The 55,662-nt window shown below is 60.0% G+C and carries 55 protein-coding genes and 2 pseudogenes (1 of these 57 only partly in view); 27 read left to right on the top strand and 30 right to left on the bottom strand.

The features are described from left to right. From ASC74_RS07610 to ASC74_RS07590, 5 genes are all read right to left on the bottom strand, one after another. Positions 1 to 2,215: the 5' portion of an efflux RND transporter permease subunit gene (locus ASC74_RS07610; RefSeq protein ID WP_056740542.1), read on the bottom strand. It extends 302 nt beyond the left edge of the window; the window shows 2,215 of its 2,517 coding nt (coding positions 1–2,215); its start codon is at positions 2,213 to 2,215; its stop codon lies off the left edge, out of view. Between the two features lie 31 nt (positions 2,216 to 2,246). Continuing rightward, positions 2,247 to 3,320 (bottom strand): WD40/YVTN/BNR-like repeat-containing protein, encoded by a 1,074-nt coding sequence (locus ASC74_RS07605; RefSeq protein ID WP_056740541.1) that lies wholly within the window; start codon positions 3,318 to 3,320, stop codon positions 2,247 to 2,249. A gap of 123 nt (positions 3,321 to 3,443) precedes the next feature. Continuing rightward, positions 3,444 to 4,802, bottom strand: a complete 1,359-nt coding sequence (locus ASC74_RS07600; RefSeq protein ID WP_056740537.1) for a DUF1329 domain-containing protein — start codon at positions 4,800 to 4,802, stop codon at positions 3,444 to 3,446. Between the two features lie 41 nt (positions 4,803 to 4,843). Next, the gene (locus ASC74_RS07595) at positions 4,844 to 6,856 is read right to left on the bottom strand and encodes a DUF1302 domain-containing protein (protein ID WP_056740535.1); all 2,013 of its coding nucleotides are present in this window, start codon (positions 6,854 to 6,856) and stop codon (positions 4,844 to 4,846) included. Between the two features lie 127 nt (positions 6,857 to 6,983). Beyond that, on the bottom strand, positions 6,984 to 7,550 hold the full coding sequence (locus ASC74_RS07590) for an RBBP9/YdeN family alpha/beta hydrolase (RefSeq protein WP_056740534.1): 567 nt from the start codon (positions 7,548 to 7,550) through the stop codon (positions 6,984 to 6,986). Positions 7,551 to 7,904: 354 nt separating this feature from the next. On the opposite strand from ASC74_RS07590, the gene ASC74_RS07585 reads away from it, so the two are divergent. Continuing rightward, entirely contained in the window at positions 7,905 to 8,963 is a 1,059-nt protein-coding gene (locus tag ASC74_RS07585) for an AraC family transcriptional regulator (protein WP_056740533.1), read from the top strand. A gap of 361 nt (positions 8,964 to 9,324) precedes the next feature. On the opposite strand, the gene ASC74_RS07580 is transcribed toward ASC74_RS07585, so the two are convergent. The 8 genes from ASC74_RS07580 to ASC74_RS07545 all read right to left on the bottom strand — a co-directional run bounded on the left by ASC74_RS07580 (position 9,325) and on the right by ASC74_RS07545 (position 17,022). Then, positions 9,325 to 10,335: a YeiH family protein gene (locus tag ASC74_RS07580; RefSeq protein ID WP_056740532.1), complete on the bottom strand. Its 1,011-nt coding sequence runs from the start codon at positions 10,333 to 10,335 to the stop codon at positions 9,325 to 9,327. Next, positions 10,332 to 10,658 carry a Rieske (2Fe-2S) protein gene (locus ASC74_RS07575; RefSeq protein WP_056740531.1) on the bottom strand — a complete coding sequence of 109 codons (327 nt, stop codon included), beginning with the start codon at positions 10,656 to 10,658 and terminating at the stop codon, positions 10,332 to 10,334. The genes ASC74_RS07580 and ASC74_RS07575 overlap by 4 nt, the downstream gene beginning before the upstream one ends. Continuing rightward, complete coding sequence (locus ASC74_RS07570) at positions 10,655 to 11,317, bottom strand: DsbA family oxidoreductase (protein ID WP_056740529.1); 663 nt, start codon at positions 11,315 to 11,317, stop codon at positions 10,655 to 10,657. The genes ASC74_RS07575 and ASC74_RS07570 overlap by 4 nt, the downstream gene beginning before the upstream one ends. Next, on the bottom strand, positions 11,314 to 12,642 hold the full coding sequence (locus tag ASC74_RS07565; protein ID WP_056740527.1) for an MFS transporter: 1,329 nt from the start codon (positions 12,640 to 12,642) through the stop codon (positions 11,314 to 11,316). The genes ASC74_RS07570 and ASC74_RS07565 overlap by 4 nt, the downstream gene beginning before the upstream one ends. Before the next feature lie 91 nt (positions 12,643 to 12,733). After that, positions 12,734 to 13,786 (bottom strand): 3-keto-5-aminohexanoate cleavage protein, encoded by a 1,053-nt coding sequence (locus ASC74_RS07560; RefSeq protein ID WP_056740526.1) that lies wholly within the window; start codon positions 13,784 to 13,786, stop codon positions 12,734 to 12,736. An 87-nt stretch (positions 13,787 to 13,873) separates the two neighbouring features. Further along, entirely contained in the window at positions 13,874 to 14,722 is an 849-nt protein-coding gene (locus ASC74_RS07555) for a TauD/TfdA dioxygenase family protein (protein ID WP_056740525.1), read from the bottom strand. A gap of 14 nt (positions 14,723 to 14,736) precedes the next feature. Then, entirely contained in the window at positions 14,737 to 15,717 is a 981-nt protein-coding gene (locus tag ASC74_RS07550; RefSeq protein ID WP_056740523.1) for a quinone oxidoreductase family protein, read from the bottom strand. Positions 15,718 to 16,620: 903 nt separating this feature from the next. After that, positions 16,621 to 17,022 (bottom strand): DUF5329 domain-containing protein, encoded by a 402-nt coding sequence (locus tag ASC74_RS07545; RefSeq protein WP_046049794.1) that lies wholly within the window; start codon positions 17,020 to 17,022, stop codon positions 16,621 to 16,623. A gap of 521 nt (positions 17,023 to 17,543) precedes the next feature. Here ASC74_RS07545 and ASC74_RS07540 point away from each other — a divergent pair. Further along, positions 17,544 to 17,747, top strand: coding sequence for a hypothetical protein (locus tag ASC74_RS07540; protein ID WP_046049793.1), 204 nt, complete (start codon positions 17,544 to 17,546; stop codon positions 17,745 to 17,747). Positions 17,748 to 17,876: 129 nt separating this feature from the next. Continuing rightward, positions 17,877 to 18,590 (top strand): metallophosphoesterase, encoded by a 714-nt coding sequence (locus ASC74_RS07535; protein WP_056740521.1) that lies wholly within the window; start codon positions 17,877 to 17,879, stop codon positions 18,588 to 18,590. Between the two features lie 95 nt (positions 18,591 to 18,685). Here the strand turns inward: ASC74_RS07535 and ASC74_RS30860 are convergent. Both ASC74_RS30860 and ASC74_RS07530 read right to left on the bottom strand, forming a co-directional pair. Then, positions 18,686 to 18,858 (bottom strand): annotated as a pseudogene (locus ASC74_RS30860) (YbdD/YjiX family protein). A 14-nt stretch (positions 18,859 to 18,872) separates the two neighbouring features. Beyond that, positions 18,873 to 20,930 carry a carbon starvation CstA family protein gene (locus tag ASC74_RS07530; protein ID WP_046049790.1) on the bottom strand — a complete coding sequence of 686 codons (2,058 nt, stop codon included), beginning with the start codon at positions 20,928 to 20,930 and terminating at the stop codon, positions 18,873 to 18,875. A 658-nt stretch (positions 20,931 to 21,588) separates the two neighbouring features. On the opposite strand from ASC74_RS07530, the gene ASC74_RS07525 reads away from it, so the two are divergent. The 10 genes from ASC74_RS07525 (at position 21,589) to ASC74_RS07480 (ending at position 30,677) form a co-directional block, all read left to right on the top strand. Further along, a complete protein-coding gene (locus tag ASC74_RS07525; protein ID WP_056740519.1) occupies positions 21,589 to 22,956 on the top strand; it encodes a cache domain-containing protein in 1,368 nt (455 codons plus the stop codon). 33 nt (positions 22,957 to 22,989) lie between these two features. Next, entirely contained in the window at positions 22,990 to 23,622 is a 633-nt protein-coding gene (locus ASC74_RS07520) for a response regulator (protein WP_033057767.1), read from the top strand. 189 nt (positions 23,623 to 23,811) lie between these two features. After that, positions 23,812 to 24,402, top strand: a complete 591-nt coding sequence (locus ASC74_RS07515) for an amino acid synthesis family protein (protein WP_046049787.1) — start codon at positions 23,812 to 23,814, stop codon at positions 24,400 to 24,402. A gap of 43 nt (positions 24,403 to 24,445) precedes the next feature. Beyond that, entirely contained in the window at positions 24,446 to 25,279 is an 834-nt protein-coding gene (locus ASC74_RS07510; RefSeq protein WP_046049786.1) for an alpha/beta fold hydrolase, read from the top strand. Continuing rightward, positions 25,276 to 26,757, top strand: coding sequence for an aldehyde dehydrogenase (locus ASC74_RS07505; RefSeq protein ID WP_033057762.1), 1,482 nt, complete (start codon positions 25,276 to 25,278; stop codon positions 26,755 to 26,757). The genes ASC74_RS07510 and ASC74_RS07505 overlap by 4 nt, the downstream gene beginning before the upstream one ends. A gap of 12 nt (positions 26,758 to 26,769) precedes the next feature. Next, positions 26,770 to 27,255: a flavin reductase family protein gene (locus ASC74_RS07500; RefSeq protein WP_033057760.1), complete on the top strand. Its 486-nt coding sequence runs from the start codon at positions 26,770 to 26,772 to the stop codon at positions 27,253 to 27,255. A gap of 168 nt (positions 27,256 to 27,423) precedes the next feature. After that, positions 27,424 to 28,884 carry an NAD-dependent succinate-semialdehyde dehydrogenase gene (locus tag ASC74_RS07495; protein ID WP_056740518.1) on the top strand — a complete coding sequence of 487 codons (1,461 nt, stop codon included), beginning with the start codon at positions 27,424 to 27,426 and terminating at the stop codon, positions 28,882 to 28,884. Beyond that, positions 28,881 to 29,270: a carboxymuconolactone decarboxylase family protein gene (locus ASC74_RS07490; RefSeq protein WP_046049783.1), complete on the top strand. Its 390-nt coding sequence runs from the start codon at positions 28,881 to 28,883 to the stop codon at positions 29,268 to 29,270. Before ASC74_RS07495 ends, ASC74_RS07490 begins: the two co-directional genes overlap by 4 nt. 88 nt (positions 29,271 to 29,358) lie before the next feature. After that, positions 29,359 to 30,111, top strand: coding sequence for a GntR family transcriptional regulator (locus tag ASC74_RS07485; RefSeq protein WP_056740516.1), 753 nt, complete (start codon positions 29,359 to 29,361; stop codon positions 30,109 to 30,111). 2 nt (positions 30,112 to 30,113) lie between these two features. Continuing rightward, the gene (locus ASC74_RS07480; RefSeq protein ID WP_019690464.1) at positions 30,114 to 30,677 is read left to right on the top strand and encodes an NUDIX hydrolase; all 564 of its coding nucleotides are present in this window, start codon (positions 30,114 to 30,116) and stop codon (positions 30,675 to 30,677) included. A 101-nt stretch (positions 30,678 to 30,778) separates the two neighbouring features. Here the strand turns inward: ASC74_RS07480 and ASC74_RS07475 are convergent, their stop codons facing one another. Beyond that, a complete protein-coding gene (locus tag ASC74_RS07475; RefSeq protein WP_056740514.1) occupies positions 30,779 to 31,075 on the bottom strand; it encodes a DUF1330 domain-containing protein in 297 nt (98 codons plus the stop codon). 71 nt (positions 31,076 to 31,146) lie between these two features. Here ASC74_RS07475 and ribBA point away from each other — a divergent pair, with 71 nt between their 5' ends. The 5 genes from ribBA to ASC74_RS07450 all read left to right on the top strand — a co-directional run bounded on the left by ribBA (position 31,147) and on the right by ASC74_RS07450 (position 36,435). Beyond that, on the top strand, positions 31,147 to 32,256 hold the full coding sequence (gene ribBA / locus ASC74_RS07470; protein ID WP_056740511.1) for a bifunctional 3,4-dihydroxy-2-butanone-4-phosphate synthase/GTP cyclohydrolase II: 1,110 nt from the start codon (positions 31,147 to 31,149) through the stop codon (positions 32,254 to 32,256). A 227-nt stretch (positions 32,257 to 32,483) separates the two neighbouring features. After that, positions 32,484 to 33,509, top strand: coding sequence for an ABC transporter substrate-binding protein (locus ASC74_RS07465; RefSeq protein WP_046049778.1), 1,026 nt, complete (start codon positions 32,484 to 32,486; stop codon positions 33,507 to 33,509). Continuing rightward, positions 33,506 to 34,450, top strand: coding sequence for an ABC transporter permease (locus ASC74_RS07460; RefSeq protein WP_056740510.1), 945 nt, complete (start codon positions 33,506 to 33,508; stop codon positions 34,448 to 34,450). The genes ASC74_RS07465 and ASC74_RS07460 overlap by 4 nt, the downstream gene beginning before the upstream one ends. Before the next feature lie 6 nt (positions 34,451 to 34,456). After that, positions 34,457 to 35,266, top strand: coding sequence for an ABC transporter permease (locus ASC74_RS07455; protein WP_056740508.1), 810 nt, complete (start codon positions 34,457 to 34,459; stop codon positions 35,264 to 35,266). A 17-nt stretch (positions 35,267 to 35,283) separates the two neighbouring features. After that, entirely contained in the window at positions 35,284 to 36,435 is a 1,152-nt protein-coding gene (locus ASC74_RS07450) for an ABC transporter ATP-binding protein (RefSeq protein WP_056740507.1), read from the top strand. A gap of 944 nt (positions 36,436 to 37,379) precedes the next feature. On the opposite strand, the gene ASC74_RS07440 is transcribed toward ASC74_RS07450, so the two are convergent. After that, positions 37,380 to 38,786 carry a purine-cytosine permease family protein gene (locus ASC74_RS07440; protein WP_056740503.1) on the bottom strand — a complete coding sequence of 469 codons (1,407 nt, stop codon included), beginning with the start codon at positions 38,784 to 38,786 and terminating at the stop codon, positions 37,380 to 37,382. A 325-nt stretch (positions 38,787 to 39,111) separates the two neighbouring features. Here ASC74_RS07440 and ASC74_RS07435 point away from each other — a divergent pair, with 325 nt between their 5' ends. The 6 genes from ASC74_RS07435 to ASC74_RS30850 all read left to right on the top strand — a co-directional run bounded on the left by ASC74_RS07435 (position 39,112) and on the right by ASC74_RS30850 (position 43,573). After that, positions 39,112 to 39,597 (top strand): flavin reductase family protein, encoded by a 486-nt coding sequence (locus ASC74_RS07435; RefSeq protein ID WP_056740501.1) that lies wholly within the window; start codon positions 39,112 to 39,114, stop codon positions 39,595 to 39,597. Between the two features lie 165 nt (positions 39,598 to 39,762). After that, on the top strand, positions 39,763 to 40,806 hold the full coding sequence (locus ASC74_RS07430; RefSeq protein WP_056740497.1) for an LLM class flavin-dependent oxidoreductase: 1,044 nt from the start codon (positions 39,763 to 39,765) through the stop codon (positions 40,804 to 40,806). A gap of 63 nt (positions 40,807 to 40,869) precedes the next feature. Further along, positions 40,870 to 41,022, top strand: a complete 153-nt coding sequence (locus ASC74_RS31825; protein ID WP_177338838.1) for a hypothetical protein — start codon at positions 40,870 to 40,872, stop codon at positions 41,020 to 41,022. 92 nt (positions 41,023 to 41,114) lie between these two features. Then, positions 41,115 to 41,792, top strand: a complete 678-nt coding sequence (locus ASC74_RS07425; protein WP_056740496.1) for an isochorismatase family cysteine hydrolase — start codon at positions 41,115 to 41,117, stop codon at positions 41,790 to 41,792. Positions 41,793 to 41,797: 5 nt separating this feature from the next. Further along, complete coding sequence (locus tag ASC74_RS07420) at positions 41,798 to 43,162, top strand: purine-cytosine permease family protein (RefSeq protein ID WP_056740494.1); 1,365 nt, start codon at positions 41,798 to 41,800, stop codon at positions 43,160 to 43,162. Between the two features lie 147 nt (positions 43,163 to 43,309). Beyond that, positions 43,310 to 43,573 carry a hypothetical protein gene (locus ASC74_RS30850; RefSeq protein ID WP_082555782.1) on the top strand — a complete coding sequence of 88 codons (264 nt, stop codon included), beginning with the start codon at positions 43,310 to 43,312 and terminating at the stop codon, positions 43,571 to 43,573. Between the two features lie 217 nt (positions 43,574 to 43,790). Here the strand turns inward: ASC74_RS30850 and ASC74_RS07415 are convergent, their stop codons facing one another. The 6 genes and pseudogenes from ASC74_RS07415 to ASC74_RS07390 all read right to left on the bottom strand — a co-directional run bounded on the left by ASC74_RS07415 (position 43,791) and on the right by ASC74_RS07390 (position 48,019). Then, a complete protein-coding gene (locus ASC74_RS07415) occupies positions 43,791 to 45,137 on the bottom strand; it encodes a glutamine synthetase family protein (RefSeq protein WP_056740492.1) in 1,347 nt (448 codons plus the stop codon). Between the two features lie 24 nt (positions 45,138 to 45,161). Then, a complete protein-coding gene (locus ASC74_RS07410) occupies positions 45,162 to 45,716 on the bottom strand; it encodes a helix-turn-helix domain-containing protein (protein ID WP_008154577.1) in 555 nt (184 codons plus the stop codon). A 24-nt stretch (positions 45,717 to 45,740) separates the two neighbouring features. Next, positions 45,741 to 47,030 carry an NAD(P)/FAD-dependent oxidoreductase gene (locus ASC74_RS07405; RefSeq protein WP_056740490.1) on the bottom strand — a complete coding sequence of 430 codons (1,290 nt, stop codon included), beginning with the start codon at positions 47,028 to 47,030 and terminating at the stop codon, positions 45,741 to 45,743. A 159-nt stretch (positions 47,031 to 47,189) separates the two neighbouring features. Continuing rightward, positions 47,190 to 47,375 (bottom strand): annotated as a pseudogene (locus ASC74_RS07400) (NAD(P)/FAD-dependent oxidoreductase); the annotation flags it as partial. 19 nt (positions 47,376 to 47,394) lie between these two features. Continuing rightward, a complete protein-coding gene (locus tag ASC74_RS07395) occupies positions 47,395 to 47,730 on the bottom strand; it encodes a hypothetical protein (protein ID WP_056740486.1) in 336 nt (111 codons plus the stop codon). 70 nt (positions 47,731 to 47,800) lie between these two features. Next, the gene (locus tag ASC74_RS07390) at positions 47,801 to 48,019 is read right to left on the bottom strand and encodes a hypothetical protein (protein WP_056740484.1); all 219 of its coding nucleotides are present in this window, start codon (positions 48,017 to 48,019) and stop codon (positions 47,801 to 47,803) included. A 170-nt stretch (positions 48,020 to 48,189) separates the two neighbouring features. Here ASC74_RS07390 and ASC74_RS07385 point away from each other — a divergent pair, with 170 nt between their 5' ends. Both ASC74_RS07385 and osmE read left to right on the top strand, forming a co-directional pair. Next, positions 48,190 to 48,429, top strand: a complete 240-nt coding sequence (locus tag ASC74_RS07385; RefSeq protein ID WP_056740482.1) for a hypothetical protein — start codon at positions 48,190 to 48,192, stop codon at positions 48,427 to 48,429. A gap of 13 nt (positions 48,430 to 48,442) precedes the next feature. Further along, positions 48,443 to 48,793: an osmotically-inducible lipoprotein OsmE gene (gene osmE / locus ASC74_RS07380; protein WP_056740480.1), complete on the top strand. Its 351-nt coding sequence runs from the start codon at positions 48,443 to 48,445 to the stop codon at positions 48,791 to 48,793. A gap of 57 nt (positions 48,794 to 48,850) precedes the next feature. Here the strand turns inward: osmE and ASC74_RS07375 are convergent, their stop codons facing one another. Next, complete coding sequence (locus tag ASC74_RS07375) at positions 48,851 to 49,054, bottom strand: hypothetical protein (RefSeq protein ID WP_056740478.1); 204 nt, start codon at positions 49,052 to 49,054, stop codon at positions 48,851 to 48,853. 211 nt (positions 49,055 to 49,265) lie between these two features. On the opposite strand from ASC74_RS07375, the gene ASC74_RS07370 reads away from it, so the two are divergent. Further along, on the top strand, positions 49,266 to 49,628 hold the full coding sequence (locus ASC74_RS07370) for an NUDIX hydrolase (protein ID WP_056740476.1): 363 nt from the start codon (positions 49,266 to 49,268) through the stop codon (positions 49,626 to 49,628). A gap of 6 nt (positions 49,629 to 49,634) precedes the next feature. Here the strand turns inward: ASC74_RS07370 and ASC74_RS07365 are convergent, their stop codons facing one another. The 6 genes from ASC74_RS07365 to ASC74_RS07340 all read right to left on the bottom strand — a co-directional run bounded on the left by ASC74_RS07365 (position 49,635) and on the right by ASC74_RS07340 (position 55,450). Next, entirely contained in the window at positions 49,635 to 50,333 is a 699-nt protein-coding gene (locus tag ASC74_RS07365) for an alpha/beta hydrolase (protein WP_056740474.1), read from the bottom strand. A gap of 41 nt (positions 50,334 to 50,374) precedes the next feature. Beyond that, positions 50,375 to 51,148 (bottom strand): 1,6-dihydroxycyclohexa-2,4-diene-1-carboxylate dehydrogenase, encoded by a 774-nt coding sequence (locus tag ASC74_RS07360; protein ID WP_033057715.1) that lies wholly within the window; start codon positions 51,146 to 51,148, stop codon positions 50,375 to 50,377. A 189-nt stretch (positions 51,149 to 51,337) separates the two neighbouring features. After that, positions 51,338 to 52,351 (bottom strand): benzoate 1,2-dioxygenase electron transfer component BenC, encoded by a 1,014-nt coding sequence (gene benC / locus ASC74_RS07355; RefSeq protein WP_033057713.1) that lies wholly within the window; start codon positions 52,349 to 52,351, stop codon positions 51,338 to 51,340. A gap of 10 nt (positions 52,352 to 52,361) precedes the next feature. Next, a complete protein-coding gene (benB, locus tag ASC74_RS07350) occupies positions 52,362 to 52,850 on the bottom strand; it encodes a benzoate 1,2-dioxygenase small subunit (protein ID WP_056740472.1) in 489 nt (162 codons plus the stop codon). Beyond that, complete coding sequence (gene benA, locus ASC74_RS07345; protein WP_056740470.1) at positions 52,847 to 54,211, bottom strand: benzoate 1,2-dioxygenase large subunit; 1,365 nt, start codon at positions 54,209 to 54,211, stop codon at positions 52,847 to 52,849. The genes benB and benA overlap by 4 nt, the downstream gene beginning before the upstream one ends. A 279-nt stretch (positions 54,212 to 54,490) precedes the next feature. After that, on the bottom strand, positions 54,491 to 55,450 hold the full coding sequence (locus ASC74_RS07340; RefSeq protein WP_056740468.1) for an AraC family transcriptional regulator: 960 nt from the start codon (positions 55,448 to 55,450) through the stop codon (positions 54,491 to 54,493). Between the last annotated feature and the right edge of the window lie 212 nt (positions 55,451 to 55,662).

The following is a 55,662-nucleotide window of genomic DNA, read 5'->3' as shown; positions in this document are numbered from 1 at the left end:
GCAGGCCCTGGCGCTGGTAATGCAACTGCACGCTGAGCAGGTACAACGCGTAATCCACGCCGATGCCCACGCCCAATGCGATCACCGGCAGGGTTGCGACCTTCACGCCAATGCCCATGACCACCATCAACGCTTCGCAGAGGATCGACGTCAGCACCAGTGGCAACAGGGCGACCAGGGTCGCGCGCCAACTGCGGAAGGTGATCAGGCAGAACAGCGTCACCGCCGCATAGACGTAAAGCAGCATGGTGCGATTGGCCTCGCGCACCACAATGTTGGTCGCCGCCTCAATCCCGGCCGACCCGGCCGCCAGCAGAAACTGGCGATCTTCGCTGTTGTTCTCCCGGGCGAATTTTTCGGCGATGCCCACCACGGCATCCAGCGTCTCGGCCTTGTGGTCCTTGAGGAAAGTGATCACCGGCATCAGCGAACAATCGGTGTTGAACAACTCCGGGGAGTTGACCGAGGCTTGCTGCGCGGCGTAGTTCAGCACGTCCTGATTGCGCTGGATGCTGTTGAGCTTGGGGTTGCCTTCATAAGTGCCGGCGGTGATTTGGCGCACCGCATTGACCAGCGAAGCCGTCGCCTGTACGCCCGGATACTGCTGCAGCTCCCAGGCCAGTCGGTCGGCGAGAATCAATGTCTTGTAGTTCAGACAGCCTTCCGGTGCGGTCTTGATCATCACCGCGAACAGGTCGCTGGACAGCGCGTAGTGGCTGGTGATGTAGGCGTTGTCACGGTTGTAGCGCGAGTCGGCACGCAACTCCGGTGCGCCACTTTCCAGATCGCCGATCTTCAGTTGCAGGCTGACCATGAAGCCGCCGATGCCCATCAGCACCGCGACCAATACCGCGCCCGTGGCCCATTTGGCCGTGGTGAAGCGGTCGAGCAAGTCCCACAGTTTGCCGAAGCCTTTGTGCCCTTCTGCGCGCGTGTCGATTTTCAGCGCACGCTCGGCAGCCCTGGCGCCGACGCCGACATAAGACAGCGCCACCGGCATCAGCAATAGCGAGGTGAAAATCAGCACCGCTACGCCGATACTGGCAGTGATCGCCAGGTCTCGGATCACCGGAATATCGATCAGCATCAGCACCGCGAATCCAACGGCGTCGGCCAGCAGCGCCGTGACGCCGGCAATGAACAGACGGCGGAAGGTGTAGCGTGCGGCGATCAGCTTATGGGTGCCACGGGCGATGTCTTGCATGATCCCGTTCATCTTCTGCGCCGCATGGGACACACCGATGGCGAAAATCAGAAAAGGCACCAGCACCGAGTATGGGTCGATGGCATAACCGAGCCAGGCGACGATGCCGAGTTGCCAGACCACCGCGATCAACGAGCAGCCGACCACCAGCAAGGTGCTGCGAACGCATCGGGTGTAGGCGTAAATGATGATCAGCGAAGTGACGACGGCCAGGCCGAAGAACATCATCACCTGAATCAGCCCGTCGATCAGGTCGCCCATCAGTTTGGCGAAACCGATCACCCGGACTTTGTACTGGCCCTTGCCCTCCTCCCCGGCTTTGCGTGCAGCACTGTCACCGGTGAATTCGATCTTGTCGCGCAACTGCTCTTCGAGCATCTGCGAAAAGGTGTGGTAGTCGATGCGCTGACCGCTGGCCGTGGCCTTGTCCAGAAGCGGCACGATCAGCATGCTCGATTTGTAGTCGCTGGCCACCAGGCTGCCGACGATACCGGCACGGGAAATGTTCTGGCGCAGCTGTTCTATTTGCTCAGGCTTGCCCTCATAGGTATCGGGCATCACCGGGCCACCCTGGAAACCTTCCTCGGTGACTTCGGTCCAGCGCACCGCCGGGCTCCACAACGACTTCATCCAGGCGCGGTCGACGCCTTCGGTGAGGAACAATTTGTCATTGACCTGCTTGAGCACGTCCAAGTAGCCGGGGTCGAAAATATCGCCCTGAGTGTTCTCCACCACCACCCGCACCGAGTTGCCCAAACCGCGCAACGACTGGCGGTTTTCCAGGAAGTTCTGGATGTACGGCTGACTCTGCGGAATCATTTTTTCGAAGCTTGGACGCAGCTCCAGGCGCGTCGCGGCCATGTAGCCCAGCACCACGGTGGCCAGCGCCATCAGCAGCATGAACAGCGGACGGTAGTTGAACACTAGCCGCTCCAGCCGATTGCCGGATTGGCGGTCGAAGTCACGCAGATCGCGGATCACCGGCATGGTTTCTTGTTTGGTATGGCCCATGTCTGGGTTCTCGCTCTAAGGGTTCGAGGGCTTATTCAACGGACAGCGTCCGTGCACCACGGCTGCCAACCACCACCAGCGCACCGTCGGCGGCGCGGGTGACGCCCGTCACTGGGACCGGCTCGGCTTGCTGCACCCAGTGCATTTGCGCACCGGCGCCCTGGCTCACCAGCATCTGCCCGCCCTGAGTAAACAAGCGGTAATCACCCTGCGCATCGACGATGCCGGCGGTGATGCTGACGTGCAGGCCACTGTCCAGCGGCGTCCAGCTGAAACCGCCATCGGTGCTGCGCAGCACATTGCCGCGCAAGCCGTAGACGAGCGCTTCCCCAGGTTTGCCGAGCACACCGAAAAAGCTGCCCTGATAAGGTGTCTGCATGGCGGCGAAGCGCTGTTTTGCGTCATCCCATTTGAGCAACAAGCCCTGCTCGCCGGCGATGTACAGCGCATCGCCGGTGGAGGCGATGGCGTTGAGGTGAAAACCCTGCGGGTTGTCGGTGCGGTCCTGGAACGGGGTCCAGCTCTGGCCGCCATCCTCGGTGCGCAGGATCAAGTTGAACACCCCAACCACATAGCCGAGGCGCTCGTTGGCGAACCAGACATCGAGCAAGGGTTTGTCGGCGCCCTGCGCCACCAGGCGCTCACCTTCGGCGACCAGCAGCGGCCATTGTTCGTTGCCAGGTTCTGCACGGGCCAATGCCTGGTAATGCTTGACCAGCAAGGCCCCGATCTCGCGGCCGTCCAGTTGCTTGCGCCAGGTCGCCCCCGCGTCGTTGCTGTGCAACACCACGCCATCGTTACCCACCGCCCAGCCCTGGGTGGTGGTCGGAAAACTCACCGCAGTAAGGTCGGCACTAGTCGGCACAGCGGCCTGCTGCCAGTGCTGACCGGAATCATCGGAAAACAGAATATGGCCACGCTGGCCGACGGCGATCACGCGCTCACCGGCGCGGGCCATACCGGACAACGGACTGTTGACGGCCAAGGTGCTGACCCTGACAGGCAGGTCCAGCACATCGACGTAGTCGGCTGCGTGGGTGATGCCCTGCAACACGCCGAGCACAACGCCCAACGCCAGCTGCAAACAATTTTTATACGAACACATACCGCGTCCTCTTCGGAAAACCGCGCCGGGACACACGTCCGTGTGCCTGACGTTGAAACCTGGCGCCCGCTCGCTCCCACCGCCTCGTGAGCAGTGAGTCGAGCGGGCGTTTTTGCGGTTGGCTCAGCGAATACCGGCGCCGGCCAGGGACTCCGACGACCACTGCGCCTTGGAGAGCGGGTCGATGTACTTGATACCGCCGTAAGGGCCGACCACACCGTTGATGTTGTACGTGCCGCCGACCAGGTCGTAGATCATGAACGGCGTGGAGTCCGGCACCTGCTTGTCATAGCTCTGGCTGAGGAAGGCGAAGGAACCGCGATAGAGCTGGCCACGGGCGTCGTATTGATCCGAAGCCAGAGCGGTCCAGCTGTCTTCGTCGAGGTAGAAGCGGCGCTTGGCGTAGATGTGGCGAGCACCGGACTTGAGGGTGCCTTCGACGACCCACACGCGGTGTTTTTCCCAGCGCACGAAGTCCGGCGCGAGGTGATTGGCGGTGGTCAGCGACTTCGGATCCTGGACGTAGGTCAGCTTGTAGGTGTTGTAGGGCACGATCATTTCCTGCTTGCCCACCAACTTCCAGTCATAGCGATCCAGCGCCCCGTTGAACACGAACACGTCATCGTAGGTGCCCGCGCCGGCGGTGCCAGGGTTCGGCGTGTCGTAGGCCAGGTTCGGCGCCAGTTTCACCCGACGCTGGCCCGGCAAGTACTGCCAGGCGCGACGTGGTTGCTGCAACGGGTTGGCGGCGTCCTTGAGCATGATCGCTTCACCGGCCCGGCGCGCTGGGCCGGTGTAAGAGAGCTTCATCTGGTAGTACACATCGGCGCTGCTGATCGGCTGCGTCAGGTTTTCGTAGATCGGATAGGAAATAAACGCCTGCCCGGTGATCGCCAGGCTCGCAATACCAGCGGAATCGACGTTCCACGAGTCGTACTTGGTGTTGATGCTCACGCCCTGATAACGCAACAGGAAGTTCCACATCGCTTCGTTGCCCGACTGCGGGATCGGGAACGGTGCGCCCGGCAGCACGTTGTCGATGGCCAGTCCACCTTCGAGCGACTTGGCGCCGCTGGCGTTCTTCACGCCGTTATCCAGGATGGCTTGGGGCAGCGAGACAGTGCGGTGAGTCGGGAACACATCGACACGGAAAGTCGGGAAGCGCTTGGCCAGTTCGACCGTGGTGGCGCTGAGCATATTCTTGTACTGATCGACGTTCTTGCCATCGATCACCAGCAGCGGTTTTTCGTTGGCGAACGGGTCCGGACGCATGCTGTCGCCGGCTTTGAAACTGGCCGGCGGCGTGGTCAGGCCACCGCTGTAGGCGGGGATGGAACCATCAGCGTTCCCGGCCTTTTCGGCGCCCACCAGGGTCAGGCTACTGCCCAGTTTGGCAGCGTCCTGAGTTGAAACAGCGGCCTGTGCCTGGGTGGCAAGGACCATGGCCAGCGACGCGGCCAACACGGTTTTTGCGAATTTCATCTTGTTATTCTCCTGCTTGCATTGAGCAAATCAGTGGTGCATCAAAAAGTGGTTTTCATCGTCAGGTAAACGGCGCCACGGTCCTCAGTCGTGGCCCCTCCACCGGAGAAGGCCGAGTAGCCACCGCCGTAACAGGCGTAGTTTTCATTGCCGCTAAAGGCATTGGGTGTGGAGCCGTCGCCGCTGCCGGCATTGGCCGCGCCGGTACTCAGACCGCTGGTGTCGCACTTGTCGGTCTTGCCGAAGGAGTCCACGTACTTCAGATCAACGAAGTATTTGTTGTACACAACGGCCCCGAGGCCGATGGCGTAGTTACCGGTGTCTTTGGCACCGCCACCGGACACTGGCGACACTCCGGCAAGGCCCACGTTGATGGACATCGGTGCGTTGAGGTCGACGCCGGGAAACACCTGGTACCAAGTCGGTGTGAAGTTGACCGCGATGCCCCAGTTGTCCCGGGTCGGCTGGTCGATGCCGCGATAGGTGTCCTTGCCCTTGTAGAGCGCCTCGTTCTTGCTATCGAGCTTGAGCAGGTTGCTGTAATACAGCTCGCCCAGCAGCGTCGCCGAATCGAACACCGGCGTTTTAGCAATGGTCATCAGACCGTTGAGCGTCCAGTGCAAGGTGTCGCCGGTGGCGGCCATGCTGTCGCCTTTCTCCGGGGTGTCGTAGACCACACCGGTGGCAGCCGTACGCGCCGGCAACAGGCCAAGACCCGCGCCCAGGCCTAGCGGACTGTTAGTGCTGACAATCGCCGGAATACTGGCCAGCGGCATGTTGTGACGAATGTTCAGGTCCGAACCCACACTCACCCCGCCCACATCCTTGGACAGGCTCAGGCCAACGATCTTGATGTTGTCGGCATAGGCCATTTGATAGGTGGCGGTGCTCAGCGAGTTGAGCGTATTGACCACCGCAGGCACTTGCCCTGCCGGCGGGGTGCCGTTGGGGTTGGCCGAACTCAGGCCTCTGGCATCCAGCCAGGCTTGCGGCAGGATTTCCGAGGTTTCGCGGTAGTAAACGCCGAGGGTGCCATCCAGCCAGGCCGGCGACCACTTGGCCATAACACCCCAGTCACCGCGCTTGTCCGGCGTCAGGTCATGCCCGCGACGCACGTTGGTCAAGCCGTTGCACGGCGCCAGGCCACAACCCAGCGGACTGCCTGGCACCACGCCATTGGTGTTGCCCAGCAGGAACGACTGCGCACCGAAACCGACCAGATCGGAACCACCGTAATAAGTGCCGGCTTCCGGCAGGCGCGCGGCATCCCAATCGAGGAAATACTGGGCGCCCACGGTCAACTCGGGATTGACGGTAAACGACATCGACAGCTGATTGCGCGGAACGAACAGTTCCTTGGCTTCGGTACCGGGCGAGGCGGCCAGTTTGGCCAGGTCCAGTCCCGATTGGCCGTAACTGATCGAGTGCACCGGGTTGAGAATGGTCTCGCCCCAGAACACGTTGTGCTGTCCGGCCTTGACGCTCAGCAGCGACTCCTCGCCCACTTCGGTGCTGTAGAACACGAAGGCATCGAGGATTTCGCCGGACGGACCGGTGTAGTAACGCTGGGCATAGTTGCTCAGGTGCGGGCTGCCGTTGCCGACGTTGTCGCCGGTGACCCCGGCCAGGCGCGGATCGTTGGCGACCAGCCCCGACCTTGCGTCGTTGCCGTTGACGAACGGGTTGGAATTGGAACCGGTGTTCTCGTAGGCCTTGTCGTACCAACTGGCGGCGCTGACACGAAAACCCATGTGGTTCTGGTAGACGACATCCATCTCGGTCAACAGGTCAACACGGTTGGTGATGTTGGTCCCGGCTTTGCGGAAGTTGTAGTCGCCGTCGTTGTTGTTCGGCGTTGCCAGCATGCGTTTGTCAGCGCTTTCGGTGCGCACGCCGTAGTTGTACTTCACGGTGTTATCAAGACGCACGGTCCAGTCCGGGTTACCGGTGTCGAGCTCGACCGCCTGCGCGACCGGCACAGCGGCGACCAGAATGGCCGAGGCCAGCAAGGTGTAACGCGAGGGTGCGAACCCGTGACTCTTATTGTTGTGCATTGCGTTGTCTCCGCCTTTTTGTATTTGTTTTAAGCGCAGCCGCCCTCGCGCAACCCCTTGTGCCAGGGGTTTACGTTTTCAGGAGTGAGGGCAAATACCGGATGGCGCGGGCCAACCGGCGCCTGAATTAGCGGTCCAGTTCGAGGATGAGTGCTTCGGCGTGTGGCCAGCGCCCATACCCGGCAGCAGGATTGAGATGACCGACTTCGCCGAGATTGAGCAGTTCGCTGCCCCAGCCTTCGGCCATGCGCGTGGCGGCATCCAGGCTGGCGAGGTGGTCGTTGGTACTGGCGGCCACCAGACTGCGGAACGGCAACCGGCCTTTGGGTAGAGGGTCCCAACCCTGGGTACGCAGGGTTTCAGCGGAGGGGTAGCCTTGCGGCCATTGGGCATCAAGGTCCGGCGGAGCGGCCAGCAGCGCGCCTTTGATCGGCCGACTGTGCCGGGCAGCCCAGTGCGCAACCATCAACACGCCGGCGCTGTGAGCGACCAGAATCACCGGCCCGTCGATCTGTTCCAATTCATGCTGAATCGCTTCGACCCGCTTGGCACAATCGAGTTTGTCGGTGTCCAGAGGCGGCACACTGCGCACTTTGCACAGCCTGGTTTCCAGCAACGTTTGCCAATGTTCGGCAACGTGCTCGCGCAGACCCGGTACGATCAGAACGGTTGCGGCAGTTTGCAGTTTGTCCACTTCAACACCTTCGCTTTCTCGATGACTCGACTGGCTCTATCGCCAGGGGCTTTTTGTAGGACTGACATTAAAGAGCGCCCGCCCGAGGCGCTTTTCATTGGACGTCAGGCACTTTTCTTTTCATGACAAATTTCCAGGTGTTGGCGCGCCGCGACCATTGGTCGAATATCCCCGCAGGTTCTCTACAGCTCACTGTAATCAATGGGTGAGCGTCGATTGCTGCACAACGACGGTGTGATTTTGGACAGCATTGGGCGAGCGCCCTCGACAACGTCACAACTGTTCAATTGTTGATGTGCTGGATATAGTCGCCACGCAAATTTGAATCGCAACCGGCCCAGGAAAGACCTTCGCATGCCCAAGCTTGTTCGCGCCGCCGTCTTGACCAACTACCTGGAGGTCACTCAGTACCTGGGGTTCAACCCGCGTGATGTACTGGCCGGCGTCGGCTTGAGCAAAGCCAAGCTGCAAGCCCCTGAACATCGCATTCCCATCGATGCCGCCGTGCGTCTGCTGGAGGACTCGGCCGCCGCCAGTGGCTGCCAGAGTTTCGGCCTGAGCATGGCCGAGTCGCGCCAACTCTCGGACTTCGGCGTGGTCAGTCTGCTGCTCAGCCACCAGCGTACGCTGCGTGATACGTTGCAAGTGTTGGTGCACTACCGGCATCTGATGAACGATTCGCTGGCCCTCTTCATCGAGGAGGCGGGCAAGATGGTGATCATTCGCGAAGAGGTGGTCACCGAATCGCCGATGCCCTGCCGACAAGCCAATGAACTGGCCATCGGCGTGATGTTCCGCCTGTGTGCCGCCCTGCTCGGCGCACACTGGCATCCCTACAGTGTCAACTTCACGCACCAGCCGCCCGACAACCTGCAACTGCATCGCCGTCTGTTCGGCTGCAAGCTGGAATTCGGCAGCGAGTTCAATGGCATTGTCTGTCCCAATGCCAGCCTCGACATGACCAACCCCCATGCCGACCCGGCCATGGCGCGCTACGCCCAGAGTTACCTCGACTCGCTGCTGAACCACGAAGGCCCTTCGATGCTGTTCGAGGTGCGCAAAGCCATCTACCTGTTGTTGCCGATGGGACGCGCCACCATCGAGCAGATCGCCCAGACCCAGGGCATGAACGTTCGGACCCTGCAGCGCCGCCTCAAAGACGACGGCTGCGCCTTCAACGACCTGATCAACGACGTGCGCCGCGACCTGGTGCTGCGCTACCTGGAAAACCCGAATTACTCGTTGGGCCGGATCGCCGACATGCTCGGCTACTCCATGGCGAGTTCCTTCACACGCTGGTTCATCACCCAGTTCGGTATGCCGCCGGCCGCTTGGCGCAGCGCGCAAAAACAACCCAAGGCACCCAGCGAACCAAGCGCCCTGCCCGGCTCCACGGAACCCTGGGTTGACTGATACACCGCGTTGCATGGTTTACGACTGCTACGCAGCCGGACGCAGCCTCGCAGGCTCGGCAGCTGCTACAGGGTTTTACCCCCCAAAAAAAAGCGGCGACTGCTGGTACAGTCGCCGCAAAAGAACCGGTGTTTATGACACCGGCCGGGAGCCCCACTGCGACTAGGAGTCGACCGCAGTGCAGCTCTGTAGCAGCTGCCGAGCCTGCGAGGCTGCGTCCGGCTGCGTAGCAGTCGTAAAACCATGCAGCTCGGTGTGTCAGTCAACCCGCGCATACCGGATTTGCGAGGACTTCGTCCTCGAACGCAGGCTTCGCCAGCTGCTACAAAAGATGCGTCTCGGTCGGTATTCGTGACCGGACTTAGAGACCCCAACGCAGCAACAACAGCACCAGCACGACAAGGAACACCGTCTCCCCCACCATCAACAGGATCGGCTTGATGCCCACCGCCGCCAGCTCCTTGAGCTGGGTCTTCATACCCAAGGCGCTGATGGAAACCACCAGGCACCAGCGCGACAATTCATTGACCGATCCCTGCACCGCCGGGGCCACCCATCCGGTGCTGTTGATACAGGCCAGAATCAGAAATCCGACGGCGAACCATGGCAGCAGCGGCGGTCGTTTTCCGGTCGGGTCGGCGCCCTGCATGCGGGTAATCATGGCGGCGCAGACGATCACCGGCAGCAGCATGGCGACCCGCATCAGCTTGACCACCGTGGCCGTATCGCCGGTTTCGGTCGACATGCTGTAACCGGCACCGACGACCTGGGCGACATCGTGGATGGTCGCCCCCAAGAACACGCCCGCCACTTGTGGCGACAACGACAGCCAGTTGGCAATCATCGGGTACACGATCATCGCCAAAGTCGACAGTGCCGACACCCCGATTACCGTGAATAACGTCGCGCGTTCTTTCTGCGGATGGTTCGGCAATGCCGCCGCCAGCGCCAACGCCGCCGACGCACCACAAATCGCGGTGGCGCCACCGGTGAGCATGCCGAACAAACGCTGGAATCCCATTGCCTTGGCTGCGATCACTGAAGCGCCGATGGTCACCACCACCAGAATCACCACCAGCGCCACAGGCTTCCAGCCCAGCGCGGCAATCTGTTCGAGGGTGATGCGCATGCCCAGCAAGGCCACGCCGATGCGCAACACCGTGCGCGCCGTGAACTCGATGCCGGCCTTACAGGCACCGTCACCGGCCAGGAAGTTCAGCGCCATGCCCAACAGCAAGGCAAACAACATCACCGGCGCGCCGTAGTGCTCGGACAAAAAGGACGCTGCGGCAGCAACGATCAAGCTGACGACAAAACCTGGCGCCAGTTCGCGCGTTCGGCTGTGGATACGGGTGAGAGCGATGGCGCTCATGGCGCGGCCTCCTCGGGAACGATGACGATGAACGCCTGGCCGTCGATGATCTCGACCGGGTAGTTGGCGACTTTGACAGCAGTGGAATTGAGCAAGTAACCGCTGCGCAGATCGAAGCGCAGGCCGTGGGCGCAGCATTGAATCACCCGCCCCTCAAGGCGTCCGCCACACAGCGAGGCGCCCTGGTGCGGGCAACTGTCGTCGATGGCGAACACGTCACCTTCGACGTTGAATAACGCCAGGCTTTTGTCATCGAATTCGAACAGTGCACGAGCGCCCGCCTGCGGGAGTTTTCCGGCAGGCACAGGGATACGCCGGTTCATGCAGGTTGCCGCTCGAGTTCACTTTCTTTCAGTGCCTGGCTCATGGCCCCGAGCAATGCCTGAGCAGGTTGTGCACCGATCACCGTCATGCGACGGTCGAACTGAAAGCTCGGCACGCCACTGGTCGCGCCGGGGAAGCCGTCGAATGGCGTGGCGTCGCCCTTCAGGCAATCGAGCACCACGTCCGTATCGACGCCGCAGGAGCGGGCAATGGTAAGCAAGGTCTCGCGGCATCCCAGGTTTTCGCGTCTGCGGAAATAAGCGGTGAACAGCCGTTCGAGCAACATTTCACGCTGAGTAGCATTGCCCAGTACGCTGACTCGTTCGAACAAACGGTGGGCGTCTGCGGTGTTGGGCATCGTCTCGATGTGGCTGAGGTCGAGGGTCAGTCCAACCGCCGCGGCAGCCTGCTGTACCTGGGCTTGGCGCATGGTCATAGCGTCGGCATTGCCCAGGCGTTTGCGGTAGAAATCGGCGAAGGGCTCACCTTGTACCGGCAACTGAGGCAGCAACTGCACGCCATGCCACACCGTGGTGATCTGCACATCCGGGTGGCGACTGCGAAACTGTACCTGCGCATGTTCCAGTTGACGCTTGCCGATCAGGCACCAGGGACAGATGAAATCGAAGAACACATCAATACGTAAACGACCACTCACAACTTCACCTCTAACACCGCTTTGCTCATCGAATCGTGGACTTGCTCGCCCTTAAGCCGGGCAATGTCCTTGTGGTAATGACACTTGGCATAAAAGAACACGGCCGCTGCCGCGAGGCTGACCAGCGGCACTAATTGAAAAGCAGCCTGCAAGCCAATGAGGTCGGACACCTTGCCGGTGATGAACGGCCCAGGCGCCAGCCCCAACATGTTGTTGGCCAGGGTCAGCGTGGCGAAGGCCGTGCCGTGGACCGAGTAATGGGTCAGGTTGGCAACCATCGCTCCGCAAGGGCCGGTCGTGCCGGCGGCAATCAACATGCCCAGGCAGATCAGCGCCAATTGCACAGGCCCTGGTGGCAGTGCGAACGCCGCCGACAACAGCAGGCAACTGCCCAGGCAATAGGCGATGGCCAAGGCAACTTTGCGCTCCGGCGAATGGCGCGACAGTCGATCGCTGAGCATGCCGCACAGGATCATCCCTGCACCGCTGCACAGCACGATGATCGCCGCGACGCCGCCCGCCTTGTCCGTGGCCATGTCGTAATAACGATTGAGGTAACTGGGCATCCACACAATGACGGTGCCGCCAACGAACAGTTGCAAGCCACTGCCGATGTAGGCAGCGATCACCGAGCGGCTGGAAAACAGCGTACGCAACGGACGCTTGACCGCTGCCGCCGCCTTGTTCGCCGCCAGGGAGGCACGTTGCGGAGCAATGCGTGCTTCCTTGACGATGACCGGGTAAAGCACCGCCAGCAGCAGGCCGAACAGCGACATGCCGGCGAACGACCAGCGCCAGCCAAGCTTGGCGGCGATTGCACCGCCCAGCGCCATACCCAATACCGAACCGAACATACCGCCCGCCATGAAGGCACTGGCCAGCGTTGCACGCAGGTGTTTGGGAAACACCGAAATCACTACCGCGATGCCGACGCTGCCGTACGCCGCTTCGCCGACGCCGACCATGAACCGTGCAATGAACATCTGCTGATAGTCCTGCGCCACTGCGCAGCCCAGCGTCGCCAGACTCCACAGCAAGGCCATCAGCGCCAGGCTCTTGACCCGGCCAAAGCGATCCGCCAGCAATGACAAGGGAAATGTCAGCAGCCCCACCATCAAGGCGACAATGCCACTGAGCAGACCGAGCTGACCGTCGCTCAGGGCCCATTCGCCCTTGAGCATCGGGAACACTGCGTTCAGCACCTGGCGCGACATGTAATCGGAAATCAACAGCCCGAACGTCAGTGCGAAGACGATCCAGGCATACGGACGCGCAACACCGACAGCACAGTCGTCATCGTCTGCGGCGATTGGGTGAAAGGCCATGCAGCCTCCTCAAAGCTTCGTTTTATTGTTGTTATCAAGCGTGTTGCAGTGCAGCGAGCGGGAGGTCATTGCCCCCCGCTTCGTCTGCCGATCAGCCGCGTTGCGGCACACCTTTCTGCCCAGCCATGCGGTTGGGGGCCATGCCATTGGCCAGCAAGGTTTCTTCGATGCTTTGGTACTGCACACCGATGCGGTAGATCTCGCGGGCTTCTTTGCCCGTGGCGATTTCGCGACCCAGTTCATGAGCGATGCGCACGGTCTGCTTGATCTGCGCAACCGAGCCGAAACGATCGCCCTTGTGATCAATAATAGTGTCTTCATTGCCCACGCGCGGGTGCATACCCATGGCCATCGACATGGTGTTGAACGGCATGACGTTCTTGAGCAGCGACTCGGAGGTCAGGGTGCAACCGTCCGGCGCGCGGTGGATGAAGTTGAAGAAGTTGAACGGATTCGGGCCATCGAAACCACCGCCGATGCCGATCCAGGTCAGGTTCAACGGGCCCTTGTAGACGCCCTTGCGCACCAGGCGCTCAAGGGTTTCCATGGCGTGCATGCCGGTCAGTTGGAAGTGCGGCTGGATGCCGTTGTCCATCAGACGCTTGAGGTGTTCGGCGACCCAGGCCGGGCCCGCCGGTACGGTCATTTCGCTGTAGGCGGCCTGATACAGGGGATTGGCCAGGGACGTGCCTTCCAGGTATTCCGGATACAGCAGTTCCATGATGTTCATCTGGGTGGTGTTGATCGCCACCGTGACCTGATCCGGTTTTGGCGTCAGCTCGGCCAGCATGTGGCGCGTATCGTCAGACAGCCACTTGGCGGCTTCGCCATCGCTTTCCGGCGCGAAGGAAATCGAACCACCGACCTGGATGATCATGTCCGGCACGGCTTCACGCACACCGGCGATCAATTCGTTGAACTTGGACAGGCGCTTGGAGCCCTTGCCGTCCAGTTCGCGCACATGCAGGTGCAGAACCGTGGCACCGGCCTCATAACATTCGACCGCTTTTTGCACCTGTTCGTCCATGGTCAGCGGGATGTCTTCGGGGAAGTCTTCCGGCATCCATTCCGGGCCGTACGGGGCCACGGTGATGACCACCTTATCCATGTTTTCCGGGTGCAGGGAATCGTCGAAGAATTGCATGAGTTACTCCTGTTTTTATGATTGTCGCGCCCACCCGGGATCGTGCCGGGCAGACGTCTTTACGAGTGCGAATGCAGAAGGGGTCGATCAGTAAGTCTTGTCGCCGATGATCCCGGCGCGATCCATCTTGCGATGGCACGGCGGGTAATCCATGACGGCGTAATGCTGGGTACTGCGGTTGTCCCAGATCGCGATGCTGTTGGGCTTCCAGCGCCAGCGCACTTGATACTCGGGGATGTACGCTTGGCTGATCAGGTAGCGCAGCAACTCGCTCGCGCCCGGGTTGGCGTCCTGGCCGAAACGCACCCGCTCAGGGGTGTGGTAGTTACTGATGTGAGTGGCGAAGGCGTTGACGAACAGCACCTTTTCCCCGGTTTCCGGGTGGGTGCGCACCACCGGGTGCTCGGCATCCGGATACATCGCCTTGAGCGCCAGACGCTTTTCGATCGGCATGGCCGCACCGAAACTCGCTTCGATGCTGTGGCGGGCGCGCAGGTCGGCAATCTTCACCTTCACGTCTTCCGGCAAGCGCGCATAGGCCTCGACCATGTTGGCCCACATGGTGTCACCGCCCACTGGCGGACACTCCACGCAGCGCAGCACGCAGCCCATCGGCGGGGCCTCACGCCAGGTGGCATCGCTGTGCCAGGAGTTTTCATAGCGGTCCGCCGGCTGGTCCGGGTTCTTGTAGATGCGCACCAGCCCCGGATGATCCGGATCACTGCCCGCCACCGGGTGATCTTCCAGCTCGCCGAAGCGGCGGGCGAAGGCCACGTGCTCGGCGCGGGTGATGTCCTGGTCGCGCAGGAACACCACGCGATGCTTGAGCAATTGCGCACGAATCTCGGCAAACAGGCCATCGTCATGCACCGCGTCGGCAAGGTTGACGCCAATCAGTTCGGCGCCAATGCTGCAGGTCAATTGTTCGACTTTCATGGCAGACGACTCCCTTAAATGACGAAAATCGACGAGCCCGTGGTCTTGCGTGATTCCAGGTCGCGATGGGCCTGGACGGCATCCTGCAAAGCGTAGTGCTGGTTGATCTCGATCTTGATCCGACCGCTGCCGACGTGGTCGAACAACTCGCCCGCCAACGCGGCTTTTTCCGCCGGGTCGGCGATGTAGTCGGCCAGGGCCGGGCGGGTCATGAACAACGAGCCTTTCATCGCCAGCATCACCGGGTCGAAGGCCGGGATCGGACCGGATGCCGTGCCGACGCACACCATCAGGCCGCGGCGCTTGAGCGAATCCAGCGAACCCATGAAGGTGTTCTTGCCGACGCTGTCGAACACCACGTTGACACCGACGCCATCAGTCAGCTCGCGAACGCGCTGGGCGACGTCTTCATGGCTGTAATTGATGACATGGTCGCAGCCATGGGCCCGGGCGATTTCGCCCTTGACCTCGGTGGACACGGTACCGATGACGGTCAGGCCGAGCAGCTTGGCCCACTGCGAAACGATCAGGCCCACACCACCGGCAGCGGCGTGCAACAGAATGCTGTCGCCAGCCTTGAAATCGTAAATGCGCCGCATCAGGTACGACGACGTCAGGCCGCGCATGGTCATGGCCGCGGCGGTCTCGAAACTGATGGTTTCCGGCAGTTTGATCAGCGGCGCGGCCGGGATCAGACGCTCGGTGCTGTAGGCCCCCAATGTATTGAGAAAACCGGTGTAGGTGACGCGATCACCCACGCGGACATTGGTAACCCCCTCGCCGATGGCCTGGACCACTCCGGAGGCTTCAACCCCCATGCCATTGGGCATCGGGATCGGGTAAGTGCCATTGCGAAAGTAGGTGTCGGCATAGTTCAGGCCGACCGCCACATGACGAAGTCGAACCTGGCCTGGACCGGGATCGCCCACTTCGACTTCCTCATAACGGAGGACTTCGGGACCACCGGTTTCGTAGAAGCGTACGGCTTTGGCCATTTTTTCTTATTCTCCAATCTGCAAGATGGGCGTGCTGCGTCGAATTGCGCTGATTGGACTGTAGGACGCCGTCTGACGAGTCGCTTCTCATCAGACGACAATGGCTTTTCATTTCATGACAACTGCCTGGCTGTACGAATCCCGGAAACGAGAAAGCCCGGCGAGTGGGCCTGATGCTGTTCCTTAAGGTTGGGGGACATATCCGTTTCTGCGGTCACGGCGGCTTATGGTTCCGCTCTTACAGCGGGTCACTTTCGAAAAGCGCGAAAGTAACCAAAGCGCTCATGCCCCTGTCGTTCGGTGCCTCGCTGTGGCTCGGCATGCCCTCGCTCCGGTCCTGCTCCGTGGGCCCGCCGCCATCGTTGCCCACTGCGCAGAACCTCCACTCGGCCTCTCGAGGGGGCGGTGCATCAAGATCAAAAGCTGCAGGCGAGCTAACGCTCGGCCTGTTGAGTGGTGAAAAGCGGGTGTTCACAGCTCTTTCTTGATCGTTCCCACGCTCCGCGTGGGAATGCATCCCGTGACGCTCTGCGTCACCAGTGCGCAGGACTCGAGCCTTGCGTCGACAGCGGAACGCGGAGCGTCCCCGGCGGCATTCCCACGCGGAGCGTGGGAACGATCAGGCGGTGAGCGCGGAGTGTTGTTGATCTAGCTTTTGCTCTGGCTTTTGACACCGCGGCAAGGATGCCGCGGTAGCCGCCCCCGGCCATGGATGGCCGATGGCGGCGGGCCCCCGGAGCAATGCCGGAGTGAGGGCATGCCGAGCCTARGCGAGGCACCGAATGGMGGGGCAAGAGCCCTTGGTTACTTGGGGCTTTTCCAAGTGACTCGCTGTAAGAGCGAAACCGTAATCAGCCATCACCGCAGAAACGGATATGTACCCGGTTTCAGGGGGGAGTAGGCTCAATGCTGCTGGCGTTGTCTCTGTAGCTCTGTCTTCAGCCAGGTGCTCGTCGGCTGGACGCCTGTCGAACAACGCACTTCATAGGCTTTGCCACTCATGCTGCTTTTAGTGGCAGCGAGATCGATGAAGTCTTCTGCGCTACTCACCAGGTTCTTGCCTTCGAGATAATTCAGCTTCTTTTCGAGATGTGCCCGAGCCTGGGGCCCAGGGTATTCACTGCCGTTGCGCACGAACTTGCACTCACTGCGCTCCACAAAATCCAGCAAGCCCTTTATCTCCTGGTTTGCCTGTGGCGTGGTTTGAGCCTGTGCACCGCCCGCCACTGCAAAAAGGCCGATAGAAGCAGTGATCAGCCATTGGCGGAAAATGGGGCGAGTCGCTGCTACTTTCAAAATCCACATGGTTCCTCCTTGTCCAAAAAAGGGTAACTGTAGCGCGGCGTCACCCAAGCAACCAGCAGAACGCTGGGCGATGTTCTTCGTTCGAAAGGATCAACCTGCGGAAGGGAAAGGGGATCAATGAGCCCAATGCCTCTGTGCGCGAGCAGTTGGCCAAAGTCGCAGTTACTTATCCCTGTATCGGCATCAGACTCATTGATCGTTGCCCAGCTCAATGTTGGGCGATTTCCATCTAACCGAATGGAGATGCATTGGCGTGTCATTAGCAGCCATGCACTATTTTTTTAACAAAACAACTTCTCCCCGTCTAATCACCTTTTTCCCCGGCCTTATAGGCTCCGGAAATATCGGCACCACCATTCGTCGCATCAGAAACGCTGCGCGATTTTTTTGACTATTCATGGCTTAAGGTTTGCAGAAGACGCTCGTAGCAGCCCCAGGACGACGTAATTCTGACGCGGCAGCACTTTAATTAACGCTTAGGACGCCAGCGATGCGCTTGGTCAGTCACCGGGAGATGTAACGTGTCAACTCTCAACGAAATCGCAGCGAACCACGCGAGAATGGCCAAGGCTCTTGTCGAAGAGTCGACCGGGCTGAGTGAGCGCCACACCCAGATTGTGGACAGTTTCGAAGTTCCATCCATGGATGCGCAACACATGCCTCTGCACCTTATCGCCGGAGTGCAGGACAACCATTTCGGGCAAGCAACGGCCTACTTGCTCTGACGGTGTTTGATCCGGGCAGCCGTTGGGCAGGCGGTAAGGTCTGCCTGCCGGCGCGGTAAGGTCGAGTCCCACTTCTTGGCCTAAACTCAACTGACTAGCCCGTTGGGGAGCTGCCGGAGTGGCATTCCCATGCTCGAAACTGTAGAGATGTCGCGCGTGAAGCACTTCGCCGCAAACGTTGCCGGCCGAGATTTCGCGGTCGGTGACATTCATGGCCATTTCACTCGGTTGCAGGACGCTCTGGATGCAGCCGGGTTCAACCGCTTGGTAGATCGCCTGTTCAGTGTTGGCGATCTGATTGACCGCGGGCCCGAGTGCCATGACGCGCTCGATTGGCTGGACAAACCATGGTTCCACCCGGTGCTAGGCAACCATGACGACTACGTGGTGTATTTCGATACCTGCGACATCGACAGTTGGATGCTCAACGGGGGCTCATGGTTCACGGGCCTGTCGCTATTCGAGAAGCAAGCATTCGCGGCGCAGTTCGCCAAGCTCCCTATCGCGATCGAAGTCGAAACGGCACACGGCCTGATCGGCATCGTGCACGCCGATTGTCCATTTCCATCATGGCAGCAGCTGCGAAAGGAACTGGAGTCGCCGGAAAGCCACAGGCGTCTGCAGGAAGTCCAACACTACTGCATGTGGTCACGAAGGCGGATCGATCAGCAGGAGACGCATGGCATTGAAGGCCTGCGCGCACTGGTCGTAGGGCATACGCCGCTTTATATGCCCGTCAGCCTTGGCAATGTGATTCACATCGATACGGGTGGCTGGAGGCCGGACCGGGGTTATTTCACCCTGCTGGATCTCGAAACGCTCGAAACCATCCCCGCAAGCTGACTCAACACGGATCGGCCAACGCCATTCACTCAAAAAAAACCCGGCCTCATCAGCCGGGTTCTTTATTAGTTAGGTGGCATCACTGCCACCCACCCTCAACAGCACTTCGGCCCAGCCTTGCTTCCGTAACGAGCTTCCTGGCGTTCCCGAAAGAACACCTCATAACTCATCACCGGTTTGTCCGGGTGCTGTCGTAGTCGGGCATCCCGACCATCAGGCGCGCGGCCTGACCGAGGTATTTACCGAGGCGACTCAGGTCATTGAACATGCTGCAATCCTCGATCAAGCGTCCGGCAGAGCCTGGAATGGCGCTTCTTTATCCGTACGTTCTTTAGTGCCCCAGGCGGCGATACCGACCTTGAGTGCAAAGAACAGGATGCTGAAGACCACCAGCAAGAACAGCGCGGTCAGCGTTGCGTTGGTGTAGGCGTTGTAGATCACGTGCTGCATCTGGTCGATGCTCTTCGCCGGGGCGAGGATCTGACCGTTGGCCAGGGCATCGCTGTACTTCTTGGCCAAGGCCAGGAAACCGATCGCCGGGTTGGCATCGAACAGCTTGATGAAGCCGGCGGTGGTGGTGCAGATCAGCAGCCATACGGCGGGCAACATGGTGACCCAGACGTAGCGCTGGCGTTTCATTTTGATCAGCACAACGGTCGCCAACATCAGCGCGATACCGGCCAGCATCTGGTTAGAGATACCGAACAACGGCCACAAGGTGTTGATGCCACCCAGCGGATCGATCACGCCCTGATACAACAGATACCCCCACATCGCCACGCAACCGGCGGTTGCGATCAGGTTGGCGGTCCAGGATTCAGTGCGTTTCAGCGCTGGCACGAAGGAGCCGAGCAAGTCCTGCAGCATGAAGCGGCCGGCACGGGTACCGGCGTCGACCGCGGTCAGGATGAACAGCGCTTCGAACAGGATCGCGAAGTGGTACCAGAACGCCATGGTGTTTTCACCCGGCAGAAGGTGGTGCAGGATCTGCGCGATACCAACCGCCAGGGTCGGCGCACCGCCGGCACGGGCCAGGATCGTGGTTTCACCGATGTCCTTGGCCACCGCTTGCAGCGCTTCCGGGGTAATCGCAAAGCCCCAGCTGCTGACGGTCTGAGCAACCGAAACAGCATCAGAGCCGACAAGCGCCGCCGGGCTGTTCATGGCGAAGTACACGCCTGGTTCGATCACCGACGCAGCAACCATGGCCATGATGGCGACGAAGGATTCCATCAGCATGCCACCGTAACCGATGTAACGGGCATGGCCTTCGCTGGCCAACAACTTCGGCGTAGTGCCGGAAGCAATCAGCGCGTGGAAACCGGAAACCGCGCCACAGGCGATGGTGATGAACAGGAACGGGAACAGACCGCCCTTCCATACCGGCCCGGTACCGTCGACGAACTGGGTCAGTGCCGGCATTTTCAAGTCGGGCATGGTGATCAGAATGCCGATCGCCAAGGCCACGATGGTGCCGATTTTCAGGAAGGTCGACAGGTAGTCCCGCGGTGCCAGAATCAGCCACACCGGCAATACCGCGGCGACAAAACCGTAACCGATCAGCATCCAGGTGATCTGGAGCCCGGTGAAGGTAAAGGCCTTGGCCCAGACCGGATCAGCGGCAATCTGTCCGCCCAGCCAGATCGAACCGAGCAGCAGCAACACGCCGACAACGGAGATCTCACCGATGCGACCCGGGCGGATGTAGCGCATGTAAATGCCCATGAACATCGCGATCGGGATGGTCGCCATCACCGTGAAAATCCCCCACGGGCTTTCGGCCAGGGCTTTCACCACGATCAGCGCCAGCACCGCGAGGATGATGATCATGATCAGGAAGCAGCCAAACAGCGCGATGGTCCCGGGAATGCGGCCCATTTCTTCACGGACCATGTCGCCCAGGGAACGACCGTTGCGGCGGGTGGACATGAACAGGACCATGAAGTCCTGAACGGCACCGGCCAACACCACGCCGGCAATCAGCCACAGCGTGCCGGGCAAATAGCCCATCTGCGCCGCCAGGACCGGACCGACCAGCGGCCCCGCACCAGCAATGGCTGCGAAGTGGTGACCGAAGAGTACGTGTTTGTTGGTCGGCACGTAGTCCAGACCATCGTTATTAACGACAGCCGGCGTGGCACGATTGGGGTCGAGTTGCATCACCTTGGTGGCGATGAACAGGCTGTAGTAGCGGTATGCGACGAGATAAATAGCGACTGCTGCGACTACGATCCAGAGGGCATTGATCGCTTCGCCGCGGCGCAGGGCCACGACACTTAGCGCAAACGCTCCCAGGACAGCCACGGCAAACCAGGCGAGGTGTTTAGCCAGACGGGGCATAGCGTGTCTCCTGCCGACAGCCAGTGGACTGCGGCGGTAATTTTTATAATTGTGTCCGCTGTGCGGAGCTGGCCCAATATCCCCGCATGCCGTCTACAAATAAATCCGCGTTACTACGTACGCGGTGTCTACGTAGTTCTACGTAGATGACGCCGCTCCCCCAGGGGAATGGTGTACACCTACGAGTAATTGGTTGACTGTCAGGCCGCCATCGCGAGCAAGCTCAGCTCCTACAAAAGCAATAGCAAACCTGCGTACACCCGCCCCTCACCACTCAACAGGCCGAGCGTTAGCTCGCCTGCAGCTTTTGATCTTGATCTTCATCTGGGGGGAGGCGCGCAGCGCCGTTCGACGAAGTCGAACACATCGAGAGGAGGTCGAAGCGAAGCCGACCGGAGGCGATGCCCCCAGATGAATACCGGAACGAAGGAACGCCGAGCCTAGGCGAGGGGCCGGACGCTCGGGGCGAGACTTTTTGGTTACTTTTGAGGCGTTTGTCAAAAGTGACTCGCCGTAAGGGCGAAACCCTAAGCGGCCGTTACCACAGAAATGGATATGTACACCTGAGGTCATTCCGTCCAGCACCGCTACTGGACCCGCGTATCTTTGGCATATGATGCCGGGCCTTAGCCTCCCCTCAGCCCGGTCAGGAGCCAAGATGCAGCTCAAACACAAAATCGTCGCGCTCGGGATTCTGCCGCTGGTATTGGCCATCGCCGTCATCTGCGCGCTGGTGATCTCCATGAACCGGCAACTGGGTGAACAACAGGCGCAACTGATCGAAGACAGCATTCTGGCGAGCAAGCGCGCCGAACTGAAGAACTACGTCGAAATGGCGCAAAGCCTGATCGAGCCGCTGTACGACGACGGCCACGGTGACGAACACGCACAGCAACAAGTGCTGGAAGAACTGCGCAAGCTCAGCTTTGGCATCAATGGCTACTTCTTCGTCTACGACCACGAAGGCCGCAGCCTGATGCACGCGCGCCAGTCGGAACTGGTGGGCAAATACCTGTGGGACATGAAGGACCCTCATGGTTTGCCGGTGATCCAGGCGTTGCTCAAAAGCGCGCAATCGGGCGAAGGCTTTCAACGCTATGCCTGGAACAAACCCTCTTCCGGCCAGGTGACCGACAAGCTCGCCTATGTGGTGATGCTGGATCGTTGGGGCTGGATGCTCGGCACCGGCATCTACCTTGAAGACGTTGAGCGCGCAACCCAACAGGCGCGTGACGAAGTGGCCCAGGGCATTCGTAAAACCATGCTGGCGATTGCCGCGGTGGCCCTCGTGGCGGTGCTGTTTGTCTTCGCCAGCGGCATGACGCTGAACGTCAGCGAGCATCGCCTGGCCGACAAAAAACTTCAGCGCCTGACTCAGCGTATCGTCAGCTTGCAAGAGGAAGAGCGCTCACGGGTTTCCCGTGAACTGCACGACGGCATCAGCCAGCTACTGGTCTCCATCAAATTCCAGTTCGAACTGGCCAGCCATCTGCTCGAGAATGGGCAAGCACACGACAAGGGTTTGAGTACGCTGAGAGATGCCACGGAACGCCTGGGGGAAGCGATTGGCGAGGTGCGCAGCCTCTCTCACGACCTGCGTTCCTCGCTGCTCGACACCCTGGGCCTGCCGGCGGCGATCGGTCAACTCGCCGCAGAATTCGAGCAACGCAGCGGCCTGGTGGTGACTTACAACGACAACGAATTCGACTGTCATTTAGTCGACGGGGCAGCGGTCTCGCTGTTTCGCATCGTGCAAGAGGGCCTGACTAATATTGAACGACACGCCCAGGCTAAAAACGTCTCCATTACCCTGCACGGGTCCGAAGATTCCATACGGTTGACGGTGGTCGATGACGGTATCGGTTTCAACGTCGCCCAGGTCGAACGTCGTCATGCGGGCATTGGCCTGCGTAATATCCGTGAGCGTGTCGAGCATTTTGGTGGACGATTCGACCTGATCTCGATGCCGGGACGAAGCGAGCTGGACGTTTGGCTGCCAATGAAAATGCCCGGTACAACACGCTGACTCGCCCCCTGACAACAAGAGTGAATACCCGCGATGAACCTGCCCTACCCGATCCGCGTCGCCCTGGTCGACGATCACGCCCTGGTCCGCGACGGGATCAAAGCGCTGCTGGCGGTCATGGCCCCCCTGGAAGTGGTGGGCGAAGCCGAGAGTGGCGCGGATGCCATTGAAATGGTCGGACGCTGCCAGCCGGACCTGTTGCTGGTCGACATCAGCCTGCGGGACATGAACGGGCTCGAGCTGACCCGAGTGTTACGCAGCCAGTACCCGTCGCTCAAGGTGCTGGTGCTCAGCATGTACGACAATAATGAATACGTGAGTGAGTCCGTTCGCGCGGGGGCCAGCGGCTATGTACTGAAGAACTCGCCGTCGCGGGAAATCATCGCGGCGATCGAAGCCATTGCCAGTGGCGGCACGTTCTACAGTGCCGAGATCGCCCAGCGGCTCATCGCCGATAAAAATACCGACAACGAGCTGACACCGCGCGAGAGCCAGGTGTTGTACAAGATGGCTCAAGGGCTGAACAACAAGGAGATGGCCCGCGAACTGGATATCAGCGTTCGCACGGTAGAAACCCATCGCCTGAGCATCCGTCGCAAACTCAACATCGACAAACCGGCGGCCCTGGTCAAATACGCGATCGATCACGGGATCATCTCGCGGTAGCAGACATTAATACTCAATGGAAAACCCGGCCTTATCAGCCGGGTTTTTTTTGGTTTTTTATTGGCAACAGCCATTCCCTTCTCCCTTTTCACCACCGTCCGACCAGAAACTCATTTCAGGGACTTGCGCTACCGGTATTATGGTATACCATCAGACGCACAGACACTCTCACCCTACACGGAGCAGCTCATGAGTTTCGAAATCCGCAAGATCGTCAGCTATGTCGAAGAAACCTTTATCGAAGGCGGCAAGGCCACCGATAAACCAGTGACCATGGTCGGCCTGGCCGTCGTGATAAAAAACCCTTGGCTGGGTCGCGGCTTTGTCGAAGACCTGAAACCGGAAATTCGCGCCAACTGCTCCGACCTCGGTGCGCTGATGGTTGAGCGTCTGGTCGGCATCATCGGCGGCGCCGAGAAGATCGAGGCTTACGGCAAGGCCGCTGTCGTGGGCGCCGACGGTGAAATCGAACACGCCTCCGCCGTCATCCACACCCTGCGCTTCGGTAACCATTACCGCGAAGCGGTGAAAGCCAAGAGCTACCTGAGCTTCACCAACAAGCGCGGCGGCCCGGGCACTTCGATCCAGATTCCAATGATGCACAAGGACGACGAAGGCCTGCGTTCGCACTACATCACCCTGGAAATGAAAATTGAAGATGCACCGCGTGCCGACGAAATCGTGGTGGTACTGGGTTGCGCCGATGGCGGCCGCCTGCACCCACGCATCGGCAACCGTTACATCGACCTGGAAGAGCTGGCCGCTGAAAACGCCCAGTAATCAAGGTCGGTAAGAACAACAAAAAGGCATGCAGGAGCGCTCCATGATTCGGCTCACCGCTGAACTCACCCCGGCTGGCACCAGTTACCTGGCGACCGGCCAAGGCCAGCCCGTGGTTTTGATCCACGGCGTGGGCCTGAACAAAGAAATGTGGGGCGGCCAGGTCGTTGGCCTGGCCACGAAGTACCGCGTGATTGCCTACGACATGCTGGGCCATGGCGCCAGCCCGCGCCCGGAAAGCGGCACCCCCCTGCTCGGCTATGCCGACCAGCTGCTGGAGCTGCTCGATCACCTGCAATTGCCCCAGGCGACGGTTATCGGTTTTTCCATGGGAGGGCTGGTCGCGCGGGCATTTGCCTTGCATTACCCGCAACGCCTGCAAGGCCTGGTGGTGCTCAACAGCGTGTTCAATCGCAGCCCCGAACAGCGTGCCGGCGTCATCGCCCGCACCGCTCAAGCGGCCGAGCACGGACCGGATGCCAACGCCGAAGCCGCCCTGTCGCGCTGGTTCAGCCGCGAATATCAGGCGGCCAATCCGGCGCAGATTGCGGCCTTGCGCCAAACCCTGGCAGACAATGATCCGCAGGGTTACCTGACTACCTATGAGCTGTTCGCGACCCAGGACATGTACCGCGCTGACGACCTGGGCAGCATTCAGGTGCCGACACTGATCGCCACCGGTGAACTGGACCCGGGTTCGACACCGGAAATGGCCGAGCAATTGGCCGCACGTATTCCCGGCGCGACAGTTGCCGTGCTCGCCGAGCAGCGGCATATGATGCCCGTAGAATCACCGCGCCTGGTCAACCAGCTGCTGCTGGAGTTTCTCGACACCGCGCACTCCCGACAAAACCAAATAAAGGGGATCGTTGCATGACACTCGCACGCTTCCAGATGTGCATCGGCGGTGAATGGGTCGATGCCCTGTCCGGCAAGACCTTTGAAAGCCTGAACCCGGCCCTGGCCCAAGCCTGGGCTGAACTGCCCGATGCCGACGAAGCCGACGTCGAGCGCGCCGTACAAGCGGCGCAAACGGCTTTCGACAGCCCGGCCTGGCGCGGCTTGACCGCCACCGCCCGCGGCAAACTGCTGCGGCGCCTGGGCGATCTGATCGCCGAAAACAAGGAGCATCTGGCGCAGCTGGAAAGCCGTGACAACGGCAAGCTGATCCGCGAAACCCGTGGCCAGGTCAGCTACTTGCCGGAGTTCTTCCACTACACCGCGGGCCTGGCCGACAAACTCGAGGGCGGCACCCTGCCCCTCGACAAGCCGGATCTGTTTGCCTACACCGTGCACGAAGCCATGGGCGTGGTCGCGGCGATCATTCCGTGGAACAGCCCTCTTTATCTGACGGCGATCAAACTCGCCCCGGCCTTGGCGGCGGGCAACACCATCGTGATCAAACCGTCGGAGCACGCTTCGGCAACCATTCTCGAACTGGCGCGTCTGGCGCTGGAAGCCGGCATCCCGCCGGGGGTGGTCAACGTCGTCACCGGTTACGGCCCAAGCACTGGCGCGGCCCTGACCCGCCATCCGCTGATCCGCAAAATCGCCTTCACCGGCGGCGCCGCGACGGCACGGCATGTGGTGCGCAGCAGCGCCGAGAACTTCGCCAAGCTGTCGCTGGAACTGGGCGGCAAATCGCCGAACATTATCTTCGCCGACGCCGACCTCGACAGCGCGATCAACGGCGCGATTGCCGGGATCTACGCGGCCTCCGGTCAGAGTTGCGTCTCCGGTTCGCGATTGTTGGTGCAGGACGAAATCTACGATGAGTTCGTCGATCGTTTGGTCGAACGCGCCAAACGCATCCGCATCGGTAACCCGCAGGAAGACAGCAGCGAAATGGGCCCCATGGCCACCGCGCAGCAACTGGCCGTGGTCGAAGGCCTGGTGGCCGATGCCATCGCCGAAGGGGCGCGCCTGCGCCTGGGCGGCAAGCGTCCGCAGAATCTGGGCGATGGCTGGTTCTACGAGCCGACCTTGTTCGAATGCGACCGCAACTCGATGAAGATCATGCAGGAAGAAGTCTTCGGTCCAGTGGCCTCGGTGATTCGTTTCAAGGATGAAGCCGAAGCGTTGGCGATTGCCAACGACTCGCAGTTCGGCCTCGCCGCCGGCATCTGGACTCGCGATTTGGGCAGGGCTCATCGCCTGGCCCGGGACGTGCGCTCCGGGATCATCTGGGTCAACACCTACCGCGCCGTGTCGGCCATGGCACCAATCGGCGGCTTCAAGAACAGCGGCTATGGACGCGAGAGCGGCATCGATTCGGTGCTGGCCTACACCGAGCTGAAAACGGTGTGGATCAACCTCTCCCAGGCACCGATGCCTGACCCCTTCGTGATGCGCTAGGAGATTGACGAAATGATCGAACCCGGCATTTACAAAGACGTCATGAGCTCGTTCCCATCCGGGGTCACGGTGGTCACCACCCTGGACCCGGACGGCGGCATCGTCGGCATCACCGCCAGCGCGTTCAGTGCGCTGTCGATCGATCCGGCACTGGTACTGTTTTGCCCCAACTATGCCTCTGACACGTACCCGATCCTGCGCGACAGCAAGCAGTTCGCGATTCACTTGCTGTCCGCCGACCAGACCGCCGAAGCCTATGCGTTTGCCGGTAAAGGCAAGGACAAGGCCAATGGCATCGACTGGCACTTGAGCGCGCTGGGGAATCCGCTGCTGGGCAACGCCACAGCGATCATCGAGTGCGAACTGTGGCGCGAATACGACGGCGGTGACCACGCGATCATCGTCGGCGCGGTGAAGAACCTGATTCTGCCCGAGCAACCGGTGACGCCGATGATCTATCACAAAGGCAAGCTGGGCCCTTTGCCCGCCCTGGCCTGACGGGTTTACTCAAAACCCTGTGGGAGCGGGCTTGCTCCGGGCGGCGTTCCGACGAATTCGGTCGCACATTCAACATTGATGCAGACTGACACACCGCTTTCGCGAGCAAGCCCGCTCCCACAGGTACAGCATTCGGCGCAAATTTTTTTTATATTCCCAGGAGCCGGCATGAACCCAGCAGCCTCGCAACTGTTCCGCCAGCAGGCCTATATCGACGGCCAATGGCTGGATGCCCCGGACGGCGCCTGTCAGGACATCTTCAACCCGGCCACCGGCGAGTTGATCGGGAGGGTGCCTAACTTGGGCGCCGAGCACGCTCGTCAGGCCATCGCCGCCGCGAACAAGGCCTGGCCGGCCTGGCGTGCGCTGACCGCTAAAGAACGCAGCCAGACGCTGAAACGTTGGCACGCGCTGATGATTGAAAATGCCGATGCGCTGGCAGAAATCCTCACCCTCGAACAAGGCAAGCCACTGGCCGAAGCCAAGGGCGAAATCCTTTATGCCGCGAGCTTTATCGAGTGGTTCGCCGAAGAAGCCAAGCGCATCTACGGCGACACCATTCCCAGCCACAAAGGCGATGCGCGCATCGTGGTCAGCAAGGAGCCGATCGGCGTCGTCGCGGCCATCACCCCATGGAATTTCCCGGCGGCGATGATCACCCGCAAGGCCGGCCCGGCACTGGCGGCGGGTTGCCCGTGCATTGTTAAACCGGCACCGGAAACCCCGTTCTCGGCATTGGCCATGGCCGCGCTGGCAGAACAGGCCGGCATTCCGCCGGGCATTTTCAACGTGATCACCGGCGACGCCGTGGCCATCGGTGGCGAGCTGACGGCCAGCCCACTGGTGCGCAAGCTGTCGTTCACCGGCTCCACTGCCATCGGCAAATTGCTGATGGCGCTGAAAAAAGTCTCGCTGGAACTGGGGGGCAATGCGCCCTTCATCGTGTTCGACGACGCCAACCTGGAGCGTGCCGTTGAGGGTGCGCTGATTGCCAAATTCCGCAACGCCGGGCAGACCTGCGTGTGCGTCAATCGCTTCCTGGTGCAGGACGGCATTCACGACGCCTTCGTCGCTCGCCTGGCCGAGCGGGTCAAGCAACTGCACGTCGGCAGCGGTTTTGACACTGGCGTGAATCAAGGTCCGCTGATCAACGAACGCGCCGTGGCCAAAGTCGAAGACCACGTTCAGGACGCACTCGCTCAGGGTGCCCAGCTAATGTGCGGCGGCGAACGTCATGTCCTCGGGCACGGATTCTTCCAGCCAACGGTGCTGGCCGGCGTGACCTCTTCGATGAAAGTCGCCCAAGACGAAACCTTTGGTCCGCTGGCTGCCGTGTTCCGCTTCGCGACTGAAGCCGAGGCGATCCACATGGCCAACGACACCGAATTCGGTCTTGCCGCCTATTGCTACACCCGCGATCTCGGTCGCGCGTGGCGCATGAGCGAAGCGCTGGAGTACGGCATGGTAGGGATTAACGAAGGGCTGATTTCCACCGAAGTCGCGCCTTTTGGCGGCATCAAATCCTCGGGCCTGGGCCGTGAAGGTTCCAAGTACGGCATCGAGGATTATCTGGAACTCAAATACACCCTGATGGGCGGATTGGAAGACTTCGGGAGCACACCGCAATGAGCAACGAGAAATATGAACAGGGGCTGAAAATCCGCACCCAGGTGCTGGGCGAAGCCTACGTGAAACGCTCCATCGAGAACGCCGACGACTTCACCCGGCCGCTGCAGGAAATGGTCACCGAGTACTGCTGGGGCCATGTCTGGGGCCGTGAGGGTTTGTCGCTTAAAGAGCGCAGCATGATAAACTTGGCCATGATTTCGGCCCTCAATCGGCCTCACGAACTCAAGCTGCATGTACGCGGCGCCTTGCGTAACGGACTGACTCGTGAACAAATACGCGAAATTCTGCTTCAGGTCGGTATTTATTGCGGTGTCCCCGCTGCCGTAGACAGTTTCCGGCTCGCCCGTGAAGCGTTCGCCGAAGCCGATGCCGAGGCCTCCAGTTAACCCTTGGCTGTTTGACCTGACCGAGCACGGAGATTCTTGCGATCGAAGTGCTCTTTTTGCATGGACAGCCACATTCAGAGCGGACCCCATGAAACGCCTGCCACTCGACGACAGCTTCAAGGTCAATCGCAACCCCGTTACCCTGCGCGAAATCGTGCTGGATAAACTGCGAAGCGCCATCATGAACTTCCAGCTCATGCCGGGAGACCGTCTGGTCGAGCGCGATCTGTGCGATCGCCTGGGCGTCAGCCGCACGTCCGTACGCGAAGCCTTGCGTCACCTGGAATCCGAAGGCCTGGTGGAATTCGCCGACGCCAAGGGCCCACGGGTCGCCATCATTACCCTCTCTGACGCCGGTGATATCTACGAGCTGCGTTGCGTGCTCGAAGGCCTGATCGTCCAGCTGTTCACCCTGCGCGCCAAGGCCAAGGACATCAAGGCCCTGGAAAAAGCCCTCGAGGAAAACCGCAAGGCCCTCAAGGACGGCGAGCTGCAACAGGTGATCGATTCGGTTCAGGGTTTCTACGATGTCCTGCTCGAAGGCTCCGGCAACCATGTCGCGGCCACTCAGCTGCGTCAGTTGCAGGCACGAATCAGCTACCTGCGGGCGACGTCGGTGTCCCAGGAAAACCGTCGCGGCGCGAGCAATCAGGAAATGGAACGCATGGTCGAGGCGATCAAGAGTGGCGACCCCCTCGCCGCCCACCAGGCTTGCGTCGACCACGTGCGCGCCGCCGCGACTGTCGCCCTCGATTACCTCAAGCGCAAACAGGAAGAGACCGGGAAAATTCCTGAGATCACCCTGCCGATCGCGCTTAAAGAACCGCGCATAGGTCGCTAAAGATGTTCAGCCCGAGCTTTTGTCCAAAGTGCGGCGGCAATGACCTCAGGTCTCAGCTGCCGCCGGGCGATACGCACGAGCGCCTGATGTGCCGCGGCTGCGGCTACATCCATTACGTCAATCCGAAAATCATTGCCGGCTGCATCATCGAGCAAGACGGCAAGTATTTGTTGTGTCAGCGCGCCATTCCGCCGCGTCCTGGTACCTGGACGCTGCCGGCCGGCTTCATGGAAGGCGGCGAGACCACCGAACAAGCAGCGCTGCGCGAAGTCTGGGAAGAGAGCGGCGTGCGCGCGGAAATTCTCTCGCCGTACTCGATCTTCAGCGTGCCGAAGATCAGCGAGGTGTACATCATCTTCCGCGCCATTGCGTTGGAGATCACCGGCCAGTACGGGCCGGAAACCCTCGACTACAAATTCTTCGCACCCGAGGACATTCCTTGGGACAGCATCTACTACCCGGCGATCCGGCAGATCCTCGAGCGCTATATCGAGGAACGCCAGGCCGGGGTCTATGGCATTTACATCGGCAACGACGATACCGGCAAGATTCACTTCATCCGGTAGGAGCTGCCGAAGGTTCGGGCCGCGTTCGGACGATCTTTTGATCTTGGCTCGTTTGCGAGCAGCCAAAAGATCGCAGCCTTCGGCAGCTCCTACAGGTGGCATCACAACGTCTCCACGCCCTCGACAATGATGATCTCGGCCCGGGCCACGCCCTCACGGTGCCGTTTCGCTTCCTGATATTCCTCCGACTGGTAGCAGGCCAGCGCCTGTTCGTACGAGTCGAATTCAATCACCACGTTGCGCTGCGGCGTGGGCCCGCCTTCCAGCGCTTCGCTGCGCCCGCCCCGGGCCAACATCCGTCCGCCATACAACGCGAAGGCCGCCGGCGCCCGCTGGGTGTATTGGCTGTATTGATCGGGGTCGGTGACATCTACATGAGCAATCCAGTACGCCTTCATAGTGACCTCTCGGTTTATTTTGTATTATGGTATACCACAATATATTTCAATCAAACACTGAGAATCCCAGCATGGCCTTCAACAGCATCGAAGAAATTATCGAAGACTATCGACAAGGCAAGATGGTGCTCCTGGTCGATGACGAGGATCGGGAAAACGAAGGCGACCTGCTGCTGGCCGCCGATTGCTGCACGGCCGAGGCCATCAGCTTCATGGCCCGGGAAGCGCGCGGTCTGATCTGCCTGACCCTGACCGACGACCACTGCCAGCGCCTCGGGCTGGAGCAGATGGTGCCGAGCAACGGCAGCGTGTTCAGCACCGCGTTCACCGTTTCCATCGAGGCCGCCGTGGGCGTGACCACCGGCATCTCCGCCGCCGACCGGGCGCGTACCGTGGCAGCCGCCGTCGCCGTTAATGCCGGGCCCGCCGACCTCGTGCAACCCGGTCACATTTTCCCGCTGCGCGCCAAGGAAGGCGGCGTGCTGACCCGCGCCGGTCACACCGAAGCCGGATGCGACCTGGCACGCCTGGCCGGCTTCACGCCCGCCTCGGTGATCGTCGAAGTGATGAACGATGACGGCACCATGGCCCGCCGCCCGGACCTGGAGGTGTTCGCGCGCAAGCACGGGATCAAGATCGGCACCATCGCCGACCTGATCCACTATCGCCTCAGCACTGAACACACCGTGGTGCGTATCGGTGAACGTGAACTGCCCACGGTGCATGGCACTTTCCGGCTGATCACTTTTGAAGACCGCATCGAAGGCGGCGTCCACATGGCAATGGTCATGGGCAAGTTGCACCGGGACGAACCGACGCTGGTGCGAGTGCATGTGATCGATCCGCTGCGCGATCTGGTGGGCGCCGAATACAGCGGTCCGTCCAACTGGACGTTGTGGGCGGCGTTGCAGCGAGTGGCCGAGGAAGGTCGTGGCGTGGTGGTGGTGCTGGCCAATCATGAGTCGTCGCAAGCGCTGCTGGAGCGTGTGCCGCAGCTGACCCAGCCGCCACGGCAGTTCAGCCGTTCGCAGTCGCGCATCTATTCTGAAGTGGGCACCGGGGCGCAGATTCTGCAGGACCTTGGCGTGGGCAAGCTGCGTCATCTTGGTCCTCCGCTGAAGTACGCGGGTTTGACCGGTTACAACCTGGAAGTGGTGGAAAGCATCCCCTTCACCGAATGATTTCGGGCTTTTCTCCATAAACGTGCGGGCCACTGTCCGGTGGCCTGACGGTAAAAAAAAGCACTTTTGGCTGATAGCCGGTAAGGCAAAGTGCTTGCACAAAGTTTGGAATACCATAATATGATATTCCATAGACCGGACGACCATCACTGGCCCGACGGACCTACTGCTCCCGATAGGCGGGCACTAAAAGCCCCGCTCATAAACACAACAATGAGGGCGTGAAAATGGTGTTGAACAAACGTGCAACCGCAATACTTTTTGCGGGACTGCTGAGCGTGACCAGCCAGGCATTGATGGCGGCCGAAAGCGTCAACTTCGTCAGCTGGGGCGGTAGCACCCAGGATGCGCAGAAGCAGGCTTGGGCCGATCCGTTCAGCAAAGCCAGCGGCATCACCGTGGTCCAGGATGGCCCAACCGACTACGGCAAACTCAAAGCCATGGTCGAAAGCGGCAATGTGCAGTGGGACGTGGTCGATGTCGAAGCCGATTTCGCCCTGCGCGCCGCCGCCGAAGGCCTCCTCGAACCCCTCGATTTCACGGTCATCCAGCGCGATAAAATCGACCCGCGGTTTGTCTCCGATCACGGCGTTGGCTCGTTCTTCTTCTCCTTCGTCCTCGGCTACAACGAAGGCAAGCTCGGCGCCAGCAAGCCTCAGGACTGGTCCGCGCTGTTCGACACCAAAACCTATCCCGGCAAACGCGCCCTCTACAAATGGCCAAGCCCAGGCGTGCTGGAACTGGCCCTGCTGGCCGATGGCGTAGCCGCCGACAAGCTCTACCCGCTGGACCTGGATCGCGCCTTCAAGAAACTCGACACCATCAAGAAAGACATCGTCTGGTGGGGCGGCGGTGCCCAGTCGCAACAGTTGCTGGCCTCTGGCGAAGCGAGCATGGGCCAGTTCTGGAACGGCCGGATCCACGCCCTGCAAGAGGACGGCGCGCCAGTGGGCGTGAGCTGGAAACAGAACCTGGTCATGGCCGACATTCTGGTCGTGCCCAAAGGGACAAAAAACAAGGCCGCAGCCATGAAGTTCCTGGCCAACGCCAGCAGCGCCAAAGGACAAGCTGACTTCTCCAACCTGACCGCCTATGCGCCGGTCAACGTCGACAGCGTGGCGCGCCTGGACTCGGTGCTGGCCCCTAACCTGCCGACTGCCTACGCTAAGGATCAGATCACTCTTGATTTCGCGTACTGGGCCAAAAACGGTCCGGCCATCGCGACACGGTGGAACGAATGGCTGGTCAAATGAAAATGACGGTAACCGCGTCCCGTCAATCCACGCAGGTCGGGAGCGCCACTGGCGCTGCCGGCTCGGCTCTCGGCAAGGCGGCTGCGATGAACCAATCCCCTTCCCTGGCACAGCGCTGGCGCGGTTCAAGCAACCTGATCCCCGCCCTGCTGTTCCTCGGCCTGTTCTTTCTGGCGCCGCTGATCGGGCTGCTGCTGCGTGGCGTGCTGGAGCCGGTACCGGGGCTAGGCAACTACGAGCAGTTGTTCGCCAACTCGGCGTATGCACGGGTCTTGCTCAACACCTTCTCGGTGGCCGGACTGGTGACATTGTTCAGCCTGCTGCTCGGTTTCCCACTGGCCTGGGCCATCACCCTGGTGCCAAAAGGCTGGGGTCGCTGGATCCTCAACATCGTGCTGCTGTCGATGTGGACCAGCCTCCTCGCCCGGACCTATTCCTGGCTGGTGTTGCTGCAAGCGTCCGGGGTGATCAACAAGGCGCTGATGGCGATGGGCATCATCGATCAGCCGCTGGAGATGGTGCATAACCTCACCGGCGTGGTGATCGGCATGAGCTACATCATGATCCCGTTCATCGTGCTGCCGCTGCAGGCGACCATGCAGGCCATCGATCCGATGATCCTGCAGGCCGGCTCGATCTGCGGCGCGAGCCCCTGGACCAACTTCTTCCGGGTGTTCCTGCCGCTCTGCCGCCCAGGATTGTTCTCCGGTGGCCTGATGGTGTTCGTGATGTCGCTTGGGTACTACGTCACCCCGGCGCTGCTGGGTGGAGCGCAGAACATGATGCTGCCCGAGTTCATCATTCAGCAGGTGCAGTCGTTCCTCAACTGGGGCCTGGCCAGCGCCGGCGCCGCGTTGCTGATCGTCATTACGCTGGTGTTGTTCTACTTCTACCTGAAGCTCCAGCCGGAATCCCCGGTTGGCGCCAGCAACGCGAGGTAAGCCGTCATGCTCCTGACCCCCAATGCCATGAGCCGGCGCATGCGCTTCGGCCTGTACTTCACAACGGGTTTGATCGCACTGTTCCTGTTGCTGCCGATCGTGTTCATCGTGCTGCTGTCCTTCGGTTCTTCCCAGTGGCTGGTGTTCCCGCCGCCAGGCTGGACGCTGAAATGGTACGGCCAGTTCTTCTCCAACGCCGACTGGATGAACGCGGCCGTGGCCAGCCTCAAGGTCGCAGTATTGACCACGTTCTTCGCCGTGGCGCTGGGCCTGCCGACCGCTTTTGCACTGGTGCGCGGGCGCTTCCCTGGCCGTGAAATGCTCTACGGTCTGTTCACCCTGCCGATGATCGTGCCGCTGGTGATCATCGCGGTGGCGGTGTACGCACTGTTCCTCAAATTAGGCTACACCGGGACGATGTTCGCCTTCGTGGTCAGCCACGTGATCGTTGCTTTGCCGTTCACCATCATCTCGATCATCAACTCGCTGAAGCTGTTCGATCAGTCGATCGAGGATGCCGCCGTGATCTGCGGCGCCTCACGCTTGCAAGCGGTGTTCAAGGTGACCTTTCCGGCGATTCGTCCGGGCATGGTGGCCGGCGCGCTGTTTGCGTTCCTGGTGTCCTGGGATGAAGTGGTGCTGAGCGTGATGATGGCCAGCCCGACCCTGCAAACCCTTCCCGTGAAAATGTGGACCACCCTGCGCCAGGACCTGACGCCCGTGATCGCCGTCGCCTCGACGCTGCTGATCGGCCTCTCGGTACTGGTCATGGTGATCGCCGCCGCCCTTCGCCGGCGCAATGAAATCAGCGCCTGAGCGCCCAGGAGTACGACATGAGTGCAGTGATCAAAGATTCCGCGCAGAGCAACCAACCGCTGGTAAGCCTGCGCAACCTGAACAAGTACTACGGCGATTTCGCCGCCGTGGACGACATCTCGCTGGACATCAAGGACGGTGAATTTCTCACGTTCCTCGGCTCCAGCGGCTCTGGTAAAAGTACAACGCTGTCGATGCTCGCCGGCTTCGAAACCCCGAGCAGCGGCGAGATCCTGGTCAATGGCCAATCGCTGGTCAACGTACCGCCGCACAAGCGCGACATCGGCATGGTGTTTCAGCGTTATTCGCTGTTCCCGCACCTGTCGGTACGCGACAACATCGCGTTCCCGTTGGCCATCCGCAAACTGGCCACCGCTGAGCGCGAGCGCCGGGTCGATGCGATGCTCAAACTGGTGCAGCTTGAGCAATTTGCGCATCGCCGCCCTTCGCAACTGTCCGGCGGCCAGCAGCAACGTGTGGCGATTGCTCGGGCGCTGGTTTATGAACCACGCATTCTGCTGATGGACGAACCGCTCGGCGCGCTGGACAAGAAACTGCGCGAAGACTTGCAGGATGAACTGCGCCAGCTGCATCGGCGTCTGGGCATCACCATTGTTTACGTGACCCACGACCAGGAAGAAGCCATGCGCCTGTCCCAGCGTATCGCGATTTTCAGCCACGGCAAGATCGTCGGGTTGGGCAGTGGTTACGACCTGTACCAGAATCCGCCGAATGCGTTTGTGGCTTCGTTCCTTGGTAACTCGAACTTCCTCAAGCTCAAGGCTCAGGGCAATGCGGTCGCTACGTTTGAAGGGCAATCGTTGTCGATTCGACTGACCGCAGGATTGCAAACCCATCAGGATGTGCTGCTGATGGTTCGTCCCGAAAAGGCTTTGGCATTGAGCGTTGAGCAAGCGGCTCAGGAACCGCTGGCGGCAGGCTGGAATGAAGTGTCGGCGATTGTGGGGGAGGTGCTGTTTCTTGGTGAAAGCCAGACTTGCACGGTGATGACTTCCGGCGGCACCTCGATGACCGTCAAGGCGCTTTCTGCCGCCGGTATGCCGATGAAGACTGGCGATCCGGTGCGGGTGCGTTGGGCCACTGCGGATGCTTGTGTTTATACCGAATGGGCTGAGAGTGATTTGAACAAGGCTGCTGGGGCTCATTGATTTGGCGCCGGTCCATGCCAGTGGGCCGTGATTTATCTGTCACCCTCGGGTCGCCGCAACGTCGGGTTGTGGCGGCCTTTTTGCGCTTTGGTTTGTGGGCATATCCGTTTTTTTGGTAGCGGCGGCTATTGGTTTCGCTTTTACAGCGAGTCACTTTCGAAAAGCGCGAAAGTAACCAAAGCGCTCCTGCCCCTGTCGTTCGGTGCCTCGCCTAGGCTCGGCATACCCTCGCTCCGGTCCTGCTCCGTGGGCCCGCCGCCATCGGCCATCCATGGCCGGGGGCGGCTAACCCGGCATCCATGCCGGGTTGCCCACTGCGCAGAACCTCCACTCGGCCTCTCGAGGGGGCGGTGCATCAAGATCAAAAGCTGCAGGCGAGCTAACGCTTGGCCTGTTGAGTGGTGAGGAGCAAAAGCTGTACGCCGATCTGCTTTATGTGGGAGCGGCGGTGCGACGATTCGACTTGCTCGCGAAGCTGTTGATCTTGCTGTTGCTGTTGCTTTGGCTTCAGATCTGTTGCCCTTTTCCCAGAGGCCGAACGCAGGTATTGCGCAGGGGGCACCGCGGCAAGGATGCCGCGGTAGCCGCCCCCGGCCATGGATGGCCGATGGCGGCGGGCCCNTGCCCCTTTCCCAGAGGCCGAACGCAGGTATTGCGCAGGGGGCACCGCGGCAAGGATGCCGCGGTAGCCGCCCCCGGCCATGGATGGCCGATGGCGGCGGGCCCCCGGAGCAATGCCTTCGTTACGGCATGCCGAGCCTAAGCGAGGCACCGAATGGAGGGGCAAAGCGTTTTGCTTCCTTTTGGGCGTTTGCAAAAGGGAGTCGCTGTAAAAGCGAAACCGCCAGCAGCCATCACCGCAGAAACGGATATACACACAACCTAGCGCAAACAAAAATACCCGGCAGAAGCCGGGCATTCCAGACACGAACTCAAGTCAGACGCTAGCTTGTGTAACCCAGTTTCGCGGCCTTGCTCTCTTGCCCCCGCCCACGCGTAGCCAGGCAGTAATACAACGGGCAAGTCACCACCAACCCCACCAGCCATGACAAATCAGCCCCGTCCACCAGATTGGCATACGGCCCGACATACAACGACGTATTGGCAAACGGCAGCTGCACGATAATCCCGATGAAATACGCAACGATCGCATGCAGATTGAACCGCCCATAAATCCCGCCATCCGCACGGAAGATCGAGGCAATGTCATAGCTGCCACGCTTGATCAGATAGAAATCAATCAGGTTGATCGACGCCCAAGGCACCAACACCAGCAACAGCGCCAAAATCAATCCGATGAACTGCGAGATAAAATCCGCCGAAGCGCCCAATGCGACAAAACAGCAACCCGCCAGCACGATACTCGACAACACCACGCGCACCTTGATGCTCGGCGTCCACTGACTGGCGAAGGTCTGGATCGAGGTGATGATCGACAGCACCGCGCCATACAGATTCAAGGCGTTGTGGCTGATGATGTTGAGCAGAAACAGCACCATCAGAATCGGCCCCAGCCAGCCAGTGGATTGCTTCACCGCCGCCATCGCCTCGGTACCTTCCGGAGTGGCCAGCACCGCCACCGCGCCGAAAGTGAACGACAGAATGGTGCCCAGCGTCGCGCCCAGATACGTGGCGAAAAACGGCCGGGCAATCCCGATATCCGCCGGCAGGTAACGCGAGTAGTCCGACACATAAGGCGAGAAGCTGATCTGCCAGATGATTCCCAACGACACCGTTGCCAGCCAGCCCGACAGGTTGAAACCGCCGCGGGTGAAGAAGTCCGCCGGCAGGTCATGGGCGAAGATGTAAAGGAAACCGGCGAGCAAGGCACTGCCCATGACCCAGGTCCCGATGCGATTGAGGGTGTGAATGAAGCGGTAACCGATCACCCCGATCGCGGTGGCGCTCAAGGCGCCGATGAGGATGCTCGCCGGCACCGGAACCGAAGGCGCGATGCCGACAATTGACTTTCCGGCCAGCACGATATTGGAGATGAAAAAGCCGATGTAGATGATCGCGGCAAAGAACACGATCAGCAGCGCACCGTAACGGCCGAACTGGCCGCGGCTCTGCACCATCTGCGGAATCCCCATGCGCGGACCTTGCGCCGACGCCAGGGCAATCACCAGACCGCCGACCATATGTCCGAGCGCAATCGCCAACAGCCCCCAGAACAGGTCAAGGTGGAACACTTGAACCACCATGGCGCCGGTCACGATGGGCAGCGGTGCAATGTTGGTACTGAACCATAAAGTGAAAAGGTCGCGGGCCTTCCCGTGGCGTTCCGCGAGTGGGACGTAATCGACCGTGTGATTCTCGATCAGGGGGTCTTGCCGGGACATCTGGGACATGTGCATGAACTCTAGTTTGTCTGATCTTATAGTTGTACGAAGCCAAACCGGGGGAGCTCTTTGGCCGCCCCTCAGATGCCGGTCATATTATGGTATTCCATCTTTTTAACAAGACTGCTCCGGTCTTTTAGCGCCCATCTGAGCCGCAATCCTCAAGCATCAGCGCCCGTTTAAACGGGCTACAAGCCCCGTAAACATTGGCTACAAGACCAAAGACGTACGTTTATCGGGTCAAAAAAAAAGCCCTTGCAAACTATGTATTACGGTATACCATCAGACCTACAAACACATAAAAACCCGCATTACACCGCCAGAGGACCGTCCCATGATCGATGCCGCCATCTATAAACAAGTGATGGGTTCGTTTCCTTCCGGGGTGACTGTGATCACCACGCTGGATGACGATGGCCAAATCGTCGGCCTGACCGCCAGCGCCTTCAGCTCGCTGTCCATGGACCCGGCCCTGGTGCTGTTCTGCCCCAACTACAGCTCCGATTCCTATCCGGTACTGATCAAGAACAAACGCTTTGCCATTCACGTCCTGTCCGGCGGCCAGCAGAGCGAAGCCTATGCCTTCGCGCGCAAAGGCAAAGACAAGGCGCAAGGCATCGAATGGACCTTGAGCGAGCTCGGTAACCCGATTCTGGCCAACGCCACGGCGGTGATCGAATGCGAGTTGTGGCGCGAATACGAAGGGGGCGACCACGCGATCATGGTCGGCGCGGTGAAGAACCTGATCGTGCCCCAGCAGAACGCCGGGCCACTGGTGTATTGCCACGGCAAAATGGGCGCCCTGCCCGTGCTCGCCTGATTCGAAAGCAAAGATCGCAGCCTTCGGCAGCTCCTACAGGTGTACGCCGCTAGAATGTAGGAGCTGCCGCAGGCTGCGATCTTTTGATCTTTTCAAGATAAACATTTTGTAAATATGTCGTGTTATGGCACGCCAACAAAACAACAAAGATCCGAGGTAAGCGTCATGAAGTTTTCCCTGTTCGTGCACATGGAACGTTGGGACGAAAGTGTCAGCCACCGTCAGCTGTTCGAAGACTTGACCGAACTGACCCTGATGGCCGAAGCCGGCGGTTTCAGCACCGTCTGGATCGGCGAACACCACGCCATGGAATACACCATCTCGCCGAGCCCGATGCCGCTGCTGGCCTACCTGGCCGCCAAGACCACCACCATTCACCTCGGCGCCGGCACCATCATTGCGCCGTTCTGGCACCCGTTGCGGGTCGCCGGCGAATGCGCCTTGCTGGACGTGATCAGTAACGGCCGCATGGAAGTCGGTCTGGCCCGTGGCGCTTATCAGGTGGAGTTCGACCGCATGGCCGGCGGCATGCCCGCCTCCTCCGGTGGTCAAGCGCTGCGCGAGATGGTTCCGGTGGTGCGCGCCCTGTGGCAAGGCGATTACGCCCACGATGGCGATATCTGGAAATTCCCGACGTCCACCAGTGTGCCGAAGCCGATCCAGAAGCCTAACCCGCCGATGTGGATCGCCGCTCGCGACCCGGACTCACACAACTTCGCCGTGGCCAACGGCTGCAACGTCATGGTCACGCCGCTGATGAAGGGCGACGAAGAAGTCCTCGACCTGAAGAACAAATTCCAGGCGGCCCTGGACAACAACCCGGACGTACCACGCCCGCAACTGATGGTGCTGCGTCACACCCACGTCCACGCGACGGATGATCCCGAAGGCTGGAAAGTCGGGGCCAAGGCGATTTCCAGGTTCTATCGCACCTTTGATGCCTGGTTCGGCAACAAGGAAGTGCCGGTCAACGGCTTCCTGGCGCCGAGCCCGGAAGAGAAGTTCGCCGAGCGCCCGGAGTTCAAACTGGAGAGCCTGCACAAGACCGCCATGATCGGCACCCCGGAAGAAATCATCCCGCGCATCAAGTACTACCAGGAACTGGGGGTCGACGAATTCAGCTTCTGGTGCGATAACAGCCTTCCCCACGCGGAGAAGAAAAAATCCCTGGAGCTGTTCATCAAACACGTGGTCCCGGCGTTCCGCTGAGTCCACCACCCTGCCCCTCGGACGCGAAGCCGGGGGGCTGACTGACGTGTAGGGTCGATTCCAATGATCAATGATCGCCGCCCATCACTCGCCCTTCCCTCCGGCGCCGAGCAGGCTTACCTGCGCGGCGAATGGACCGCTTCGCATCTCCATTTCAAGCGTCTGCGCGCCAGCGTTACCGCCAAGCAGAACGGCTTCTGGCAACCCGTTCACTGAGCCCTCCCGAACTGGAATTCACGCACTCCACGTCTCGTCATCACGAGGCGTGCCCGGTGCTTTGTGCTTCGGCCCATGATCAGGTTTGCTCAATGAACAATAAAAACGCGCTGTTGATCATCGACATGCAGCAGGAGGACGGTTTCGTCCTGGAAAACCTCGACACGGTGGTGACCCACACCGCTGCTCTGCTCGAGACCGCCCGCCGTCAGCGGGTGCCTGTCATCTATACCCGCCACATCAATCAGGCCGACGGCAGTGACTTGCCGCGCGGCGAACCGCGAGCGGCCGACGGCGGCCCCAGCAGTTATCGCGCCGGCACCCGGCAAGTGGAAATCATCGAACGTCTGGCGCCGCAGCCTGATGAACTCATTATCGACAAGGGCCGTTACAGCGCCTTCCATCGCACCGACCTGGATGCCCGACTCAAAGCGCTCGGGGTCGATACCCTGATCGTCTGCGGCGTGTTGACCGATGTCTGCGTGCTCAGCACGGTGTTCGATGCCTTCGCCCTGGGCTATCACATTCGGCTGGTCAGCGATGCCTGCACCACGACCACACTGGCGGGACACTACTCGGCGCTTTTGATCATGGCCAACTGGGTCTACGCCCTGGAAATCCTGACCTGTGCCGAATGCCTGCGAGCCCTGGAAAACCGCGAGTATCTAAGCCTGATCCCCGAGCACCCGGACCTGTTCGCCCACCAGCCCCATGAGCTGGAAAGCACCATCGCCCGTTTGCAAGCCCACCTCGCCCGGACTCAGGAGTAATCGCCATGCAAGTCGAAAAAAGAAGCATCGATTTCATCCCTGAGACCGAACGCCATGGCCAACCCGGCTCGCTGTTTTTCATCTGGTTCGGCGCCAACATGAACATCACGACCATCGCGTCCGGTGTGTTGCCGGTGGTGATGGGGCTCAATCTGTTCTGGAGCGCATTGGCGATCATCATCGGCTCGCTGTTGGGGGCGATTTTCATGGCCTCCCATTCTGCCCAGGGGCCAAAACTCGGCATCCCGCAAATGATCCAGAGCCGGGCGCAATTCGGCGTGCTGGGAGCGGTGTTGCCGCTGCTGTTCGTGATGTTGATCTACCTGGGGTTCTTCGTCAGCAACACCTTGCTCGCCGCTCAGGCATTGGAGTCCGTCAGCCCGTTACCGGCCACCGGCAATATCTACCTGATCGGGGCGTTGTGCTTTGTCGTCGCGCTCTACGGTTATCGCCTGATCCATCGCCTGCAGAAAGTGCTGTCGCTGCTTTCGTTGTTGGTGTTCATCGCCGCTACGGTGCTCGCCTTGCAGCTGCCGATCCCGGCCGAACAATGGCTGGCAACGGGTTTCTCGTTGTCGAAGTTTCTGGTGGCGGTGAGCATTGCCGTGACCTGGCAACTGTCCTACGCGCCGTATGTAGCCGACTACTCGCGTTACCTGCCGAGCAGCACGCCGACCGCAAAGGTGTTCTGGTACAGCTACGCCGGCACGGTCAGCGGCGGTGCCTGGATGATGATTCTCGGGGCGATCCTCAGCGTCGGCATCAGCGACTTTTCAAGCAACGTCGGCAGCCATGTCGCCGGGCTGTTTGGGAGCGGCGCGTTGCTGCTGTTCGCCTTCATCGTCTATGGCCAGGTGTCGATCAATGTGTTCAACCTGTACGGCGCCTTCATGTCGACCATTACCGTGATCGAACCCTTTGCCCGGCTCAAGGTGACGCCTCGGGTTCGCGGCCTGTTCATGCTGGTGATCAGCCTGGTGGCCACAGCCTTGTGCACCATCAGTCAGGACGACTTCATCACCTTCTTCCTCAACTTCATTTTCTTCATGAGCTATTTCCTGATCCCTTGGACGGCAATCAATCTGGTGGATTACTACTGCCTGCGCAAAGGCCAGTACCGGATCGATGACATCTTCGACAAGGACGGGATCTACGGGCGCATCAACTGGATCGCCTGCGGCAGTTTCGTGTTGGCAATCGCCCTGGAAATCCCCTTCATGAACACCACGTTGTATGTCGGCCCGGTGGCCAACGCCCTGGATGGCGTAGACCTGGCCTGGATCATCGGGTTGCTGGTGCCCGCCCTGAGCTACTACTGGCTGATGAAACTCGCCAAGCGTGCTCCGCTGGTGGGTGAAGCGCTGCCGTAGATCACTGAAAGACACAGCGCCGGTCAAGGCCGGTGCTGTGCCTTGCCATTCATCGGTAAAACTCAACAAACGAAAATGCTTGCCGATAGTCAGGACAATGCCCCATCGTCTGGGGATCCTGGAATGTGTAGCAGCGGGTTAAAGCTGATGAAAGATATCTATCTACTGATCGAGCACGGCATCGATCAAGGCGAAGTGTATGTACTGGGCTATTTCGATGATGAACGCAAGGCTAAGGAAGTCGCCGAGGAGAAGGAGTGGGAGGCGTATCGCGCCAGTTTGAAAGCCGAGCATGTATGGTCCAGCCACAAGCCGTTGGCCCCGGATAAAACAGCTTATCGGCGTTACTGGATAAAAGCGGTTTCCAGGTTTGAGCGCGTACCTGTCCCGAGATCCTCAGCAGTCCACTGAAATTGAGCCAGTGCCGAATTTCAGGCAAAAAAAATCCCAGGCAGCTGATGGACGCCTGGGACTCAAAATGCATAAACCGTGGTGGTGAACGCGGGGCGAATATTACTTAATATTTCTGTCTGTAACAATATATTTTGATTCACTATCCAGTTACTAAATCCTCTAACTCATTAAATATCCACACATTTTTTATGGGCGAGCACCGACAAGGGCCGATTTAGAGGTACCAGCGATACTCCCGCGCACTGATGTCCTGCAGGAATGCCAAATGGTCCTGGCGCTTGTTTTCGCAGTAGACATCCACGAACTCCGCCCCCAAACCCTCGCGCAGCTGCACGTTGTTTTGCATCGAACGCACGGCCTCCAGCATCTCCAGCGGGAAGTCGATTCCGCTGCCACGATCTTCGTTGAGGGATGCAATCGGTTCACGCCCCACTTCCAGCCCTTGCTCCAGCCCGACCAGAATCGCCGCCAACACGAGATATGGATTGGCATCCGCGCCCGCCAGGCGATGTTCGATGCGCAGATTTTTAGCGTCCGACTCGGGCACCCGCAGGCAGGCGTCACGATCTTCAAAGCCCCAACTGGCGCGCGTGGCGACATTCACCGTGCCGCTCAAGCGACGCATTGCGTTGTGATTCGGTGCAAAGATCGGCATGCAATGCGGCAACACTTCAAGGCAACCGGCCACTGCGTGGCGTAGCGCCTGTTGATCGTTAGCTGCCAGCAGGTTAGTTCCCGCCTCGTCGTAAAGGCTCACATGCACATGCATGCCGCTACCGGGGTGCTGCAAGTAGGGTTTGGCCATGAAGCTGGCGCGGTGGTTGTGCTTGAGGGCCACGCCCCGTGTGCTGCGGCAGAACAGGGCCGCCCAGTCGGCCGCACGCAGGCCGTCGTCAAGGTGACCGAAATTGATCTCGAACTGGCCCGGGCCCAACTCCGCAGTGATCACCGTGGCATCGATGCCTTGCGCCCGCGCCGTCTCGACCATGTCATCGAGTACCGGTGAAAATCTCGACAGCCGTTCGATGTGCATATTCGGCTGATCATCGGCATCGTCGGTCAGCTGATCGCGAGGGAACTGTGGCAAGCCGTCACGTAGCTGACGATCGAACAGATAGAACTCCAGTTCGAACGCGACCACGGGGAAAATCCCTTTTCGGCCGAGGCGCTCGAGCACCTGCGCCAACACTTCACGCGGCTCGAAAACGATAGGCTTTTCAGTACCGCTTGAGGTAATCAGCATCTGCCCCAGCAGTTGTTTTTCCCAGCTCACGGGCTTGAGCGTACCGGGCACCAAGCGGCGGGGAGCATCCGGATCGCCGTCGTTGAAACAGTAGTCGCCGATTTTGAACAGACCGCCCTGCGTGCCCAGCAACACACAGTTTTGCGGCAGCTTGAGCGCGCTGCCTGCGGCGACCTTCTCGAGCATTTCTATCGGGTAGCGCTTACCGTAAAAATGCCCGGGGATGTCCAGGGAAATCAGGTCAACGTAACGCACCTGCGGGAAGCGCTGGCGAAACGCGCGAACCTCAGCAACCAGATCAGAGCAGACAGCATCCATCGTTAGTGTTCCTTGTTGTTTTTATCAGGTGTAAACCCAAAGCACCCGGGCGAGCTGATCCGAGAGGTTGCCGTAGCGACAATGTGTGTGACTGGCCAGCTGAAAACTGTCGCCGGTGCGCAATGTCACCGGTTTATCGTCATCCAGCCACAGCGTCAGCTCACCCTCGAGGACATAGCCACCCTGCTCCGAGCTGTCGTTCATGTGCCGATCACCACTGCTGGCGCCGGGCTCCAGCTGGCTTTCAAGCATTGAAAAGGACGCCCTCATTTTCGGAGAGACGAGGATGTCGGTAATCCCGTCGGCGTAGTACAGCGTGCGTCGCTCATCCGGACGGGTCACCCAAGGCAATGCCATGGGCTTGGGCAAACTGTAGAAATAGGTGGTCGGCACGCCGAGGGTTTCGCTGATGGCGGTCAAGTCCGCCACCGTGGGACGTGACAACCCCCGCTCGACTTGCGAGAGAAACCCGACCGAACGACCGATTTTGTCCGCCAGCTCTTTCAGCGTGTATTTTTTGTGTTTGCGCAGGTCCTGGATCAGGATCGCCAGCGCCGAGATTTCTTCTTGCATGTCCATCTAAGGCTTCCCGAAATTGATGCTTCAAAGGCTGTCGCGCAGCCGATACCAGGCCTTGCCGATAGCTTCCAGCAGCGCGGCCAAATACTTTCCACCGGGAAAACTGCCGTTGATCAAGCCCTGGTACAACGCCAGCTCATCCGGCTGGCCAAGTATTGCGTCGGACACGGCACGCGCCCCGGCCAATGTCGGCAGCACGCCATGCCCTGAGTAGCCCTGTAGCCAGTAGAGATCGCCACGTCGACCGATGTCAGGCGTGCGCTTGAGGGTCAGATCGATGTGTCCTCCCCAGGCAAAGTCCAGTTCGACGCCTTTGAGCTGGGGGAACACGCGTTCCAGATAGGGCCGTGTCGCGGCGGCGATGTCCTTCGGCATGCCGCCCAGGTAAGTGCAACCACCACCGAACAGCAGGCGGTTGTCCGGCGTACGGCGGAAATAATCGAGGACAAACTGGTTGTCCGTGACGCACACATTGCTGGGTAGCAGCGCGGTCGCCTGTTGCTCTGAAAGTGGCGCGGTAGCCACCTGATAAGTGCCAACCGGTAACACGCAACTCGACAGCTTCGGATCAAGCCGATCAAGGTAGGCATTGCACGCCAGCACCAGCACGTCGGCGCGAATGCGACCGCGTTCAGTGGTGACCACGTAACGATCGCCGTCTTCGCGATAACTCAACGCCTTGCTCTGTTCATGAATGCGTCCACCGGCCTGTTCAATCGCAGCGGCCAGGCCGAGCGCCAGTTTCAGCGGATTCAAATGCCCGCCTTCAGGATCAAACAGGCCCGCCTGGTAGCGCTCACTGGCGACCCAATCAGGCAACGCCTCGCGCGAAATGAACTGCAAACCATCGTGGCCCCACTTGTGGCTGGCCTCGTGTTGCCATTCTGTCAGCAGACTCACCCGACGCGGCATTACCGACGTCCAGAGGTGGCCGGGCCGATAGTCACAATCAAAACCATGGCGCGCGGGCAAATCTCGCAACTCCCGTGCCGCCCAGCGCATGCTGTCCCATAACCGGCGCGCGCGCTCATAACCCAGCGCCGCCTCCAACGGCGACATGTCACACGACCAACCGAGAATGGCCTGACCGCCATTGCGACCCGAGGCGGCCCAGGCCACCCGACTGGCTTCCAGCAACGTCACGCGCTTACCGGACAGGGCCAGACGCAACGCCGTATGCAACCCACTGAAGCCTGCCCCGATGATCAGCACCTCGGTGTCCTGCTCGCCCTCAAGAACAGCTCGATCCACCAAGCGATCCGCGCAGGTGTGGGCGTAATAGCTGGCGACGTGCCGGGTAGATTGCTGAAACATGCAGGCCTCGTGAATTTTTATACTTATAATTTCATGAAAAAGTACACGTTAAATTTCACGACCGCAACCGCTCAAGGCGCAAAAAAAATCCCGCCCAAGAGAACCCGGGCGGGATTTTTTCTAAGCAGCCAGCGTTATCGAAGCACCACTGCCGACGTTTCAGGCGACAGGAATCATCGGATCCGCTGAAGCCAGCGCAGTGACACGATCAGCCGCGGGCGGGTAGATCCACATCGTGTTGATCTGGGTTTTCAGCGCTTTGGCTTCCTCTTTGACCAACTTCACCTGGCGGTCCCAACCCTCGGTGTAGACCGCGCCCCAGGCGCCCAGATCCAGACAGGTGACCGATATCACCGACTAAACCTTACAGACAATCACGCACGGCCTGACGCAACGCGCCTGATTTCGCCCAGGGCGGCCCCTGATAAAGCGATACGTGACTGCCATCCTTCGATTTCACGATATCCACGATCTCGTCGGCCGTGATGATGCTCGGCGCCGTGACTCTGTAGCCGTTGGAAATCGCCGATTGAGTGGTATTGGGTATCTCCCGCTGCCACGCCGGCAGAACGCACGCGGCATAGTCTTTTGGCGCCTTGTCGCTGTACTTGCTGAGATTGGGCTCACCTGGCACAAGGGACGCGGGCAACGAACAGCCCGCCAGCAACGCCAACCCTACTCCCCCAATCAATTTGCGCATGACGCTTCCTTATCCCGAAAAAGGGGAATGTAGCGCGCCGCTGTCCAGACATCCATCCGTTGCACTGACCTCAGCAAGGGGCGTTGTGTTCACCGGGATCCGGATACGACCTCTCGTTCAAATAAGTCATCCATCTTTCATACGCTTCATGCTGCCATTGAGTCACCCGCTCCCATTCCGGGCCGCTCAACTGATGTGCAGAAATCAGTTTCATCATTTCCGTGGTGGCCGCGTCCAGATCAACCATCAGCTCATGGGCATGAAATCTAAAGTCATCAGTAGCCGTCATTTGAAGTTGCCTCGCCCTAGCAAAAATTCACTACTTCACTACGACATCAGATTTGCGGGTTCGCGTTGATTTTCCCGACAAAAGGCTGCACCCACGGCTCAGACGAACAAAACGCCCTGACCCGGGAAATGGGACTAAAATTTCGTAGCGGAGATTGGCAGGAGGTCATCATGTGGCTTAACGAATCTGAAAACGAACTTCGGCGTGACCTGCAAGGTCTTGCGTCGGATCTGAGATGGTCAGCGGTAGAGCTTTTGCGCATCGCAGAGCAGCTACGCCTGGCCGGCAATGACGTGGATGCGCAAGCAACCCTGAAGCTCTGCGAGTTGTTTCAGGGAGATGAAGAACGACTGAAGGGTTATGCCGAGGAAGTGAAAGCCAGGATTATCACTCGAACGAAAGCTCAATAGCAGGAGCACTGCCATGCACAAGCCTCTATGCGTGCTGGTCGTTGTACTGGCCGCGTCGGGTGGCTGCAGCACCGAATCGCGTGTCTTTCGGGATCAGCCTTTGGTCGCAAAGGTCGAGACCGGCATGAGCAAGGATCAAGTCCAGCAGATTGGCGGCCAGCCTTTATCCATAACGGATCGCACCGTTGAGCCTGGCACGTGCTTTGACTACAAGCTGACGAAGGCCGGCCATCAGCAGACGTACAACGTCAGTTTCGATGGCGGGGGCAAGGTCGACCATACAAGCTTCATGACCTGCGCGGAATGGAGTCACGCGCAGCAAAAAGCCCGAGAGCCTTCCCGCGGCGGCGGTGGCGGTTATTAGCCCAAGACCTCAGCGCCAGGCAACGAAAAGCCCCGGCGAACCGGGGCTGCAAGTGCGCTATTTATCTGACTTCTGGCTGCGTGCAGGCCGACTTGCCCTGGCCTTGTAGCCGGGAAGAGCGGCCGCAAAGGCCAGTGCTTCCTCTTTACTGCCAAAGGCTCCAAGCCGGTCACCTTTGGTGCACACCCGCCATGGGCCGTTGTTCACGCTGAGTACGTCATAACCGTTCATGTGCATTTTGGTCAGCATCGGAACGCTCATAGTCACCTCCATTTCGGCAGTGATGATCCTGGATTCACTTGAATACCTTACACCCGACCTTCCATGAAGTGCCGACCAGACGTCGCGCCGGGATTCCGACATCCGGTTGCACTTTCAACCGCGTCCATCACTCCAACCATTGAGACAGACACCTCGGCTCGAATATTGCATTTTTATGACTGATTTATGACAAACAGCAATCAGGTAACACATGAAAGTACGCGCGACCGTTATTTGCGAGCAGGACCGGCACATTCTCCTGGTGCGCAAGCCAAGGAGTCGCTGGATGCTGCCCGGCGGAAAGATTGAGCGTGGTGAAGCCATTGCCGACGCCGCCACGCGAGAACTTCAGGAAGAGACAGGGCTTGGGGTCGACGGGTTGCTGTATCTGATGGAGTTGCAAACGGGCAGCACCCGACACCATGTGTACGAGGCCTCAGTGGCGAACGCGAATGAGGCCCGCCCGCAAAACGAAATTTTCGATTGCATCTGGTATCCCCTGGACGCGGTCCAGAACCTCGACACAAGCGACGCCACGCTCAAAATCATCAAAGCGTTTCAGCGTCGCCTGTAAGGCTCTCTATCCTGCGGCCAACGCCGTCGCGGCCTTATCGATGAACGCCGCAATCTCGACCGGCATCGACGCCAGGGACGCATGGCTGGCGTGCAGGGTCAGGATCTCCCTGGCGTTCAGCCGCTCTGCCATCCATTGCTGATTGTCTGGCGAGATCATCCTGTCATCCGTGGAAACCTGATACCACGACGGCTTCTTCTTCCACGCCACCGTGTTGATGGTGTCGCCGAAGGTGCTGGCCAGCGGCGCTTTCTGGGTGATGCCCATCACCAACCCTTCGGTCTTGGGCAGGTCCTGGCAGAAGCTTTCGTGATAGAGCTCAGGTTTGACCCACAGATAACCGTCGCTGTCGGGAGCCAGGTTGGCCGCCGCTGCGGGTGGATGCCGTTGCGTGATGCCGCCGGGACTTTCACCGACGTCCGGCGCGAAGGCAGCGATGTACACCAGCCCCACCACATTCGGTTGATCGCCGGCCTCGGTAATCACCGCACCGCCATAGGAATGCCCCACCAGCAACACGGGCCCCGACACTTGGGCGACCATCTTGCGCGTGCGCTCTGCATCGTCGGCCAATGAAGTCAGCGGCATCTCCACCGCGCGGATGTTCGTAATGCCCTTGTGAATCAACTCGGCGATGACCTTGTTCCAGTGGGCAGCACCGCCCCAAAAACCATGGACCAGCACGATCGTGGGTTTGTCGCTCATCACGATGACTCCGATTGAGGATGGGTTGTTGGCAAGTCGCGTCAGCCCTGGTCGCCGCCACCGACCGGCATGATCATGCCGGTGATATAGGACGCTTCGTCGCTGGCCAGAAACAGAATAGCGCTTGCCTGTTCATCCAGCGTGCCATAGCGCTTCATCAAACTGCTGTCGAGCGTCTGGTCGACAATCTGCTGATACCAGACCTTCTCTTGCTCGCTCTGATCGGCGCTGTTGCGCGGAATCACCCGCGGCGGCGCTTCGGTGCCACCGGGCGCGGTGGCATTGACCCGAATCCCGCGACCGGCGGTTTCGAAGGCCAGACAAGCGGTCAGCGCGTTGACCCCACCCTTCGCCGCACCGTACGGCACGCGATTGACACTGCGCGTGGCGATGGACGAAACGTTGACGATGGCGCCACTCCCCTGCTCAAGCATGAACGGCAGCGCGGCATGACAGCACCACAGCGTCGGGAACAGCGAACGGCGCACTTCGGCCTCGATCTGCGACGCTTCGTAATGCTCGAAAGGCTTGGTCCAGATCGTCCCGCCCACATTATTGACCAGCACATCCAGACGCCCGAAACGCTCGACGGCGGTTTGCATGACGCGGCTGCATTCGCTGTATTGCTCAAGATCGGCGGTCAGCGCCAGCACCTGGCTGCCCTGCCCCAATTGCTGCTGAACCTCGAACACCAGCTCGGAGCGATCGACCAGAATCAACCGCGCCCCTTCCGCCGCCATGCGCTCGGCAACACGCCGACCGATGCCTTGGGCAGCGCCGGTGATCAGCGCGACTTTATCTGTGAATCTGTTCATACATACCTCGTGGCGAAGATCAATTTCGCAGGGAATCGGCTATCTGTAGCAGCTGCCGAGCCTGCGAGGCTGCGTTCGGCTGCGCAGCAGTCGTCTGGGTCTGCGAGGACTTCGGTCGAGCGCGACCCCGGCTCGAACGCAGCCTCGCAGGCTCGGCAGCTGCTACAAAGACGGTGTCGTTGCTGATACTTACGCCGCGCTGGCGGCAAATTTCTCGTAGTAAAAGTTTGTCGGCGCGATGCCTTTTTCACGGATGAACTGGCTGACCGCCTCGACCATCGGCGGCGGGCCGCACAGGTAGACATCGACGTCGCCTTCGTTCAAATGCTGCGGCTCGATGTGTTGGGTCACGTAGCCCTTGAGCGGGTGCTGACTGTCCGGGTTGGCCACGCAGGCACTGAAGCTGAAGTTCGGGATTCGCGCGGCGAAGGCTTCGAGTCGATCCATTTCCACCAGATCGAAATCGTTGGTCACGCCGTAGATCAAATGCAGCGGATGTTCACTACCCTGCTCGGCGATTTTTTCCAGCATCGCCGTGAACGGTGCCAGCCCCGTACCGCCGGCCAGCAACAACAACGGACGGCGAATGTCGCGCAGATAGAAACTGCCCAACGGCCCGGCCAGGCTCATGCTGTCGCCCGCCTTGGCCATGCCGGTGAGAAAGCTGCTCATCAAGCCGCCGGGCACGTTGCGGATCAAGAAACTGACCTCGCCGTCACGCTGCAACGAGCTGAACGAATAGGCGCGGGTCTGCTCGCTGCCGGGAATCCCGAGGTTCACGTATTGCCCCGGCAGGAACGCCAGTTTGCTCAGGGCTTCGCCCTTGATCGACAGCGCGATGGTGCTGTCGGACAACTGGCGCACGGCGCTGATGGTTGCGTCGTAACTGGCCTGACGGGTGCGGCACACTTCGGAAGAGGTCGGCACGCGCACCACGCAATCGCTCTGGGCGCGCATCTGGCAGGTCAGGACGAAACCTTGCTCGGCCTCTTCCGCGCTGAGTGCGTCTTCGATGTACTCCTCGCCCAAATCATAACGGCCGGCCTCGGCGAAGCATTTGCAGGTACCACAGGCGCCGTCGCGGCAATCCAGTGGAATATTGATGCCTTGGCGATACGCGGCATCGGCCACGGTTTCGCCGACATTGGCGTCGATGAATCGGGTGACGCCGTCTTCAAAATTGAATGCAATGGAATGAGTCATGACCGCTGCCTCACAAGTGGTAAACATCGATGACCTGGCGAACGTAGTCGTTCTTCAGGATCACTTTCTTGGCCAAGATCAGCGGGTTTTCACCGCGCACATCGAGGGTGTAGAAACTGCTGCCGAAATAGCTGTCGACGGTCTTGTAGCGAAAGCTCAGGGTGTGCCAGTTGAAGCGCACTTTGCAGAAGCCGTCAGCCTGTTCGAGCAGCTCGATGTTGCTGATGTTGTGCGAGGTACGGGTGTCCGGCATGGTGGCGCTGGAACGCTCGGTCTTGATGCGGAAGACGCGGTCTTCCAGGCCGGTGCGGTTGCCGTACCAGATCAGCGAGATTTCCCGCTGCGGGTCTTCGGTCAACTCGTCGTTGTCGTCCCAGGACGGCATCCAGAACGTCGCGTCCGGGGCGTACAGCTCCAGCCATTCGTCCCATTGCCGGTCATCGAGGTAGCGCGCTTCGCGGTAGAGAAAATCGCGTACGGCGTCATAGGTGATGGTCATTGCACGGCCTCCACAGGAATCAGTTCGGACTGCTCGGCGGCCAAGGCTTTGAGCATGGTCTGCTGCCAATACTTGTGTTGCAGCACGAACAGGCCTTCGTCTTCGGTGCGTACGCCGCTGAGCAGCGGATGCAGGTCGATTTCCTTGGCGGCGTCATCAGCGCCTTCGATCCAGTGTTCGGCGCCACGGGACATGTCGTTCCAGGCGGTCACGCTGCCCTGATAACTGGTCTGGCAGGAACGAAATTCTTCCAGATCATCCGGGGTAGCCATGCCGCTGACGTTGAAGAAGTCTTCGTACTGACGAATCCGGCTCGAACGGGCGTGGTCGCTTTCGCCTTTGGGGGCGATGCAGTAAATGGTGATTTCCGTGCGGTTGACCGAAATCGGCCGGGCGATACGGATCTGCGAGCTGAACTGGTCCATCAGGTACACGTTCGGGTACAGGCACAGGTTGCGCGAGTTCTCGATCATCCAGTCGGCGCGAGCCTTGCCGAAGTCCTGGGCCAGCTCATCGCGACGCTCGTACAGCGGACGGTCTTCGGGGTTGGACCAACGGGTCCAGAGCAACATGTGGCCCTTGTCGAAGGAATAGAAACCACCGCCCTGCTTAGCCCAGCTGCCGGCGCTCATGGTCGGATTGCAATCGCCGGCCTCGCGCTGCTTGCGCTGGTTCTGGGTGGCGGCGTAGTTCCAGTGCACGGAACTGACATGATAGCCGTCGGCGCCGTTTTCGGCGGTGAGTTTCCAGTTGCCTTCGTAGATGTAGCTGGAGGAACCGCGCAGCACTTCCAGGCCATCGGCGGACTGGTCGACGATCATGTCGATGATCTTCGCCGACTCGCCCAGGTGTTCAACCAACGGCAGGACATCGGCCTTGAGGCTGCCAAACAGGAAACCGCGATAAGACTCGAAACGCGCGACTTTGGTCAGGTCGTGGGAGCCTTCGCAGTTGAAGCTCGCCGGGTAGCCCGCTTCGGCCGGATCCTTGACCTTGAGCAGCTTGCCGGAGTTGTTGAAGGTCCAGCCGTGGAATGGGCAGGTGTACGAGCTCTTGTTGCCAGACTTGTGCCGGCACAGCGTCGCACCACGATGGCTGCAGGCGTTGAGGAACGCATTGAGTTCACCGTCCTTGTTGCGCGCGATGAAGATCGACTGGCGCCCCATGGTGGTGGTGTAGAAATCGTTTTTGTTGGGGATCTGGCTTTCGTGGGCCAGGTACAGCCAGTTCCCTTCGAAGATGTGCTGCATCTCGAGATCGAACAGCCGCGGGTCAGTGAACATCTCGCGCTTGCAGCGATAGATGCCCTGTTCTTTGTCATCTTCGAGCAGGGAGTGAAGGTATTCGGGTCGCAGGGACATGGCCGCCGCCTCCATTGTTTTTATTCAGGCAGGGCCATGCTAGGACGGGGGGAAGTGGCGGACTATCCGCTGGGTGCAGACCTGTATCCGTTTTGTGCAAAGGTTAATACGCACATACACGTAGCAGCTGCCGAGCCTGCGAGGCTGCGTTCGAGTGCGCAGCACTCGCAAAATGGCTCGCACGGTATTTCAGGCAGACCGCATCGATCCTTGGCGAGCGCTTCGCACTCGAACGCAGCCTCGCAGGCTCGGCAGCTGCTACAGGTGATTTGCGGTGTTTCAGTGGCGGCGTTTGAGGGTGTCGGACGGCAATTCGCCGAACTGCTTGCGGTAGCTGTCGGAGAATCGACCCAGGTGCAGGAAGCCATAATCCATCGCCACTTCCGTGACGTTGCGCACGTTGCAGGTCGGGTCGCTCAGGCAGGCGTTGATGCGCTCAAGGCGTTTTTGCCGGATGTAGTTTTTCGGCGTGGTGCCGGCGTTGCGTTCAAACAATCCGTACAACGAGCGCAGACTCATCCGCGCCTGGCGTGCCAGTTCTTCGCTGTCGATGTCTTGTTTGAGGTGGCCTGCGATGTAGTCGGCGATCACCTCGAACGTGGCCGTCTGTGAGCCGAGACTGATCCGGCTGACATTGGTCTTCATCAGGCTGAGCATCTTGCTGACGATAATCTGTGCGTAGTGCTCCTGCACCTTGGGAATCTGCTCGGTGGCCTCGGCTTCCTGGCAAATCATCGCCAGCAGACCGACAAAGCCTTCCAGTTCATCGAGCTGATAACGGTTCTCCAGAAACCGCACGCCCTGCCCCGGATAGCGCCAGCGCTGCTCATCGCACACCGATTCCAGCAACGGCGTGGGGACTTTCAGAATGAATTTTTCGCAATCGTCGGAGTACGTCAGGTCCACCGGATCATCGGGATTGATCAGCAGCAACTCGCCGGGGGCGAAGTAGTGTTCCTGGCCGTGGCCGCGCCACAGGCAGTTGCCGCGCAGCAGCACTTGCAGGTGATAGATGCTTTCCAACGCACCGGAGGTGACCCGAACGCTGCCGCCATAGCTGATGCGGCACAGGTCGAGGCTGGCAAACTTGCGGTGATTGAGGCTGGCCAGCGGTCGCCCGGCCCGGGGCATCAGAATGCAATGATTACCGACATGCTGATTGACGTAGCCCGACACCGCGTAAGGGTCGGCGTGGTCGAATACGGTGCTGCGCTGACTCAACAGTTGCGCTTGCATCATCGGGTCACTCTCATTGTTGTTATAGGTTGCGCCGGGACCATTCTAAGGCAGTACTTGCAGCGGTGTGTCAGTGGACTGACCTGTGGAATGTACTGGCCTTTTCGCGAGCAAGCTCGCTCCCACATCTATGGTTACCCCCTTTTCTGCAATACTGTTTTTGATGCGTGTTTGGCTTGCTTTCATCTATCCGGCGTCTGAGTGGGGTTGTGGCC

Source organism: Pseudomonas sp. Root329 (assembly GCF_001424925.1).
In the GTDB taxonomy this organism is placed as follows: domain Bacteria; phylum Pseudomonadota; class Gammaproteobacteria; order Pseudomonadales; family Pseudomonadaceae; genus Aquipseudomonas; species Aquipseudomonas arabinosi.
Note: the sequence above shows the minus strand (reverse complement) of the source record. Positions and strands in the feature narration are given on the sequence as shown.

What these genes read in the sequence shown, in the direction of transcription:
- ASC74_RS07530 (WP_046049790.1), bottom strand. Translation starts at nt 20,930, where the DNA reads ATGCCCCGTCTGGCTAAACACCTCGCCTGGTTTGCCGTGGCTGTCCTG.
- ASC74_RS07395 (WP_056740486.1), bottom strand. Translation starts at nt 47,730, where the DNA reads ATGCGCAAATTGATTGGGGGAGTAGGGTTGGCGTTGCTGGCGGGCTGT.
- ASC74_RS07585 (WP_056740533.1), top strand. Translation starts at nt 7,905, where the DNA reads ATGCCCAAGCTTGTTCGCGCCGCCGTCTTGACCAACTACCTGGAGGTC.
- ASC74_RS07340 (WP_056740468.1), bottom strand. Translation starts at nt 55,450, where the DNA reads ATGATGCAAGCGCAACTGTTGAGTCAGCGCAGCACCGTATTCGACCAC.
- ASC74_RS07450 (WP_056740507.1), top strand. Translation starts at nt 35,284, where the DNA reads ATGAGTGCAGTGATCAAAGATTCCGCGCAGAGCAACCAACCGCTGGTA.
- ASC74_RS07605 (WP_056740541.1), bottom strand. Translation starts at nt 3,320, where the DNA reads ATGTGTTCGTATAAAAATTGTTTGCAGCTGGCGTTGGGCGTTGTGCTC.
- ASC74_RS07420 (WP_056740494.1), top strand. Translation starts at nt 41,798, where the DNA reads ATGCAAGTCGAAAAAAGAAGCATCGATTTCATCCCTGAGACCGAACGC.
- ASC74_RS07405 (WP_056740490.1), bottom strand. Translation starts at nt 47,030, where the DNA reads ATGTTTCAGCAATCTACCCGGCACGTCGCCAGCTATTACGCCCACACC.
- ASC74_RS07535 (WP_056740521.1), top strand. Translation starts at nt 17,877, where the DNA reads ATGCTCGAAACTGTAGAGATGTCGCGCGTGAAGCACTTCGCCGCAAAC.
- ASC74_RS07575 (WP_056740531.1), bottom strand. Translation starts at nt 10,658, where the DNA reads ATGAACCGGCGTATCCCTGTGCCTGCCGGAAAACTCCCGCAGGCGGGC.
- ASC74_RS07550 (WP_056740523.1), bottom strand. Translation starts at nt 15,717, where the DNA reads ATGGCCAAAGCCGTACGCTTCTACGAAACCGGTGGTCCCGAAGTCCTC.
- ASC74_RS07465 (WP_046049778.1), top strand. Translation starts at nt 32,484, where the DNA reads ATGGTGTTGAACAAACGTGCAACCGCAATACTTTTTGCGGGACTGCTG.
- ASC74_RS07435 (WP_056740501.1), top strand. Translation starts at nt 39,112, where the DNA reads ATGATCGATGCCGCCATCTATAAACAAGTGATGGGTTCGTTTCCTTCC.
- ASC74_RS31825 (WP_177338838.1), top strand. Translation starts at nt 40,870, where the DNA reads ATGATCAATGATCGCCGCCCATCACTCGCCCTTCCCTCCGGCGCCGAG.
- ASC74_RS07430 (WP_056740497.1), top strand. Translation starts at nt 39,763, where the DNA reads ATGAAGTTTTCCCTGTTCGTGCACATGGAACGTTGGGACGAAAGTGTC.
- ASC74_RS07375 (WP_056740478.1), bottom strand. Translation starts at nt 49,054, where the DNA reads ATGAGCGTTCCGATGCTGACCAAAATGCACATGAACGGTTATGACGTA.
- ASC74_RS07455 (WP_056740508.1), top strand. Translation starts at nt 34,457, where the DNA reads ATGCTCCTGACCCCCAATGCCATGAGCCGGCGCATGCGCTTCGGCCTG.
- ASC74_RS07390 (WP_056740484.1), bottom strand. Translation starts at nt 48,019, where the DNA reads ATGACGGCTACTGATGACTTTAGATTTCATGCCCATGAGCTGATGGTT.
- ASC74_RS07360 (WP_033057715.1), bottom strand. Translation starts at nt 51,148, where the DNA reads ATGAACAGATTCACAGATAAAGTCGCGCTGATCACCGGCGCTGCCCAA.
- ASC74_RS07525 (WP_056740519.1), top strand. Translation starts at nt 21,589, where the DNA reads ATGCAGCTCAAACACAAAATCGTCGCGCTCGGGATTCTGCCGCTGGTA.
- ASC74_RS07520 (WP_033057767.1), top strand. Translation starts at nt 22,990, where the DNA reads ATGAACCTGCCCTACCCGATCCGCGTCGCCCTGGTCGACGATCACGCC.
- ASC74_RS30850 (WP_082555782.1), top strand. Translation starts at nt 43,310, where the DNA reads ATGAAAGATATCTATCTACTGATCGAGCACGGCATCGATCAAGGCGAA.
- ASC74_RS07565 (WP_056740527.1), bottom strand. Translation starts at nt 12,642, where the DNA reads ATGGCCTTTCACCCAATCGCCGCAGACGATGACGACTGTGCTGTCGGT.
- ASC74_RS07510 (WP_046049786.1), top strand. Translation starts at nt 24,446, where the DNA reads ATGATTCGGCTCACCGCTGAACTCACCCCGGCTGGCACCAGTTACCTG.
- ASC74_RS07580 (WP_056740532.1), bottom strand. Translation starts at nt 10,335, where the DNA reads ATGAGCGCCATCGCTCTCACCCGTATCCACAGCCGAACGCGCGAACTG.
- ASC74_RS07370 (WP_056740476.1), top strand. Translation starts at nt 49,266, where the DNA reads ATGAAAGTACGCGCGACCGTTATTTGCGAGCAGGACCGGCACATTCTC.
- ASC74_RS07425 (WP_056740496.1), top strand. Translation starts at nt 41,115, where the DNA reads ATGAACAATAAAAACGCGCTGTTGATCATCGACATGCAGCAGGAGGAC.
- ASC74_RS07560 (WP_056740526.1), bottom strand. Translation starts at nt 13,786, where the DNA reads ATGCAATTCTTCGACGATTCCCTGCACCCGGAAAACATGGATAAGGTG.
- ASC74_RS07505 (WP_033057762.1), top strand. Translation starts at nt 25,276, where the DNA reads ATGACACTCGCACGCTTCCAGATGTGCATCGGCGGTGAATGGGTCGAT.
- ASC74_RS07475 (WP_056740514.1), bottom strand. Translation starts at nt 31,075, where the DNA reads ATGAAGGCGTACTGGATTGCTCATGTAGATGTCACCGACCCCGATCAA.
- ASC74_RS07415 (WP_056740492.1), bottom strand. Translation starts at nt 45,137, where the DNA reads ATGGATGCTGTCTGCTCTGATCTGGTTGCTGAGGTTCGCGCGTTTCGC.
- ASC74_RS07485 (WP_056740516.1), top strand. Translation starts at nt 29,359, where the DNA reads ATGAAACGCCTGCCACTCGACGACAGCTTCAAGGTCAATCGCAACCCC.
- ASC74_RS07545 (WP_046049794.1), bottom strand. Translation starts at nt 17,022, where the DNA reads ATGTGGATTTTGAAAGTAGCAGCGACTCGCCCCATTTTCCGCCAATGG.
- ASC74_RS07595 (WP_056740535.1), bottom strand. Translation starts at nt 6,856, where the DNA reads ATGCACAACAATAAGAGTCACGGGTTCGCACCCTCGCGTTACACCTTG.
- ribBA (WP_056740511.1), top strand. Translation starts at nt 31,147, where the DNA reads ATGGCCTTCAACAGCATCGAAGAAATTATCGAAGACTATCGACAAGGC.
- ASC74_RS07490 (WP_046049783.1), top strand. Translation starts at nt 28,881, where the DNA reads ATGAGCAACGAGAAATATGAACAGGGGCTGAAAATCCGCACCCAGGTG.
- ASC74_RS07440 (WP_056740503.1), bottom strand. Translation starts at nt 38,786, where the DNA reads ATGTCCCAGATGTCCCGGCAAGACCCCCTGATCGAGAATCACACGGTC.
- ASC74_RS07410 (WP_008154577.1), bottom strand. Translation starts at nt 45,716, where the DNA reads ATGGACATGCAAGAAGAAATCTCGGCGCTGGCGATCCTGATCCAGGAC.
- ASC74_RS07385 (WP_056740482.1), top strand. Translation starts at nt 48,190, where the DNA reads ATGTGGCTTAACGAATCTGAAAACGAACTTCGGCGTGACCTGCAAGGT.
- benC (WP_033057713.1), bottom strand. Translation starts at nt 52,351, where the DNA reads ATGACTCATTCCATTGCATTCAATTTTGAAGACGGCGTCACCCGATTC.
- ASC74_RS07365 (WP_056740474.1), bottom strand. Translation starts at nt 50,333, where the DNA reads ATGAGCGACAAACCCACGATCGTGCTGGTCCATGGTTTTTGGGGCGGT.
- ASC74_RS07460 (WP_056740510.1), top strand. Translation starts at nt 33,506, where the DNA reads ATGAAAATGACGGTAACCGCGTCCCGTCAATCCACGCAGGTCGGGAGC.
- benB (WP_056740472.1), bottom strand. Translation starts at nt 52,850, where the DNA reads ATGACCATCACCTATGACGCCGTACGCGATTTTCTCTACCGCGAAGCG.
- osmE (WP_056740480.1), top strand. Translation starts at nt 48,443, where the DNA reads ATGCACAAGCCTCTATGCGTGCTGGTCGTTGTACTGGCCGCGTCGGGT.
- benA (WP_056740470.1), bottom strand. Translation starts at nt 54,211, where the DNA reads ATGTCCCTGCGACCCGAATACCTTCACTCCCTGCTCGAAGATGACAAA.
- ASC74_RS07555 (WP_056740525.1), bottom strand. Translation starts at nt 14,722, where the DNA reads ATGAAAGTCGAACAATTGACCTGCAGCATTGGCGCCGAACTGATTGGC.
- ASC74_RS07495 (WP_056740518.1), top strand. Translation starts at nt 27,424, where the DNA reads ATGAACCCAGCAGCCTCGCAACTGTTCCGCCAGCAGGCCTATATCGAC.
- ASC74_RS07480 (WP_019690464.1), top strand. Translation starts at nt 30,114, where the DNA reads ATGTTCAGCCCGAGCTTTTGTCCAAAGTGCGGCGGCAATGACCTCAGG.
- ASC74_RS07515 (WP_046049787.1), top strand. Translation starts at nt 23,812, where the DNA reads ATGAGTTTCGAAATCCGCAAGATCGTCAGCTATGTCGAAGAAACCTTT.
- ASC74_RS07600 (WP_056740537.1), bottom strand. Translation starts at nt 4,802, where the DNA reads ATGAAATTCGCAAAAACCGTGTTGGCCGCGTCGCTGGCCATGGTCCTT.
- ASC74_RS07500 (WP_033057760.1), top strand. Translation starts at nt 26,770, where the DNA reads ATGATCGAACCCGGCATTTACAAAGACGTCATGAGCTCGTTCCCATCC.